Origin of the sequence: Terrabacter aerolatus, from assembly GCF_007991735.1 — a bacterium.
In the GTDB taxonomy this organism is placed as follows: domain Bacteria; phylum Actinomycetota; class Actinomycetes; order Actinomycetales; family Dermatophilaceae; genus Terrabacter; species Terrabacter aerolatus.
The window spans coordinates 1-57,671 of sequence record NZ_BJYX01000018.1; the positions used below are offsets into that span (position 1 = coordinate 1).

The 57,671-nt window shown below is 71.9% G+C and carries 51 protein-coding genes and 1 pseudogene (1 of these 52 running past the window's edge); 31 read left to right on the forward strand and 21 right to left on the reverse strand.

All coding sequences use genetic code 11. From position 1 onward, the window contains the following. A pseudogene (locus TAE01_RS15220) lies at positions 1–909 on the forward strand (hypothetical protein); the annotation flags it as partial. Positions 910–979: 70 nt separating this feature from the next. Here the strand turns inward: TAE01_RS15220 and TAE01_RS15225 are convergent. Continuing rightward, positions 980–1,807 (reverse strand): class I SAM-dependent methyltransferase, encoded by an 828-nt coding sequence (locus tag TAE01_RS15225; RefSeq protein WP_186815233.1) that lies wholly within the window; start codon positions 1,805–1,807, stop codon positions 980–982. 163 nt (positions 1,808–1,970) lie between these two features. Between TAE01_RS15225 and rpsA the strand changes: the two genes are divergently transcribed. The 10 genes from rpsA to TAE01_RS15275 all read left to right on the forward strand — a co-directional run bounded on the left by rpsA (position 1,971) and on the right by TAE01_RS15275 (position 12,633). Beyond that, positions 1,971–3,482: a 30S ribosomal protein S1 gene (gene rpsA / locus TAE01_RS15230; RefSeq protein ID WP_147067673.1), complete on the forward strand. Its 1,512-nt coding sequence runs from the start codon at positions 1,971–1,973 to the stop codon at positions 3,480–3,482. Positions 3,483–3,591: 109 nt separating this feature from the next. Beyond that, complete coding sequence (locus TAE01_RS15235) at positions 3,592–4,521, forward strand: glycerophosphodiester phosphodiesterase family protein (RefSeq protein ID WP_246111383.1); 930 nt, start codon at positions 3,592–3,594, stop codon at positions 4,519–4,521. A gap of 263 nt (positions 4,522–4,784) precedes the next feature. Next, a complete protein-coding gene (locus TAE01_RS15240; protein ID WP_147067674.1) occupies positions 4,785–5,447 on the forward strand; it encodes a TetR/AcrR family transcriptional regulator in 663 nt (220 codons plus the stop codon). 1 nt (position 5,448) lies between these two features. Beyond that, positions 5,449–5,910: a PPOX class F420-dependent oxidoreductase gene (locus tag TAE01_RS15245; RefSeq protein ID WP_147067675.1), complete on the forward strand. Its 462-nt coding sequence runs from the start codon at positions 5,449–5,451 to the stop codon at positions 5,908–5,910. A gap of 8 nt (positions 5,911–5,918) precedes the next feature. After that, positions 5,919–7,127 (forward strand): dephospho-CoA kinase, encoded by a 1,209-nt coding sequence (gene coaE / locus TAE01_RS15250; RefSeq protein ID WP_147067676.1) that lies wholly within the window; start codon positions 5,919–5,921, stop codon positions 7,125–7,127. Positions 7,128–7,172: 45 nt separating this feature from the next. Next, positions 7,173–8,222, forward strand: coding sequence for a lipoate-protein ligase LplAB (lplAB, locus tag TAE01_RS15255; RefSeq protein WP_147067677.1), 1,050 nt, complete (start codon positions 7,173–7,175; stop codon positions 8,220–8,222). 74 nt (positions 8,223–8,296) lie between these two features. Next, positions 8,297–8,794, forward strand: coding sequence for a YciI family protein (locus TAE01_RS15260; protein ID WP_147067678.1), 498 nt, complete (start codon positions 8,297–8,299; stop codon positions 8,792–8,794). Continuing rightward, the gene (gene uvrB / locus TAE01_RS15265) at positions 8,721–10,835 is read left to right on the forward strand and encodes an excinuclease ABC subunit UvrB (protein WP_147067679.1); all 2,115 of its coding nucleotides are present in this window, start codon (positions 8,721–8,723) and stop codon (positions 10,833–10,835) included. The genes TAE01_RS15260 and uvrB overlap by 74 nt, the downstream gene beginning before the upstream one ends. Before the next feature lie 48 nt (positions 10,836–10,883). Further along, a complete protein-coding gene (locus tag TAE01_RS15270) occupies positions 10,884–11,279 on the forward strand; it encodes an MmcQ/YjbR family DNA-binding protein (RefSeq protein WP_147067680.1) in 396 nt (131 codons plus the stop codon). Between the two features lie 259 nt (positions 11,280–11,538). Further along, the gene (locus TAE01_RS15275) at positions 11,539–12,633 is read left to right on the forward strand and encodes a TerC family protein (RefSeq protein WP_246111384.1); all 1,095 of its coding nucleotides are present in this window, start codon (positions 11,539–11,541) and stop codon (positions 12,631–12,633) included. Between the two features lie 116 nt (positions 12,634–12,749). Here the strand turns inward: TAE01_RS15275 and TAE01_RS15280 are convergent, their stop codons facing one another. From TAE01_RS15280 to TAE01_RS15295, 4 genes are all read right to left on the reverse strand, one after another. Beyond that, positions 12,750–13,004 (reverse strand): hypothetical protein, encoded by a 255-nt coding sequence (locus tag TAE01_RS15280; RefSeq protein WP_147067681.1) that lies wholly within the window; start codon positions 13,002–13,004, stop codon positions 12,750–12,752. A 174-nt stretch (positions 13,005–13,178) separates the two neighbouring features. Then, the gene (locus TAE01_RS15285; protein ID WP_147067682.1) at positions 13,179–14,552 is read right to left on the reverse strand and encodes an MFS transporter; all 1,374 of its coding nucleotides are present in this window, start codon (positions 14,550–14,552) and stop codon (positions 13,179–13,181) included. A gap of 45 nt (positions 14,553–14,597) precedes the next feature. Next, positions 14,598–15,473, reverse strand: coding sequence for an EamA family transporter (locus TAE01_RS15290; protein ID WP_147067683.1), 876 nt, complete (start codon positions 15,471–15,473; stop codon positions 14,598–14,600). Then, complete coding sequence (locus TAE01_RS15295) at positions 15,470–16,291, reverse strand: C40 family peptidase (RefSeq protein ID WP_222594146.1); 822 nt, start codon at positions 16,289–16,291, stop codon at positions 15,470–15,472. Before TAE01_RS15295 ends, TAE01_RS15290 begins: the two co-directional genes overlap by 4 nt. A gap of 164 nt (positions 16,292–16,455) precedes the next feature. Between TAE01_RS15295 and TAE01_RS15300 the strand changes: the two genes are divergently transcribed. The 3 genes from TAE01_RS15300 to TAE01_RS15310 all read left to right on the forward strand — a co-directional run bounded on the left by TAE01_RS15300 (position 16,456) and on the right by TAE01_RS15310 (position 20,029). Further along, positions 16,456–16,785, forward strand: a complete 330-nt coding sequence (locus TAE01_RS15300) for a hypothetical protein (protein WP_147067685.1) — start codon at positions 16,456–16,458, stop codon at positions 16,783–16,785. A 162-nt stretch (positions 16,786–16,947) separates the two neighbouring features. Continuing rightward, positions 16,948–18,606: an NAD(P)/FAD-dependent oxidoreductase gene (locus TAE01_RS15305; RefSeq protein WP_147067686.1), complete on the forward strand. Its 1,659-nt coding sequence runs from the start codon at positions 16,948–16,950 to the stop codon at positions 18,604–18,606. 19 nt (positions 18,607–18,625) lie between these two features. After that, positions 18,626–20,029: an ATP-binding protein gene (locus tag TAE01_RS15310; protein ID WP_147067687.1), complete on the forward strand. Its 1,404-nt coding sequence runs from the start codon at positions 18,626–18,628 to the stop codon at positions 20,027–20,029. Between the two features lie 73 nt (positions 20,030–20,102). On the opposite strand, the gene TAE01_RS15315 is transcribed toward TAE01_RS15310, so the two are convergent. The 3 genes from TAE01_RS15315 to TAE01_RS15325 are packed head-to-tail and all read right to left on the reverse strand — an operon-like array spanning position 20,103 to position 23,291. Beyond that, on the reverse strand, positions 20,103–20,777 hold the full coding sequence (locus TAE01_RS15315) for an MBL fold metallo-hydrolase (protein WP_147067688.1): 675 nt from the start codon (positions 20,775–20,777) through the stop codon (positions 20,103–20,105). A 2-nt stretch (positions 20,778–20,779) separates the two neighbouring features. Continuing rightward, positions 20,780–21,481 (reverse strand): maleylpyruvate isomerase family mycothiol-dependent enzyme, encoded by a 702-nt coding sequence (locus TAE01_RS15320; protein WP_147067689.1) that lies wholly within the window; start codon positions 21,479–21,481, stop codon positions 20,780–20,782. Further along, positions 21,468–23,291: a glycoside hydrolase family 15 protein gene (locus TAE01_RS15325; protein WP_147067690.1), complete on the reverse strand. Its 1,824-nt coding sequence runs from the start codon at positions 23,289–23,291 to the stop codon at positions 21,468–21,470. Before TAE01_RS15325 ends, TAE01_RS15320 begins: the two co-directional genes overlap by 14 nt. A 150-nt stretch (positions 23,292–23,441) precedes the next feature. On the opposite strand from TAE01_RS15325, the gene uvrA reads away from it, so the two are divergent. The 11 genes from uvrA to TAE01_RS15380 all read left to right on the forward strand — a co-directional run bounded on the left by uvrA (position 23,442) and on the right by TAE01_RS15380 (position 36,326). Continuing rightward, complete coding sequence (gene uvrA, locus TAE01_RS15330; RefSeq protein WP_147067691.1) at positions 23,442–26,576, forward strand: excinuclease ABC subunit UvrA; 3,135 nt, start codon at positions 23,442–23,444, stop codon at positions 26,574–26,576. Then, positions 26,573–27,145 carry a Rieske (2Fe-2S) protein gene (locus TAE01_RS15335; protein WP_147067692.1) on the forward strand — a complete coding sequence of 191 codons (573 nt, stop codon included), beginning with the start codon at positions 26,573–26,575 and terminating at the stop codon, positions 27,143–27,145. Before uvrA ends, TAE01_RS15335 begins: the two co-directional genes overlap by 4 nt. 52 nt (positions 27,146–27,197) lie before the next feature. After that, complete coding sequence (gene uvrC, locus TAE01_RS15340) at positions 27,198–29,249, forward strand: excinuclease ABC subunit UvrC (protein WP_147067693.1); 2,052 nt, start codon at positions 27,198–27,200, stop codon at positions 29,247–29,249. Beyond that, the gene (gene rapZ / locus TAE01_RS15345; protein WP_147067694.1) at positions 29,246–30,163 is read left to right on the forward strand and encodes an RNase adapter RapZ; all 918 of its coding nucleotides are present in this window, start codon (positions 29,246–29,248) and stop codon (positions 30,161–30,163) included. Before uvrC ends, rapZ begins: the two co-directional genes overlap by 4 nt. A 5-nt stretch (positions 30,164–30,168) precedes the next feature. Continuing rightward, a complete protein-coding gene (locus TAE01_RS15350) occupies positions 30,169–31,146 on the forward strand; it encodes a gluconeogenesis factor YvcK family protein (protein ID WP_147067745.1) in 978 nt (325 codons plus the stop codon). Positions 31,147–31,219: 73 nt separating this feature from the next. Then, on the forward strand, positions 31,220–32,200 hold the full coding sequence (gene whiA, locus TAE01_RS15355; protein ID WP_147067695.1) for a DNA-binding protein WhiA: 981 nt from the start codon (positions 31,220–31,222) through the stop codon (positions 32,198–32,200). Positions 32,201–32,428: 228 nt separating this feature from the next. Then, positions 32,429–33,433, forward strand: coding sequence for a type I glyceraldehyde-3-phosphate dehydrogenase (gene gap, locus TAE01_RS15360; RefSeq protein ID WP_147067696.1), 1,005 nt, complete (start codon positions 32,429–32,431; stop codon positions 33,431–33,433). Positions 33,434–33,548: 115 nt separating this feature from the next. Continuing rightward, positions 33,549–34,757: a phosphoglycerate kinase gene (locus TAE01_RS15365; protein WP_147067697.1), complete on the forward strand. Its 1,209-nt coding sequence runs from the start codon at positions 33,549–33,551 to the stop codon at positions 34,755–34,757. Next, positions 34,757–35,569 carry a triose-phosphate isomerase gene (gene tpiA / locus TAE01_RS15370; protein WP_147067698.1) on the forward strand — a complete coding sequence of 271 codons (813 nt, stop codon included), beginning with the start codon at positions 34,757–34,759 and terminating at the stop codon, positions 35,567–35,569. The genes TAE01_RS15365 and tpiA overlap by 1 nt, the downstream gene beginning before the upstream one ends. 148 nt (positions 35,570–35,717) lie before the next feature. Next, complete coding sequence (gene secG, locus TAE01_RS15375) at positions 35,718–35,963, forward strand: preprotein translocase subunit SecG (protein ID WP_030202140.1); 246 nt, start codon at positions 35,718–35,720, stop codon at positions 35,961–35,963. 12 nt (positions 35,964–35,975) lie between these two features. Next, entirely contained in the window at positions 35,976–36,326 is a 351-nt protein-coding gene (locus TAE01_RS15380; protein ID WP_142178143.1) for an RNA polymerase-binding protein RbpA, read from the forward strand. A 117-nt stretch (positions 36,327–36,443) separates the two neighbouring features. Here TAE01_RS15380 and pgl read toward each other — a convergent pair whose 3' ends face one another. Genes pgl through tkt form a run of 6 tightly spaced genes read right to left on the reverse strand, consistent with a single transcriptional unit; the run spans position 36,444 to position 45,303 of the window. Beyond that, positions 36,444–37,178 (reverse strand): 6-phosphogluconolactonase, encoded by a 735-nt coding sequence (gene pgl, locus TAE01_RS15385; RefSeq protein WP_147067699.1) that lies wholly within the window; start codon positions 37,176–37,178, stop codon positions 36,444–36,446. Then, on the reverse strand, positions 37,175–38,650 hold the full coding sequence (locus TAE01_RS20950; RefSeq protein ID WP_147067700.1) for a glucose-6-phosphate dehydrogenase assembly protein OpcA: 1,476 nt from the start codon (positions 38,648–38,650) through the stop codon (positions 37,175–37,177). The genes pgl and TAE01_RS20950 overlap by 4 nt, the downstream gene beginning before the upstream one ends. Then, positions 38,647–40,188, reverse strand: coding sequence for a glucose-6-phosphate dehydrogenase (gene zwf, locus TAE01_RS15395; protein WP_147067701.1), 1,542 nt, complete (start codon positions 40,186–40,188; stop codon positions 38,647–38,649). Before zwf ends, TAE01_RS20950 begins: the two co-directional genes overlap by 4 nt. Next, positions 40,185–41,825, reverse strand: coding sequence for a phosphoglucose isomerase-related protein (locus TAE01_RS15400; protein WP_147067702.1), 1,641 nt, complete (start codon positions 41,823–41,825; stop codon positions 40,185–40,187). Before TAE01_RS15400 ends, zwf begins: the two co-directional genes overlap by 4 nt. Next, the gene (gene tal, locus TAE01_RS15405; RefSeq protein ID WP_147067703.1) at positions 41,822–42,934 is read right to left on the reverse strand and encodes a transaldolase; all 1,113 of its coding nucleotides are present in this window, start codon (positions 42,932–42,934) and stop codon (positions 41,822–41,824) included. The genes TAE01_RS15400 and tal overlap by 4 nt, the downstream gene beginning before the upstream one ends. 5 nt (positions 42,935–42,939) lie before the next feature. Next, entirely contained in the window at positions 42,940–45,303 is a 2,364-nt protein-coding gene (tkt, locus tag TAE01_RS15410; RefSeq protein WP_147067704.1) for a transketolase, read from the reverse strand. Between the two features lie 279 nt (positions 45,304–45,582). Here tkt and TAE01_RS15415 point away from each other — a divergent pair, with 279 nt between their 5' ends. Beyond that, a complete protein-coding gene (locus tag TAE01_RS15415) occupies positions 45,583–46,557 on the forward strand; it encodes a heme o synthase (protein WP_371860848.1) in 975 nt (324 codons plus the stop codon). A 30-nt stretch (positions 46,558–46,587) separates the two neighbouring features. Here TAE01_RS15415 and TAE01_RS15420 read toward each other — a convergent pair whose 3' ends face one another. From TAE01_RS15420 to TAE01_RS15450, 7 genes are all read right to left on the reverse strand, one after another. Next, the gene (locus TAE01_RS15420) at positions 46,588–47,619 is read right to left on the reverse strand and encodes an NUDIX hydrolase (RefSeq protein WP_147067705.1); all 1,032 of its coding nucleotides are present in this window, start codon (positions 47,617–47,619) and stop codon (positions 46,588–46,590) included. A gap of 9 nt (positions 47,620–47,628) precedes the next feature. Then, entirely contained in the window at positions 47,629–48,726 is a 1,098-nt protein-coding gene (locus TAE01_RS15425) for a sensor histidine kinase (protein WP_222594147.1), read from the reverse strand. Then, complete coding sequence (locus TAE01_RS15430; RefSeq protein WP_147067706.1) at positions 48,723–49,424, reverse strand: response regulator transcription factor; 702 nt, start codon at positions 49,422–49,424, stop codon at positions 48,723–48,725. Before TAE01_RS15430 ends, TAE01_RS15425 begins: the two co-directional genes overlap by 4 nt. Positions 49,425–49,516: 92 nt before the next feature. Next, positions 49,517–50,482 carry a COX15/CtaA family protein gene (locus TAE01_RS15435; protein ID WP_246111385.1) on the reverse strand — a complete coding sequence of 322 codons (966 nt, stop codon included), beginning with the start codon at positions 50,480–50,482 and terminating at the stop codon, positions 49,517–49,519. Positions 50,483–50,565: 83 nt separating this feature from the next. After that, positions 50,566–51,048, reverse strand: a complete 483-nt coding sequence (locus TAE01_RS15440) for a DUF2231 domain-containing protein (RefSeq protein WP_147067707.1) — start codon at positions 51,046–51,048, stop codon at positions 50,566–50,568. A gap of 50 nt (positions 51,049–51,098) precedes the next feature. Continuing rightward, complete coding sequence (locus tag TAE01_RS15445; protein ID WP_147067708.1) at positions 51,099–51,878, reverse strand: ABC transporter permease; 780 nt, start codon at positions 51,876–51,878, stop codon at positions 51,099–51,101. Then, a complete protein-coding gene (locus TAE01_RS15450; RefSeq protein ID WP_147067709.1) occupies positions 51,875–52,585 on the reverse strand; it encodes an ABC transporter ATP-binding protein in 711 nt (236 codons plus the stop codon). Before TAE01_RS15450 ends, TAE01_RS15445 begins: the two co-directional genes overlap by 4 nt. Before the next feature lie 70 nt (positions 52,586–52,655). Here TAE01_RS15450 and TAE01_RS15455 point away from each other — a divergent pair, with 70 nt between their 5' ends. The 5 genes from TAE01_RS15455 to sufD form a co-directional block, all read left to right on the forward strand. Further along, positions 52,656–53,321, forward strand: coding sequence for a phosphatidylserine decarboxylase (locus TAE01_RS15455; RefSeq protein ID WP_147067710.1), 666 nt, complete (start codon positions 52,656–52,658; stop codon positions 53,319–53,321). Positions 53,322–53,386: 65 nt separating this feature from the next. Next, positions 53,387–54,250 carry a CDP-alcohol phosphatidyltransferase family protein gene (locus TAE01_RS15460; RefSeq protein WP_246111386.1) on the forward strand — a complete coding sequence of 288 codons (864 nt, stop codon included), beginning with the start codon at positions 53,387–53,389 and terminating at the stop codon, positions 54,248–54,250. A gap of 44 nt (positions 54,251–54,294) precedes the next feature. Further along, positions 54,295–55,119, forward strand: a complete 825-nt coding sequence (locus TAE01_RS15465; protein WP_147067711.1) for a helix-turn-helix transcriptional regulator — start codon at positions 54,295–54,297, stop codon at positions 55,117–55,119. Next, positions 55,116–56,537, forward strand: a complete 1,422-nt coding sequence (gene sufB / locus TAE01_RS15470) for a Fe-S cluster assembly protein SufB (protein WP_030202201.1) — start codon at positions 55,116–55,118, stop codon at positions 56,535–56,537. The genes TAE01_RS15465 and sufB overlap by 4 nt, the downstream gene beginning before the upstream one ends. Further along, positions 56,537–57,671: the 5' portion of a Fe-S cluster assembly protein SufD gene (sufD, locus tag TAE01_RS15475; RefSeq protein ID WP_371860846.1), read on the forward strand. 164 nt of this gene lie beyond the right edge of the window; 1,135 of the gene's 1,299 nt are visible here — the first part of the coding sequence; it begins with the start codon at positions 56,537–56,539; its stop codon lies beyond the right edge, outside the window. Before sufB ends, sufD begins: the two co-directional genes overlap by 1 nt.

Here is a 57,671-nt window from a genome sequence, read left to right on the forward strand (position 1 = left end):
GGCGGTCTCGGGGTCCTCAAGGGCAAGCTCAGCGACGCCGCCTACGGGCTCGTCGAGGTCGAGTGCGGCCTGAGCAACACCACCCTGACGGGGATCTGCAACCCGAAGGTTCCCGGCCTGCTCGAAGGTCTCGACCTCGTGGACACCGGCGTGACGACCCTCGTCGACGGCGTCGTCGCCAAGGTCCAGGGTGGCATCGGCGGCCCCAAGGACACGGCGAAGAACCAGACCCTGCGAGGCGGCGTCAACGACCTCCAGAGCGGCGTCGACCTGCTGAGCCTCGGCGGGCTCGACCTCGTCGACGCGGTCGACCAGCTCACGGCCGGAGCGGACCGCGTGCACGGCGGGACCTCCCAGGTGGCGACGGGTGCCAAGGACCTCGGCGCGGGAGCCGCGAAGCTCGCGAAGGGGTCCGGTGACCTCGCCTCCGGTGCCGGTCAGCTCGACGCCGGCGTCGGCAGGCTGGCGAGTGGTGCGGGTCAGCTCGACGACGGCGCCGGCAAGCTCGAGACCGGTGCGGGTCAGCTCGCCAGTGGACTGGCGGACGCAGCCGGAGGGACGAGCAAGCTCGCCGCCGGGCTGACCGACGCCGCGGCCGGGGCGCCCGCTCTCGAGGACGGGGCGCGACGCCTCTCCGACGAAGGGACGAAGAAGCTCGTCGCGGCCGGCAAGGCCACGGCGGCCGACTACGGCGAGAAGTACGCCCTCATCGAGGTCGGGGCGCGGCGCGCCAAGGCCGAGGGGATGGCGTACGGCGCTCCGGTCGGTGCGATGGGTGCGACCGCCTACTCCTACGAGCTGGCGGGCGTCGACGGCGCGGGATCGGCGAACGCCGGTCGCGCAGCGGCTGCCCTCGGCGTCTTCGGACTGGCCGGCGGGAGCGTGCTGCTCAGGCGACGCTTCCTCTGAGCCGGCTCGACGAGAGGCCACGGACCGGGACCGGTTCGTGGCCTCTCGACGTCTCGGCGGCTCCCGGGAGTCAGCTCGGCCTGTCGCAGACGAAGATCGCCGTGCCGGGGATGATGCGGCCGCGCAACGGCGACCAGCCGCCCCACGGCTGGTCGTGGCCCTCGGGCCACTCGGGCTCGACGAGGTCGACGAGCACGAGGCCGGCCGCGGCGATCTCCCGCACCCGGTCACCCAGGGTGCGGTGGTGCTCGACGTAGGTGGCGCGACCCGCCTCGTCCTGCTCGACGTACGGCGTGCGGTCGAAGTAGGAGTGGCGAGCCGTCAGCCCCCCGGCACCCGGGTCGTCGGGGAACGCCCACCGCACGGGGTGGGTCGTCGAGAAGACGAAGCGTCCCCCGGGCCGCAGCACCCGGGCCGCCTCCCGCATGACGACGTCGGAGTCCCCGACGAAGGGCACGACACCGTATGCCGTGAAGACCGTGTCGAACGACGCGTCGGCGAAGGGCAGGGCCCGGCCGTCGCACTGGACGAAGGGGACGCGGGCCGGAGCCAGCGCCGGGTCGAGGGTGTCGTTGACGGCCACCCCGGTCGCCACCATGCCGGCGGAGATGTCGGTGGCCACCACCGTCGCGCCGTGCGCGGCGAGCCAGCGCGAGCACTGCCCCGAGCCGGCCCCGATCTCGAGGACCTGCCGCCCGGCCGGGTCGCCGAGCAGGCGGGCGTCCTCCTCGCGGAGGCGCTCGGGGCCCCAGACGAAGTCGGTGTCGCCGAGGAACGAGCCGTGCTCGACGTAGTACGAGCCGGCCTCGTGGTCCCACCACGTGCGGTTGGCCGTGGCCGTCTCGGCCGGGGGAGCGGGACGGCGGGTGGCCTCGGTGGGCGTGCTCACGGCATACATCGTCTCTTTTGACCGGGTGCTGACAGCGCGGATAGGATTGCCGAGCGCATTCGTGTGCGCACGCTCAATGTTGAACCTGTCCACAAGGCATCGGGGCACAGGCCGTGACGGCCGCCGCCGCGAGGGCCCCAATCTAACCGTCCACAATCGGAGTTCCTACTACATGACTGCCAACACGGTCGAGAAGACCGCGCCTGAGATCGCCATCAACGACATCGGCTCTCAGGAAGACATCCTTGCGGCGATCGACGCCACCATCAAGGACTTCAACGACGGCGACATCGTCGAGGGTCGCATCGTCAAGGTCGACCGGGACGAGGTCCTGCTCGACATCGGCTACAAGACCGAGGGCGTCATCCCCTCGCGCGAGCTGTCCATCAAGCACGACGTCGACCCCGGCGAGATCGTCAAGGTCGGTGACGAGGTCGAGGCCCTCGTCCTCCAGAAGGAGGACAAGGAAGGCCGTCTGATCCTGTCCAAGAAGCGTGCGCAGTACGAGCGCGCCTGGGGCACGATCGAGAAGGTCAAGGAAGAGGACGGCGTCGTCACCGGCACCGTCATCGAGGTCGTCAAGGGTGGTCTCATCCTCGACATCGGCCTTCGCGGCTTCCTGCCCGCCTCGCTCGTCGAGATGCGCCGTGTCCGCGACCTCCAGCCGTACGTCGGCAAGGAGATCGAGGCCAAGATCATCGAGCTCGACAAGAACCGCAACAACGTGGTCCTGTCGCGCCGTGCCTGGCTCGAGCAGACGCAGTCCGAGGTGCGCACGACGTTCCTCAAGGAGCTCCAGAAGGGCCAGGTCCGTTCGGGCGTCGTGTCCTCCATCGTCAACTTCGGTGCGTTCGTGGACCTCGGCGGCGTCGACGGTCTCGTCCACGTCTCCGAGCTGTCGTGGAAGCACATCGACCACCCGTCCGAGGTCGTCGAGGTCGGCACCGAGGTCACCGTCGAGGTGCTCGACGTCGACATGGACCGCGAGCGTGTCTCCTTGTCGCTGAAGGCGACGCAGGAGGACCCGTGGCAGCACTTCGCCCGGACCCACGCCATCGGCCAGGTCGTCCCCGGCAAGGTCACCAAGCTCGTCCCGTTCGGTGCGTTCGTTCGCGTCGAGGACGGCATCGAGGGCCTCGTGCACATCTCCGAGCTGGCCGAGCGCCACGTGGAGCTGCCGGAGCAGGTCGTCAACGTCGGCGACGAGATCTTCGTCAAGGTCATCGACATCGACCTCGAGCGTCGTCGCATCTCGCTGTCGCTCAAGCAGGCCAACGACCAGGCCGTCTCGGCGTCGGAGTTCGACCCGACGCTCTACGGCATGGCCGCCGAGTACGACGAGCAGGGCAACTACAAGTACCCCGAGGGCTTCGACTCGGAGACGAACGAGTGGCTCGAGGGCTTCGACGCCCAGCGCGAGAAGTGGGAGCGTCAGTACGCCGACGCCCACGCTCGCTGGGAGGCCCACAAGGCCCAGGTCGACGCCGCGACGAAGGCCGACGCCGAGGCTGCGGCCAACGCCGGCTCTGCGACGTCCTACTCGTCCGCGACCGGTGACGTCGCCGAGGCCGGCGACGCCGACCGTGGCGAGCGCGCCCCGCGCAACGCCCCGGCTCCCGTCGAGGGCACGCTGGCCTCGGACGAGGCGCTCGCCGCGCTTCGCGAGAAGCTGACGGGCAACTGACGCCAGTCACCCCGCAACACCCGAGAGCCCCGGACCGTCACGGTCCGGGGCTCTCGTGCGTCTGTCGCGGGGGCAGGCGCGGCCGGCGACGCGCGGCTAGGTTGGTCCGGTGCAGCCATCGCAGCCCCGCGACACGCCCGCCTCGGCACCTCCGCGGGCGCCGGTGCGCCCGGGTCCGTGGGTGTCGGGCCGGTTCGACGTGGAGGGGCACCGGGGAGCGCGGGGGCTGGTGGTCGAGCACACCCTGGCGAGCTTCGACGCGGCTCTCGACGCCGGGGTGACCGGCATCGAGCTCGACGTCCGCCTGACGGCCGACGGCCAGGTCGTCGTCTGGCACGACCCGGTGCTCTCGCCCGAGCAGTGCACGTCGTCGAGCCCGGAGCTCGTCGGGGCACGCGTCCGTGACCTGACGCTCGAGCAGCTGCGCACGGTCGACATCGGCAGCCGGACCCTCGCGCGCTTCCCCGGCCAGCGCCCGTCCCCGGGTGCGCACGTCTGCACCCTCGACGAGGTCCTCGCTCACGGTCTGGTCCGGGACCCGTCCGTGTGGTGGACGGTCGAGCTCAAGGTCGACCCGCGCGACGCGGGCGAGGCACGCAGCCGTCGGCAGCTCGTCGAGGGGGTGCTGCAGAGCGTGCACGACGCGTCGGTCGAGCACCGGTGCTTCGTCCACTCCTTCGACTGGGCCGTGCTCGAGCTCTCGGCCGGACTCGCACCGGACGTGCTGCGCTCGGCGCTCGTGGAGACCGGGGTGACCTGGGTCGTGGGGAGCCCGTGGACAGGAAGCGTCCGGGTGGGGGAGTCGCACGACGACGTCTGTGCGGGTGCCGTCGCCGTCGGAGCACACGTCATCTCGCCCGAGCACGACCTCGTCGACGAGGCCTTCGTGGAGCACGCCCACGCCGCCGGTCTCGCCGTCCTGCCGTGGACCGTCAACGACGCCGATCGCATGCGCGACCTCGTCGCCGCCGGGGTGGACGGTCTCGTCACGGACCACCCGGACCGGGCGTCGGCCGTGCTGGCGCGCACCGCCGACTGAACGCGGGACTCCGGTGCCCGGGCGAGGTGGGCGAGCCTGTCCGTAGCGAGGGGCCGGACCCCCGTGGGTCCGGCCCCTCGCTCCCCCTCCCGGTTGCCCCGCCGGGGCAGGAGCTGTGGCGCTCGTGGCACACTCGTTCGGTCGACAGGCACCGATGTCGGCGCCGCCACCGCGACCGGCAGCAGCTGGGTGGGGACCCCTGGACCCCACCCATTCGCTAGAACGCCGTTCCAGCGGACTCATGATGCTTTCGAAGGGCTCCGATGTCAACAGACCGGGCGTACGACAACAGCTCCCGGGCCGAGGCGGCGCAGGCGACCCGCCGACGGATCATCCAGACCGCGGGCGAGATGCTGCTCCGGGACGGCTACCACGCGATGTCGGTCAGCGCCCTCGCCGGCGCGGCCGGGGTCAGCGCACAGACCGTCTACAACGCGGTCGGCGGCAAGGCCGCCGTCGTCAAGGCGGTCTACGACGTCATGCTCGTCGGCGACGACGCCCCGGTGGCCATGCAGGACCGGCCCGAGTTCCGCGCCATGTCGGAGGCTCCCGACCACGAGGCCTTCATGCGCGCGTATGCCGCGTTGTGCGCCACGATCTACGAGCGCGTCGGCCCGCTCCTCGGCGTCCTGCTCGCTCAGGGCCCGGGAAACGACAGCAGCCTGCAGGAGTTCGTCGCGACCATCGACCGTGAGCGACGGGTCGGCAACACCAATGCCCTCAACGCGCTCGAGCGTGCCCACGGCCTGCCGTCCGGGCTCGACCGCGAGCGCTTCATCGACATCGTCTGGACCGTGTCGGCTCCCGAGACCTACGACCGGTTCGTGCGACGCTGCGGGTGGACCCACGCGATGTACGCCGACTGGCTGGCCGAGGCACTCGTCGCGATCTACGACCGTGCCAGCAACCGAACGCAGGAGGACTGAGATGCCCCGCCAGATCGCGACCACCACCGACGTCGACCGTGACGCCATGCTCGACTTCGTCCGGCCGCGCCACTCGATGGTGCTCATGACGCAGCGTGCCGACGGACGTCCTCAGGCCTCCCCGGTGACCGGGGGCGTCGACGAGCAGGGCCGGATCGTCGTCTCGACCTACCCCGAGCGCGCCAAGACGACGAACGCCCGACGCCGTCCGCAGGTCAGCGTCCTCGTGCTGTCCGACGACTTCGGCGGGGCGTGGGTCCAGGTCGACGGCGACTGCGAGGTCATCGACCTCCCGGAGTCGGTCGAGCCGCTCGTCGACTACTTCCGGGCCATCTCCGGCGAGCACCCCGACTGGGACGAGTACCGCCAGGCGATGCGCGACCAGGGCAAGTCCCTGCTGCGCATCACCCCGACCCGCTGGGGTCCGGTCGCGACCGGCGGGTTCCCCGCGCGCCTCGCCTGAGGTCGTCCGTGCTGCGCGTCGGGGTCACCGGAGGAATCGGTTCGGGCAAGTCCACCGTCTCGCGTCGACTGGGTGAGCTCGGCGCGCACGTCGTCGACGCCGACGCGGTGGCGCGCGAGGTCGTCGAGCCGGGCGAACCCGCCCTGCAACGGATCCGGGAGCGGTTCGGGCAGGGCGTGGTCCGCCCGGACGGCTCGCTCGACCGGGCAGGCCTGGCCGCCCTCGTCTTCCCGGACCGCGTCGCCCTCGACGCGCTCGATGCGATCACGGGACCCGCGATCAGCGCCCGGGTCGCCGAACTGCGAGCCGCAGCCCCTCGAAGCGGCATCTCGGTCTACGACATGCCGCTCCTCGTCGAGCGCGGCCTCTGGGTGCACGAGCACCTGTCCGTCGTCGTCGAGACCGACGTGGAGACCCGGGTCCGCCGGCTCGTCGATCAGCGCGGCCTCGCCGAGCAGGACGTCCGCCACCGCATCGCGGCGCAGGCCACGGACGAGCAGCGGCGCGCCGTCGCCGACGTCGTCCTCGACAACTCCGGCGCCCCGGAGGAGCTCGTGCGTGCCGTCGACGACCTCTGGGCGACCCGGCTCGAGCCGTATGCCGCGAACCTGGTGCACGGCACGCGGTCGCGCCGACCCGAGCGTGCGGCCGACGTCGTCGTCGGGCCGCGCGCCGACTGGGAGCCGCGCGCCGAGCGCGTCGTCGCACGCCTCGCCGCCGCACTCGCCCCCACCGGGGTCGTCACCGAGGTGTCGCACATCGGGTCGACGTCCGTGCCCGGGCTGCTCGCCAAGGACGTCATCGACGTCCAGGTCGGGGTGCACCGCCTCGTCGACGCGGACCGTGACGACGTGCGACGCGCCCTGGCGGATGCCGGCTTCGTCTTCGCGCACGGCGTGCACAGCGACACGCCCCACCCCCTCGGCTCCGACCCCGAGGACTGGGTCAAGCGCTTCCTCGGTGGTTGCGACCCGGAGAACAACGTGAACGTCCACGTCCGCGAGAAGGGCTCTGCCGGCTGGCGTTTCGCGTTGCTGTTCCGCGACTGGCTGCGTCACGAGGCCCCCGAGAAGGAGGCATACGCCGCCGAGAAGCGTCGGCTCCTCGCGCTCCACGACACGACGTCCGACTACGTCGAGGCCAAGGAGCCGTGGTTCGAGGGCGCCTGGCAGCGCGCGTCGGACTGGGCCGCGCGCACGGGGTGGCAGCCACGCTAGGGAGGCACCCGGCATACGCAGTCAGTTCGTGGTGTTGTGGGTGGCATGCGTGGTGAGTACAAGGTTCCCGGTGGCAAGCTCGTGGCGGTCGACCTCGAGGAGGTGGACGGCCGGCTGGCCGAGGTGAGCGTGTCGGGCGACTTCTTCCTCGAGCCCGACGAGGCGCTCGGCGACATCAACGCCGCCCTGACCGGCATGCCCGTCGAGGCCGGCGTGGAGCAGCTCGCCGGCGCCGTCACCGGCGCCCTCGCGGACGACGTGTCGCTCATCGGCTTCACCGCCGAGTCGATCGGCATCGCGATCCGCCGGGCGCTCGGCAAGGCGACGGGGTGGGACGACCACGACTTCGACGTCATCCCGGCCCGCGTGCTCGCACCGGCCCTGCACGTCGCCCTCGACGAGGTCATCGCCCGGGAGGTGGCCGCCGGGACGCGGCCCCCGACGGCGCGCTTCTGGGACTGGGACAGCCCGCTCGTCGTCATCGGCTCGTTCCAGTCCGTGCGCAACGAGGTCGACCCCGACGGGGCGCGGCAGCACGGGATCGACGTCGTGCGGCGCGTCTCCGGAGGCGGGGCGATGTTCATGGAACCCGGCAACACCATCACGTACTCGCTCGTCGTGCCGACCTCGCTCGTCGAGGGCCTCAGCTTCGAGCGGTCGTACTCCTTCCTCGACGAGTGGGTCATCGGCGCTCTCGCCGACGTCGGCGTCGACGCGCACTTCGTGCCCCTCAACGACATCGCGAGCGACCGCGGCAAGATCGGCGGCGCTGCCCAGAAGCGGTTCGCCTCGGGCGCCGTGCTCCACCACGTGACGATGGCCTACGACATCGACGCCGACAAGATGCTCGAGGTCCTGCGCATCGGGCGCGAGAAGATGAGCGACAAGGGCACGAAGTCGGCCAACAAGCGCGTCGACCCCATGCGCTCGCAGACCGGCATGACCCGGGAGGCGATCCTCGAGTCGTTCGCGGCCTCCTTCTCCCGACGCTACCGCTCGTCCGAGTCCGACTACACGCCCGCCGAGCTCGCGAGCGCCCAGCGGCTCGTCGACGAGAAGTTCGCGACGCCCGAGTGGACCCACCGCGTGCCGTGACGTCGAGAAGGGACTGACGGCTCCGACGTCTCGTCCGAGGCGGCAGACTGGCCGCCACGACCGAAGGGGCACTCATGAAGTACGTCATCCTCATCCACTCCAACCCGCAGCCGTGGGGCCACCCGACGGGCGACTTCGTCGCCGAGGCCCTGGCCCGGCCGACGGAGGAGCGTGAACGCGGGGGAGCCGCGTTCGACGCGATGCTCGAGGAGCTCTCCCGCAGCGGCGAGCTCAAGGGCGGAGAGGCGCTCGGCGATCCCGCCGCCGCCCGGCTCTACCGCTGGGACGTGGCCGGGACCGTCGCGACCGACGGGCCCTACGCCGAGAGCAAGGAGCACCTCGCCGGCTTCTTCCTGCTCGACGTCGCCACCCGGGAGCGCGCCGAGGAGCTCGCGGTCCGGTTCGCCGGCCCCGGAGACACCGTCGAGCTGCGCCCCGCCCACGTCTGGGAGGACGAGGGAAATGGGCACTGTCGGTCGTGCGACGTACGGTTGAGCCATGCGTCCCACGACCGACCTCCAGCGCACGGTGGCACCCTTCGAGGTGATCTCCGAGTACACCCCGAGCGGTGACCAGCCCACGGCGATCGCCGAGCTCGCGCGGCGGGTCAAGGCGGGGGAGACCGACACCGTCCTGCTTGGCGCGACCGGCACCGGCAAGTCCGCCACGACCGCCTGGCTCATCGAGCAGGTCCAGCGGCCGACCCTCGTCATGGCGCCGAACAAGACGCTCGCTGCCCAGCTCGCCAACGAGTTCCGTGAGCTGCTGCCCAACAACGCCGTCGAGTACTTCGTCAGCTACTACGACTACTACCAGCCCGAGGCGTACATCCCGCAGACCGACACCTACATCGAGAAGGACAGCTCGGTCAACGACGAGGTCGAGCGCCTGCGCCACTCGGCGACCAACTCCCTGCTCACCCGGCGCGACGTCATCGTCGTCGCGTCGGTGTCCTGCATCTACGGCCTCGGCACGCCGCAGGAGTACGTCGACCGGATGGCCCGGCTCAAGGTCGGCCAGGAGGTCGTGCGCGACGACCTGCTGCGTCGCTTCGTCGAGATGCAGTACACCCGCAACGACCTCGCCTTCACCCGTGGCACCTTCCGCGTGCGCGGCGACACCGTCGAGATCATCCCGGTCTACGAGGAGCTCGCGATCCGCATCGAGTTCTTCGGCGACGAGATCGAGCGCATCTACACGCTGCACCCCGTGACCGGTGAGGTCGTCAACGAGGAGCAGGAGATGTACGTCTTCCCGGCCTCCCACTACGTCGCCGGCCCCGAGCGCATGGAGCGCGCGATCCGCGGCATCGAGCTCGAGCTCGAGGACCAGCTGGCCCTCTTCGAGAAGCAGGGCAAGCTGCTCGAGGCCCAGCGCCTGCGCATGCGCACGACCTACGACCTCGAGATGATGCGCCAGGTCGGCTTCTGCAACGGCATCGAGAACTACAGCCGCCACATCGACGGGCGCACGTCCGGCTCGGCGCCGAACTGCCTCATCGACTACTTCCCCGAGGACTTCCTCCTCGTCCTCGACGAGTCGCACCAGACGGTGCCGCAGATCGGCGCGATGTACGAGGGCGACATGTCCCGCAAGCGGATGCTCGTCGAGCACGGCTTCCGCCTGCCCAGCGCCATGGACAACCGGCCGCTGAAGTGGGAGGAGTTCCTCGAGCGCATCGGGCAGACGGTCTACCTCTCCGCGACGCCGGGGGAGTACGAGCTGGCCAAGTCGGGTCCGCCCGTCGAGCAGATCATCCGGCCGACCGGACTCATCGACCCCGAGGTCGTGCTCAAGCCCACCAAGGGCCAGATCGACGACCTCATGCACGAGATCCAGGAGCGCACCAAGCGCAACGAGCGCGTCCTCGTCACGACGCTGACCAAGAAGATGGCCGAGGACCTCACCGACTACCTCCTCGACAAGGGCATCAGGGTCCGCTACCTCCACAGCGACATCGACACGCTGCGCCGCGTCGAGCTGCTGCGCGAGCTGCGGACCGGCGTCTACGACGTCCTCGTCGGCATCAACCTCCTGCGCGAGGGCCTCGACCTTCCCGAGGTGTCGCTCGTGTCGATCCTCGACGCCGACAAGGAGGGCTTCCTCAGGTCGGCCCGCTCCCTCATCCAGACGATCGGTCGTGCGGCCCGAAACGTGTCGGGCCAGGTCCACATGTACGCCGACAAGATGACCCCGTCGATGGAGCAGGCGCTCGACGAGACCAACCGCCGCCGGGAGAAGCAGATCGCCTACAACACCGAGCACGGCATCGACCCGACCCCGCTGCGCAAGAAGATCGCCGACATCACCGACCTGCTCGAGCGCGAGGACGCCGACACCCAGGAGCTCCTCGGCTCCGGCCGCATCCAGTCCCGTGGCAAGACGGGATCGGGCCGCGGCGCGATGGCGGCCGACGTCGGCGTCTCCGCGGGCGGCTCGACCAACCGCCCGGCCGACATGGCGGCAGCGGACCTCGCCGGCCTCATCCAGGAGCTCACGACCCAGATGCACCAGGCTGCGGCGGAGCTGCACTTCGAGCTCGCCGCACGCCTGCGCGACGAGATCGGCGACCTCAAGAAGGAGCTGCGGCAGATGAGTGCCGCGACGCGATGAGGGCTCTGTACCGACGACGTGACGACGTGACGACGTGAGGTCAGCGTGATGGTCGACGGACGCACGGGTCGCGAGGTGGCCGACCGGCTGCGCGCCGCGGCTCTCGGTCTGCCCGGGGCGTGGGAGGACTCGCCGTGGGACGGCGACACGGTCGCCAAGGTGGGCGACAAGATCTTCGTCTTCCTCGGTGGCGCCTCGATCGGCGTGAAGTGCGCCCGCAGCCGGGCCGAGGCCGACGAGTGGCTGCACCGCTATCCCGACGACGCCACCGTCATGGCCTACATCGGTCGGCACGGATGGAACACCCTGCGCACGACGGGGGCCATCGGCGCGGACGAGCTCCCCGAGGCGATCGAGACCTCCTACGAGCTCGTCGTCTCCGGCTTGCCGCGCAGCAGGCGGCCGGCGCCCGTGGACCCGTCGCGCGCCGTCCCCGCCGACTGAGGCCTTCGACCGAGGTCTTCGACGTGAGGCCCGGTCGGCAGGGACGGCGGGCGACACGCCACGCCCACGTGGCGGGATCGATTTGAGGCGCGGCACCGAGAGTGAAAGACTCAGGCGTTCACGGAGGGGAGTATCCCCGACACGACGGGCTCGTCATCACGGAGTGGGTCTCACCACCTCTCCCGGTCCCGTCGGTCCGACACGACGTCGGGCGGGAGAGACCTCCGGTTACTGATCTGGTGACCGGAAGGTTGTGCCCATGAACGTTCCCATGTGGGGCTGGTTCCTCATGATCGGCCTGATGGCCGTGTTCCTGCTCGTCGACGTCTTCGTCATCGCACGACGACCGCACGTGCCGTCGATGGCCGAGGCCGGCCGGCACCTGGCGTTCTACGTCACGGCTGCGGTGCTCTTCGGCCTCTTCGTGTGGTTCGAGTGGGGTGGCCAGTACGCCGGTGAGTTCTACGCCGGCTGGCTCACCGAGTACTCCCTGTCGGTCGACAACCTCTTCGTCTTCCTGCTCATCATGGCCAGCTTCAAGGTCCCGCAGAAGCTGCAGCAGTCCGCGCTCATGATCGGCATCATCATCGCGATCATCCTGCGCGGCGTCTTCATCGCCCTCGGTGCGGTCGTCATCAACGCCTACTCTTGGGTGTTCTACCTCTTCGGCGCCTTCCTCGTGTACACGGCCGTCAAGCTCGCCACCGGCGGCGAGTCCGACGACGACGAGTACCACGAGAACCGCCTCCTCGTCTGGATCGAGAAGCGCTTCCCGGCCACGAAGGAGTGGAACGGCACCCGCCTGACGGTGCTCGAGAACGGCAAGCGCCTCATCACCCCGATGCTCATCATCATCCTGGCGCTCGGCACGACCGACCTGCTCTTCGCTCTCGACTCCATCCCGGCGATCTACGGCCTGACCAAGGAACCGTTCCTCGTCCTGACGGCCAACATCTTCGCGCTCATGGGTCTGCGGCAGCTGTACTTCCTCATCGGCGGCCTGCTCAAGAAGCTCGTCTACCTCAGCATCGGCCTCGCCGTGCTGCTCGCGTTCATCGGCGTCAAGCTCGTCCTGCACGCCCTGCACGAGAACAACCTGCCGTTCATCAACGGCGGTCAGCCGCTCGAGGGCGTTCCCGACATCCCGATCCTCGTCTCGCTCGGCGCGATCGTCGTCATCCTCGGCGTGACCACCCTGGCCAGCCTCTGGAAGTCCAACCGCGACGCGAAGCTCGAGGCGTCCGAGACCGACGTCGCGCCGGCACGGCGTGACGGCGACGAGTCGGCCCCCGTCGTGGACGACGACCCCGCCCGTCACGTGGACCGGCGGGCGGCGACGCACGACGCACCCTGACCCCGGCACGGCACGGCACGGCACGGCCCGACTCGGGCCGTGCCGGGCCGGGCCGATCCGATCCGGATCGTGCCTTCGGGCCGCCCACGAGGGTGCCCCCGGGCATTCTCGCCGCGTCAGCGGCTCGGCAGCGTCCGCCGCAGCGCGACGCGGCGCCTGCGCAGCCCGGCGATGACCATCCGTTGCCGGCGCAGGAGCAGCCGGCGCTCGGGGTTGGTCACGAGCTGCCCGCCCAGCGGGACGAACGTCGGCAGATGGCGCAGGCGGTCCTCGATGGCGGTCAGGGCGCCGATGAGCTCGCGGATCGTCATGGACGACACGCGGGTGACCGACACGTCGGCGAGGGCGGGCAGGTTCAGCGGCTGGGACATGCGGGCTCCAAGGCGGTGCACGGGTGCAGCCGGGCGTCATCGAGGTGGGACGGCCGGCCGCCACGTCGGCTCCCGATCAGGGCGGCGCTCGAGGGGTGGGCGTGACAGGGAAGATACGGCCGGACGTCGGGCCCCGGCAGGGACCAAGGTCCCGATCCGGGCACGCGTTTCCGGCTAGCGCACCCGGTGGGCCACGGACCAACCCAGCAGGGCGGGCACGGCCATGAGGGCGAAGACGACGGCATACGCCCCCGGGACGGTCCCGCCTGCAGCGGCGAAGGCGATGGCAGACAGCGCGATCGCGGTGGCGGCCCCCGAGGAGTCGCCGATCTGCAGGGCCGAGCTGACGAGCCCCTGCTCGGTGCTCCCGGCCCGCGCGAGCGCCTGCGCGGTGACGCGGGGGTAGAGCGTGCCGATGCCGAGCCCCACGACGGGGAAGAGAGCGATGACGACCCAGGTCGGGCAGTCGAGGGCCACCGCACCTGCCAACGCCGCCAGTGACACGGTGATCGCGGCCAGGGACCCCGTCGCGGTGCGACCGATCTCGAACCGACGGTCCCAGCGCCCCTGCACCCATGAGCCGACGAACCACGTCACCCCGGTCACGGTGAGGGCCACCCCGGCGAGGCTCGGGCTGAGGCCGTCCCGCTCGGTGAGCAACCGCGGCAGGTAGACCTCGGCCCCGCTGAAGGCGGCGAACGCCAGGGCGCGCAGGGCGATGTCGGTCGGCAGCCCCTGGGCGGCCCGAAGCGTCCCGCGCGGCGTGAGCGGCAGCAGGGTCAGGGCGACGACGACGAGGGCCACGACCGCCACGGCGATCCCGAGCGCGTCGAGGCGGTCGGCGGCGGCGTTGAGGCCGAGCACGGCGACCGCGAGCACTCCCGAGGCCGCGATGGAGCGGGTCCGCCACGGCACGTCCACGACCTCCTGGCGCAGCCCGGTCAGGATGCGCCCGAGGAGCACGGCCGCCACGACGAGCACGACGAGCGCGAGGCCGAAGACCCAGCGCCACCCGATGGTCTGGGTGATGACGCCGGCCACGAACGGGCCGGCGATCGAGGGCACGACCCAGGCGGCCGAGAAGCCGGCGAGGATCGCCGTGTGCAGTCGCTGGGGGTAGACGCGCGTCACGAGGACGTAGAGCGCGGTGCTCGTCATGCCCGCCCCCAGGCCCTGCACGACGCGCGCCGCCACGAGCAACCCCATCGACGGGGCGAGGCCGGCGACGACGAGCCCGGTCGCGAAGAGCGCGAGCCCCAGCAGCAGGGGAGGGCGAGGACCGCGACGGTCGGCGAGGTTGCCCGACCAGACGATGCTGACGATCCCCGACGCCAGGGTCGCGGTGAAGGCCATCGCGTAGAGCGCTGCTCCGTCGAGGTCACGGGCGATCGTCGGCATCACCGTGGTCAGGGCGAGTGCCTCGAAGGCGTGGAGCGACACGAGCGCCAGCACCCCGACGGTGGTGGCCCTCAGGGCAGGCGACATGATGCCGCCCCCGTCGTCGGGGACGGCCGGCGGTGGGTCAGTGCGCATGGTGCCCGAGGTCATGCGGCGACGGTAGGACCTCGAGTCGACCTGAGGTCAAGGCGGTCGTCATCCCGGTCCCATGCCGGCGTCCGGCGACTCGGGGCGAGCCTGCGAGCCGAGCACGACGGCGCTGGCGAGCACGACGAGGACCATACCCGCCACCTGGCTCCGGTCGAGCACCTGGTGGAGCACCACGAGCCCGGCGAGCGCGGCCACGACCGGCTCCAGGCTGAGCAGGATCCCGAAGACGTGCTGGGCCAGGTGACGGAGCGCGACGAGCTCGAGGGAGTACGGCAGCACGGAGGACAGGACGGCGATCCCGAGGCCCAGCGCGACGTCGCCGGGGGTCCAGCGGTCCACCGACGTCAGGCCCAGGGGAGCGACGGCGACGGTCGAGACGATGAGCGCCAGGGCCAGCCCGTCGAGGCCCCCGAACGCCCGGCCGGTGCGTTGGCTCAGCACGATGTAGGCCGCCCACATGACCCCCGCGAACGCGGCGAAGCCGACCCCGACGAGGTCGAGCCGCGCCCACGACGTGTGCAACACCCCCGACACGAGCAGGACCCCCACCGCAGCCGCGGCCACGGCGACGACGTCCCTCGGGCGGCGGCTCAGCGCGGCAGCCAGGCCGAGCGGCCCGAGGAACTCGATGGTGACGGCGACGCCGATCGGCAGGTGTGCCAGGGAGGCGTAGAACGAGGTGTTCATGGCGGCGAGGGCCAGCCCGAAGAGCACCACGGTGCCCCAGTCGGAGCGGCTGCGGCCCCGCCACGACGGTCGCGCCACGGCACAGAGGATCACCATGGCGAAGAGCAGGCGCAGCAGCACCGAGCCGGGTGCCCCGATGCGGGGGACGAGCGTCGCGGCGAAGGCCCCGCCGAACTGGACGGAGACGACCCCGGCGAGGACGAGAAGGGGAGCGGTGCGGCGGTCGACGCTCACGGCATCGGGAGGCGCCCGGCCGCGACGAGCGTGGCCATGCGGTCGTCGGGCAGGTCCTCCTCGACGAGCACGCCACCGGTCTCGGAGGCGTGGACCATGCGGCCGGGACGCACAACGATGCCGACGTGGTGGATGCGGCGGCCGGACCTCGCGAAGAAGTAGAGGTCGCCGGAGCGCACCTCGTCGAGCTCGACCGGCGCCGCGAAGCCGGCCTGGGCGTAGGCGTCGCGAGCCACGACCACACCCATCCGCCGCCAGGCGTGCAGCACGAGGCCGGAGCAGTCGAAGCCGTGGGGGGAGACGCCCGACCAGAGGTAGGGCAGGCCGATGTGCCGGCGTGCCTCGGTCACGGCGGGGTGGTCCAACGGCTCGTGCGTCCCGTGGTCCGACGGCACGGTCGGGACCAGGTCGGCGGTCGGCTGGGGCGTGGGCCCCGTGTCGGCGACGGGCGACAGGTGGGCCGAGGGCACCCAGCCCGGATAGCCCCGGGGCTCCTCGGGGGACAGCTGCCACGGGGCGAGGACCTGGGACCACGACCCGGCTCCCTCGACCCGGCGCGTCTGCGTGACGATGACCGGCTCGCCCACGAGCAGCTGGGTCTCGACGCGGCCGTGCAGGCCCAGGCGGCCGTCTCCCGACTCGTCGTCTGAGGCGTGCGCGTCGAGCGCCGCCAGCCACTCCGTGACGTCGGGGTCGTCCGCCACCATGGGCCGGTCGACGGCCCGCGGACTCTCGGGGCCGGACCACACGGTCGTCACCGGGACACGGACGACCTGGGTGGCAGGGAGGCGGGGGGCGGCGGCGACGGTCGAGCTCACGACCGTCATCCTCGCACCACGCGACGACGGCGCTCGGGCTGCCCGGGTGCCGGGACGTGCGCGCGCAGCGGCCCACCGCCTGAGCCTGTCTCTTCCCTCACGAATCGCCGTGGACCTGGCCCGGGTACTGGTCGGCGCGCGTCCGGAGCCGTACCGTCAGAGGTATGGAAGCGCGAATCACCTTCGAGGGATTCGAATCCCCCAAGAACCGACGTCACGGCCCGGACGGGGACCTCGTCGACGTGAAGGGGTGGCTCCGTGCCCCGGTGGACTGGACCGGCGGTCCGCACCTCGAGCACATCTGGCGCGAGAAGCACGGCCGGTCCCGGCTCGGTGTCGGGCTCGCCGTCGCGAACAACCCGCGTCGGCACATCCTCATGACCAACGTCCCGCCGGATCTCGACTTCCTCCGGTCCGAGCTCGAGTCGCTCATCGCCGAGCTCGACCCCGACACCGATCCCGACCCGCGGCCCGACCTCGAGGGCGCCCAGTAGGCAGGTGCGCCCCACGGCCGGTCGGGCCCACCGGCTCTCGTCCCCCCTGTCGTCCCCTTTTGTCCGGCGTGTCCCGGTGCGCGCCGCGGGGACCGTCACCTCCACCGGGTGATCTGCCCGACTCGCCCACGCGGCAAGCGATCCCGCTCGTACGCTGAGGCCGTGGCGAGGCCCGCGATCATCACCGTGGACGACGACGCGCCCGTCTCGGCGGCGATCGCGCGGGACCTGCGCGCCCGCTACGGGGCCGAGCACCGCATCCTGCGTGCACCCTCCGGCGCCGAGGCCCTCGACCTCGTCGTGCGCCTCCTGCTGCGCGGACAGCCGCTGGCGCTCGTGGCCTCCGACCAGCGCATGCCGTCCATGTCCGGCATCGAGCTGCTGGCACGCGTGCGGGCCGACGTGCCGGACGCGAAGCTGCTCCTGCTCACGGCGTACGCCGACACGGACGTCGCGATCTCGGCCATCAACGACATCGGCCTGGACCACTACCTCCTCAAGCCCTGGGACCCGCCCGAGGACCGGCTCTACCCGGTCGTCGACGACCTGCTCTCCGACTGGCACAACGCCCACCCGGAGCAGGGCCACGACGTCCGGGTCGTCGGGCACCGGTGGTCCGAGGGCAGCCAGGTCGTCAAGACCTTCCTCGCCAACAACCACGTCCCCTACGTCTGGCTCGACGTCGAGCTCGACGCGGAGGGCGCTCGGCTGCGTGACCTCGCGGGAGCCGGGCCGGAGGACCTGCCCCTCGTGCTCGTGCCGGACGGCGAGACGCTGCGCGCCCCCACTGCGTTGACGGTCGCCACGGCCCTGGGCCTGCGCACCAGGGCGGAGCGGGACCTCTACGACCTCTGCATCGTCGGCGGAGGCCCGGCCGGGCTCGCGGCCGCCGTCTACGCGGCGTCCGAGGGACTGAGCACCGTCGTCGTCGAGCACGACGCGCCCGGCGGCCAGTCGGGTCAGAGCGCGGCCATCGAGAACTACCTCGGGTTCCCGCGCGGCCTGTCCGGCGCCGACCTCGCGCAGCGCGCCATAGCCCAGGCCCGGCGGTTCGGTGCCGAGATGGTGCTCGCCCGCGACGTCGTCGCCCTCGAGGCACGCGGCCCCGCCAGGGCGGTCCGCCTCGACGGCGCGGACGACATCGAGGCACGGAGCGTCGTGCTCGCCACGGGTGTCTCGTACCGGCGGCTCGACGCTCCCGGCATCGACGCGCTCGTCGGCCGAGGCGTGCAGTACGGCTCCAACGCCGGCCAGGCCGCTGCCTGCGCCGGTGACGAGGTCTACGTCGTCGGGGCGGCCAACTCCGCAGGGCAGGCCGTGCTCAACCTGGCCCGGTACGCCGAGCGCGTCACCCTGCTCGTCCGCGGCGACTCGCTCGAGGCGAGCATGTCGCAGTACCTCGTGGAGCGGATCCGGGCCCACGAGGGGATCCGCGTGCTGTGTCGTACCGAGGTGGCCGGCGCGGACGGTGACGGCCACCTCGAGCGCCTGACGCTCACGGACCGGCACACGGGCGGGACGGCGGACGTGCCGGCCGGTTGGCTCTTCGTCTACATCGGCGCGACGCCCCGGACCGACTGGTTGGGCGCCGACGTCGTGCGCGACGACCACGGCTTCGTCGTGACGGGGCACGACCTCGTGACCGGTCCGCTTGCCCGTGGGTGGTCGCTCGCGCGGCCGCCGTTCGCGCTCGAGACGAGCCTGCCGGGGGTCTTCGCGGCCGGTGACGTGCGCTCGGACTCGATGAAGCGCGTGGCCTCGGCCGTCGGCGAGGGCTCGATGTCGGTCTACTTCGTCCACCGCTACCTCGCCACGACCTGACGGCCGGACGGGACACGCGATGCTCGAGCTCCCAGACCTTCGGGGTGTGCCGCTCTTCGACGGGTTGCGCGACGACCAGCTCGCGCAGCTGCTCGGCGCGGGGTCCGAGGTCCCCATCGTGCCCGGCGAGGTGATGTGGCTCGAGGGCGACCGCGCCGACCACTGGTGGGTCGTCGTCCACGGGACGCTCGACCTCTCACGCCACGTGGGTCGCGAGGACGTCGTCGTCGGCCGGATGGACGTGCCCGGACGCTGGGCCGGCAGGTTCCGCGCCTGGGACGAGCACGGCGTCTACCTCGCGACGGCCCGCGGCGTCACGCCCGGCCGGCTGCTGTGCGTGCCCGCCGAGCGTCTCCACCAGCTGGCCGACGAGTGGTTCCCCTTCGCCGCGCACCTCGTCGCCGGGCTCTACGGCACCGCCAGGTCGATCGAGGCGACGGCCCCCCAGCGCAGCGGGCTCGTGACGCTGGGGACCCTGGCCGCCGGACTCGCGCACGAGATCAACAACCCTGCCGCGGCGGCGGTGCGCTCGGCCGCCGAGCTCGAACGGGCCTGCGACGGCCTGCTCGACGCGCTGCGCCAGATGGCCTCGAGCGGGCTGACGGCGACCCAGTTCGGCCAGCTCGACGCACTGCGGCGCGAGCTCGTGGCGCCGACCACGCTGCCCGACCCCCTCGAGACGGCCGATCGCGAGGAGGAGCTGGGGGAGTGGCTGGACCGATCCGGGGTGCCGCACCCGTGGGAGCTCGCCGCCTCGCTCGTGTCGGCCGGCGCGGACCTCTCCTGGGTCTCCCGCGCCGCCGGGGCCAGCCCCGAGGACGGGCTCGCGGCCTCGCTCGGCTGGGTCGCGCGCACCATCGACGTGGCCTCGCTGCTCGCCGAGGTGCGTGAGTCCACCCGCCGTGTCTCCGAGCTCGTCGCCGGCGTCAAGTCCTACTCCCAGATGGACCGGGCCTCCCACCAGCCGGTCGACGTGCGCGAGGGCCTCGAGAGCACCCTGCTCGTCATGGGCCCGCGCCTGCGCCCGGGGGTGACCGTCGTGCGCGACTGGGGTAGCGACGTCCCCCTGGTCGACGGCATGCCGGGCGAGCTCAACCAGGTCTGGACCAACCTCGTCGACAACGCGGTCGAGGCCATGGAGGGGGTCGGGACCCTGACGGTGACGACCCGTCGTGACGGGGACACCGTGCTCGTCGAGGTCGCCGACACGGGCAACGGCATGAGCCCCGAGGTGCAGCAACGCGCGTTCGAGGCGTTCTACACGACGAAGGACGTCGGCCGCGGCACGGGCCTCGGCCTCGACATCGCGCACCGCATCGTCGTCGAGCGGCACGGCGGCTCGCTCGAGATCCAGTCACAGCCGGGCGACACGCGCCTGCGGGTTCGCCTGCCTGTCAAGGCTCCCCGCTCGACCTCGGCTTGAGCGGGGACGACGCAAACGGCATACGCCATCGGGTCGTCACCGACGACGTATGCCGTGCCCTCGGGTCGGGCGGTCACCAGCCTCGGGCGCGCCACTCGTCGAGGTGAGGACGCTCGGCGCCCAGAGTCGAGTCGTCGCCGTGCCCCGGGTATAACCACGTGTCGTCGTCGTAGACGTCGAAGACGCGGGTCGTGACGTCCTCGATGAGCGCGTCGAAGCTCTGGCCGGGGTTCTTCGTGTTGCCGACGCCGCCGGGGAACAGGCTGTCGCCGGTGAAGAGGTGGGTGTGCCCGTCGGGGTCCGCGTAGGCGAGCGCGACCGAGCCCGGCGTGTGGCCGCGCAGGTGGACGACGTCGAGGGTGATGTCGCCGAAGGTGACGGTGTCGCCGTGCTCGACCCGCACGTCGACGGGCACGGGCAGGGCGTCGGCGTCGTCGGTGCCGGCGACGGTGCGAGCGCCGGTCGCGGCGACGACCGCGGCGAGCGCGCCGACGTGGTCGTGGTGCTGGTGGGTGGTCACGACGGTGTCGAGTCCCTGCCCTCCGTCGCCGACGAGCTCGAGGATCCGGTCGGGCTCGGCGGCGGCGTCGACGAGCAGCTGGGCACCGGTGGCCCGGCTCGTCAGCAGGTAGGCGTTGTTGCCGAAGCCGCCGACCTCGAGCTTGCGGATGGTGAGGGCGGGCAGCTCCCTGACGCCGGCCGGACCGTCCGGCGACACGTGGCCGGTGTAGGAGTCGTGCTGCGACATGGTCAGCCTCCGTAGGGAAGGGTCGGGACGGGGCCGTTGAAACGGACGCCGTCGGAGCGGCCGCGGGCCAGCCAGAGCAGCACGTCCGCCGCCGAACCCGTGGCGCGGGTCGCGCCCTCACCGACGACGTGCTCGTCGCCCTCCGTCGTGACGACGTGGAGCGACGGAGGCGCGTCGGCGTGCGCGAGGCGGTTCGCGGCGTCGCGCAGGAACAGGGCCACGACCTCCCGGGGTGCGGAGGCGAACGTGTAGCCGGCGTCGAGGTCGACGTGGTGGAAGACGACCTCGCGCAGGCGCATGAACGTCACCATCCCCACGGCGATGGGGAAGCCCCCCGGGGTCCGCTCGACGCGCACCTCGGCGTGCTCGGGACGCAGGGCCTCGAGGCGTCCTGCGAGTCGGGCCGCGCTGTCGCGGATGTCGGTGGCGTGGTCGTGGGCGGCGCGGCGGGCCCCGCGGTCGATGTCGGCATCGCGCGAGTCGGCGTCGTCGTACATCGTGTCGGGGCGGCCGGTCAGGGCCACGTCGCACACCCGGACGAGGGCGTCGGCGTTGCGGGCGACGTGGGCCAGCACGTGCCCGCGGGACCACCCCTCGCACAGCGACGGTGCGAGCACGGCGTCGTTGCGGAACGACGCCGCGGTGGCGACGAGACGCTCGGTCTCGGCCGCCACGAGGGCCGGTGTCACGTCAGCGTGTCTCATGCGTCGCCTCTCCGGTGGCCTTCGCCAGGGCCAGGGCGGCGCCGACGAGCGTCAGGTGCGAGAAGGCCTGGGGGAAGTTGCCCACCATGCGCTTCCCGACGGGGTCGTACTCCTCGGACAGCAGTCCGACGTCGTTGGTCAGGCCCACGAGTCGGTCCATCAGCTCGGTGGCCTCCGTCGTCATACCCGCCTTCGCGTAGGCCGTCACGAGCCAGAACGAGCACGCGAGGAAGGGGTGCTCGTCGCCGGACAGGCCGTCGACGCCGGTGTCGGTGCGGTAGCGCATGACGAGCCCGTCGCGCAGGAGGTCGGCCTCGACGGCGGCGATGGTGCCGAGCATCCGCGGGTCGTCGCCGTCGACGAAGCCGATCGACGAGAGCATGAGCAGCGACGCGTCGACCTCGGTCGTGTCGTAGTGCTGGACGAAGCTGTTGCGTCCCGCGTCGAAGCCCTTTGCCAGGACCTCCTCGCGCACCTGGTCGCGCAGCTCGCGCCACCGCTCGACCGGACCGTCGAGGCCGTGCTGCTCGACGGCGCGGATGGCGCGGTCGAAGGCGGCCCAGACCATGGCGCGCGAGTGGGTGAAGTGGCGCAGCGGGCCGCGGATCTCCCAGAGCCCGTTGTCGGCCTCCTCCCAGTGCTCGGCGAGGTGGTTGACGAGCGAGCGCTGCAGGTGCCAGGAGTCGTCCGTCTCCTCGAGGCCGCGGGCCCGGGCGTGGTCGAGCGAGATGAGGACCTCGCCGAGCACGTCGGTCTGCCGCTGGTCGACGGCCGCGTTGCCGACGCGCACGGGGCGCGACCCGGCATACCCGGGCAGGTGCTCGAGCACCCGCTCGGGCAGGTCACGCCCCCCGTCGACGCGGTACATGATCTGCATGTCCTCCGGGTCGCCCGCGACGGCGCGCAGCAGCCAGTCGCGCCACAGCGCGGTCTCCTCGACGTAGCCGCAGCCGAGCAGGGCCTCGAGCGTCAGGGCGGCGTCGCGCAGCCAGCAGAACCGGTAGTCCCAGTTGCGCTCGCCGCCGAACTCCTCGGGCAGGGAGGTGGTCGCCGCGGCGACGATGCCGCCGGTCTCCTGGTGCGTCAGCCCGCGCAGGACGAGGAGCGAGCGCGTCACCGCGTCGGCGTAGGGACCGACGTAGTCGCTCCGGGCGGCGTACTCCTCGCTGCGCGCGATCGTCTCCCTGATGCGTGCGCGGACGCTCAGTGGTGGCGGGATTGCGTCGTGGCTGCGGAACCACGTCGTCGAGAAGGTGAGCACCTGCCCGGCCACCACGTCGAACTCGTCGACGTGGTGGCCGTCGCGGGCGTGGGGGAGCCGGGCCCCGCGCAGCACGAGCATGTCGGGGCCGGCGATGGCCGTGATGATCTCGTCGGTGTGGTCCTCACGGTCGTCGGTGTGGCGTGCCACCCAGGGACGCGTCCGGCCGTAGTTGAAGCGCACGGTCCACTCGTGCACCATCCGCACGGTGCCCTCGACGCCCTCGATCCGGCGCAGCAGGTCCGAGCGCCCGTCGCCGAGCGGCATGACGTCGGTGACCTGCACCCGGCCCGTCGGGGTCTCGTGGGTCGTCTCGAGCACGAACGAGTTGCCGACGTAGCGCCGGGTCGTCACCGCGTCGGGGTCGGCGGGGGCGATGAGCCAGCGACCGTGCTCGGGCGTGCCGAGCAGCGCCGAGAAGCAGGCCCGCGAGTCGAAGCGCGGCAGGCACAGCCAGTCGACGGAGCCGCGGAGGCTGACGAGGGCGGCGGTGCCGAGGTCGCCGAGCACGGCGTAGTCCTCGATCGGCGTGGGCACGTGCGCACTCATGGGGTGAGTATGCCGTCCCGCCGGGCCGGGCGCCGGGGGCGGGCGTGGGTGCGCGGCGCGTCGCGAGGACGGCGGGGACGGCCGCCGTGGGGGCGGAGGATGTCCAAGGTCGTGCCGCCGATGAGGGGACTGTCGGTGACCCGACCTAGCATGAGGCGCGTGACTGCTACGCCCACCGGCAACGCCCATTCCCTCGTCGTCCGCGGCGCGCGGGAGCACAACCTGCGCGACGTGTCCGTCGACCTCCCACGGGACAGCCTCATCGTCTTCACCGGGCTCTCGGGGTCGGGCAAGTCGAGCCTCGCGTTCGACACGATCTTCGCGGAGGGGCAGCGTCGCTACGTCGAGTCGCTCTCGGCCTACGCCCGGCAGTTCCTCGGCCAGATGGACAAGCCCGACGTCGACTTCATCGAGGGCCTCTCGCCGGCGGTCTCCATCGACCAGAAGTCGACCAACCGCAACCCCCGCTCGACCGTCGGCACCATCACCGAGGTCTACGACTACCTCCGACTGCTCTTCGCCCGTGCCGGGCGTCCGCACTGCCCGGTCTGCGGCGAGGCCGTGACCCGGCAGTCCCCGCAGCAGATCGTCGACCAGCTCCTGACGCTCGAGGACCGCACCCGCTTCCAGGTGCTGGCGCCCGTCGTCCAGGGGCGCAAGGGCGAGTTCGTCGACCTCTTCACCGAGCTCCAGACCAAGGGCTTCTCCCGCGCCCGCGTCGACGGCGAGGTCGTCTCGCTCGCGGAGCCCCCGGCCCTCGAGAAGCAGAAGAAGCACACCATCGAGGTCGTCGTCGACCGCCTCGTGGCCAAGGGCGACGACTCGGGCTCGAAGCGCCGTCTGACCGACTCCGTCGAGACCGCCCTCGGTCTCGCGGGTGGCGTCGTCATCATCGACTTCGTCGACCGCGACGCCAAGGACAAGGAGCGCGAGCGCCGCTTCTCCGAGAAGATGGCCTGCCCCAACAACCACCCGCTCGGCATGGACGAGATCCAGCCGCGGTCCTTCTCGTTCAACTCCCCGTTCGGCGCGTGCCCCGAGTGCACCGGCATCGGCACCGAGCTCGAGGTCGACCCCGAGCTCGTCGTGCCCGACGACGACCTGTCGCTCGCCGAGGGCGCCATCGCGCCATGGGCCCAGGGCTCCGGCTCCGCCGAGTACTTCCAGCGCGTCATGGGTGCTCTCGCCGACGACATGAAGTTCTCGATGGACGCGCCGTTCCGGGCCCTGCCGGCCCGCGCCAAGGAGGCGCTGCTGCACGGCCAGAACTACAAGGTCCACGTCAAGTACAAGAACCGCTACGGTCGCGACCGCTCGTACACGACGGGATTCGAGGGCGTCGTCCCCTTCATCAAGCGCCGTCACTCCGAGACCGACTCCGAGTGGAGCCGCGACCGCTACGAGGGCTTCATGCGCGAGGTCCCGTGCCCCGTCTGCAAGGGAGCCCGCCTCAAGCCAGAGTCGCTCGCCGTGCTGCTCGGCGGCAAGAACATCTCCGAGGTCTGCGGGCTCGCGATCCGCGAGGCCGCCGGCTTCCTCGACACGGTCGACTTCACGACCCGCGAGAAGCAGATCGCCGAGCGCGTCATCAAGGAGATCGACGCGCGACTCGGCTTCCTGCTCGACGTCGGTCTCGACTACCTCTCGCTCGACCGCCCGGCCGGCACGCTCTCCGGTGGCGAGGCCCAGCGAATCCGCCTCGCGACACAGATCGGCTCCGGCCTCGTGGGCGTGCTCTACGTCCTCGACGAGCCGTCGATCGGCCTGCACCAGCGCGACAACCACCGGCTCATCGAGACGCTGACGCGCCTGCGCGACCTCGGCAACACCCTCATCGTCGTCGAGCACGACGAGGACACCATCGCCACGGCCGACTGGGTCGTCGACATCGGCCCCGGCGCCGGTGAGCACGGCGGACACGTCGTCCACTCGGGTCCGGTCAAGGGCCTCCTCGAGCACCCCGACTCACTGACCGGGATGTACCTCTCCGGCCGGCGCGAGATCCCCTCGCCCGAGGTCCGCCGCGGGCACGACGGGCGCCAGATCACCGTGAGCGGGGCGCGCGAGAACAACCTGCAGAACGTCTCGGTCAACTTCCCGCTGGGCAACCTCGTCGCCGTCACCGGCGTCTCCGGCTCGGGCAAGTCGACCCTCGTCAACGACATCCTCTACAACGTCCTCGCCAACAAGCTCAACGGTGCCCGCCACGTGCCCGGCCGGCACAAGACCGTCACCGGCCTCGACCAGCTCGACAAGGTCGTGCACGTCGACCAGAGCCCGATCGGTCGCACGCCCCGGTCGAACCCCGCCACCTACACCGGCGTCTTCGACAACATGCGCAAGCTGTTCGCCGAGACGACCGAGGCCAAGGTGCGTGGGTACCTCCCGGGCCGGTTCTCGTTCAACGTCAAGGGCGGCCGCTGCGACGCGTGCTCCGGCGACGGCACCATCAAGATCGAGATGAACTTCCTGCCCGACGTCTACGTCCCCTGCGAGGTGTGCCACGGCGCCCGCTACAACCGCGAGACGCTCGAGGTGCACTTCAAGGGCAAGACGATCGCCGACGTCCTCGACATGCCGATCGAGGAGGCCGCCACCTTCTTCGAGGCGGTCCCGGCCATCGCGCGGCACCTCAAGACCCTCAACGACGTCGGTCTCGGCTACGTCCGTCTCGGCCAGCCGGCGCCGACCCTCTCCGGCGGTGAGGCGCAGCGCGTCAAGCTCGCGAGCGAGCTGCAGAAGCGGTCGACGGGTCGCACGATCTACGTCCTCGACGAGCCGACGACCGGCCTGCACTTCGAGGACATCCGCAAGCTCCTCGACGTCCTCCAGGGGCTCGTCGACAAGGGCAACACCGTCATCGTCATCGAGCACAACCTCGACGTCATCAAGAACGCCGACTGGATCATCGACATGGGCCCCGAGGGCGGGTCCGGCGGTGGCACCGTCATTGCCGAGGGCACGCCCGAGCACGTCGCCGGGGTGGCGGCCAGCCACACCGGGCGGTTCCTCAAGCCGATCCTCGAGCGCACCGCCCGCACGACGACACGGGCGGCCGCCGGCGGCCGGGCGAAGAAGTCCGCGAGTCCGGCACGCTCCCAGCCATCCGACAGCGGGCGCACAACGAACTCCCGCACAGTGAAGGCGTCGAAGACCGCCGCGTCGACGACGGCCGGCACCCGCTCCCGCGGGGGTGCCACCACCGCTGCAGCGAAGAAGAGCGCGGCGGGCACCACCGTGAGCAAGACGAGGACCTCCACCACGACCCGGAAGAGGAACGCATGACCCAGGGCACCCACCCCGACACGTCCCAGCCGAACGGCGGCACGGGCTCCTCCACGAGCCCCGCCTCGAGCACACCGGCCCTCGACGAACGGGTCGCCCGGTTGACCGACCGGCGTGGGGTGCTCAAGGCCGCCGGCGTCGTCGGCGTGGCCGTCGGTGCTGGCGCCCTGGCCGCGTGCAGCAGCCCGCCCGTGCCGAGCGGCACCACCGACGCCGGCGCAGGCAGCGCCGGGTCCTCCGCGTCCTCGGCGCCGTCCGGGACGTCCGGGGCGACCGCTGCGTCCGGCGGTGGCACCCCGACGTCGGACATCCCCGTCGGCGGCGGCAAGGTCTTCGCCGACGGCCAAACCGTCGTCACCCAGCCCACGGCAGGCAGCTTCAAGGCGTTCGACGCGATCTGCCCCCACCAGGGCTGCACCGTCGACTCCGTCGAGGGGGGACAGATCATCTGTCCCTGCCACCAGAGCCACTTCGACGCCGCCACCGGCCAGCGTGTGTCAGGGCCTGCGCCGACCGGGCTGACGCCCAAGAAGATCACCGTCACGGGCAGCACCTTCACCGTCAGCTGACCTCACCGCAGGCGCGTTCGGCGGTGTCGGCGGGCCGACATAGGGTGGGTTCGTGGCGGACCCGACGACCTACCGACCGAAGCCGGGGGAGATCCCGACCGACCCGGGGGTCTACCGGTTCCGCGACGCGCACGGCCGCGTCATCTACGTCGGCAAGGCCAAGTCGCTGCGTCCCCGGCTGTCGTCGTACTTCCAGGACATCACCGCGCTCCACCCGCGCACCGCGACCATGGTCACGACCGCGACCTCGGTCGAGTGGACGGTCGTGCGCACCGAGGTCGAGGCCCTCCAGCTCGAGTACTCCTGGATCAAGGAGTTCGACCCGCGCTTCAACGTCAAGTACCGCGACGACAAGTCCTACCCGTTCCTCGCGGTCACCCTGGGCGAGGAGTTCCCGCGGGCGCAGGTCATGCGCGGGGCCAAGCGCAAGGGCACCCGCTACTTCGGGCCCTACGGCCACGCCTGGGCCATCCGCGAGACGCTCGACCTCTTGCTACGGGTCTTCCCCATGCGCACCTGCTCGGCAGGGGTCTTCAAGCGCGCCACCGCGAGCGGTCGCCCCTGCCTGCTCGCCTACATCGACAAGTGCTCGGCGCCCTGCGTCGGCCGGGTCACCCCCGACGAGCACCGGGCCATCGCCGAGGACTTCTGCGACTTCATGGCCGGCAACACGACGCGCTTCGCGAAGCGCCTCGAGACCCGGATGAAGGAGGCCGCGGCGGAGCTCGACTTCGAGCAGGCCGCCCGCCTGCGTGACGACATCGGTGCGCTGACCAAGGCGTTGGAGAAGCAGGCCGTCGTGCTCGGGGACGCCACGGACGCCGACGTCTTCGCCCTCGCGGACGACGACCTCGAGGCGGCGGTCCAGGTCTTCCACGTCCGGGGCGGCCGCATCCGGGGCCAGCGCGGATGGGTCGTCGAGAAGGAGAGCGAGGACCTCCCGACGCTCGTCGAGCACCTGCTGCTCCAGGTCTACGGCGACGCCGAGCGCGACGCGATCCCGCGTGAGGTGCTCGTGCCGACCGAGCCGGCCGACGTGGATGCCGTCACCGAGTGGCTCTCGTCGGTGCGGGGCTCGGCCGTCAGCGTCCGCGTGCCGCAGCGCGGTGACAAGCGCACCCTCATGGAGACGGTCCGGCGCAACGCCGAGCAGTCCCTGGCCCGCCACAAGGTGGCACGCGCGGGCGACCTGACGCTGCGCAGCAAGGCCTTGCAGGAGCTTCAGGACTACCTCGGTCTCGAGGACGCGCCGCTGCGCATCGAGTGCTACGACGTCAGCCACGTCCAGGGCACCAACGTCGTCGCGTCCATGGTGGTCTTCGAGGACGGTCTCGCGCGCAAGAGCGAGTACCGACGCTTCATCGTCCGCGGTGCGACCGCGGGCTCGGAGGGCGACGAGCCCGTCACCGTCGACGACACCGCCGCCATGCGCGAGGTGCTGACGCGACGCTTCCGGCGCTACCTCGAGGACGCCGAGGGCACGGGCGACCTCGACCTCTCGACCGGGGTCGTCGGCGGCGACGCGCAGGCCCGGGACGGCGCGCCGGCCGCGGGCGACGACGACGACGCACCGTCCTCGGGTCCCATCGACCCGGAGACCGGACGCCCCAGGCGCTTCGCCTACCCGCCGAGCCTCGTCGTCGTCGACGGCGGCCTGCCACAGGTCAACGCGGCCCAGGCGGTGCTCGACGAGCTCGGTATCGAGGAGGTCGCCCTCGTCGGCCTCGCCAAGCGACTCGAGGAGGTGTGGGTCCCGCGCGACGACCACCCCGTCATCCTCCCGCGCACGAGCGAGGGCCTCTACCTGCTCCAGCGGCTGCGCGACGAGGCCCACCGGTTCGCGATCACCTTCCACCGACAGCGCCGGTCCAAGGCCATGACGACCTCCCAGCTCGACGGCATACCCGGGCTCGGTGCCAGCCGGCAGAAGGCCCTGCTGCGGCACTTCGGTTCGGTCAAACGCCTTCGGCAGGCGGACATCGCGGACATCATGGCCCTACCCGGCTTCGGCCGGTCGCTTGCGTCCGCCGTCGTCAGCCACTTGGCTGAGGGCACACCGCAGCAGCCAGCCGTGAACCTCACGACGGGAGAAGTGCTCGAATGACCGCCGACAGCAGGCGAACACCCCAGACGCCCCTGGCCGACGCGCCGATCGTCATCGTCACCGGCATGAGCGGGGCCGGACGCAGCACCACCGCCAACGTGCTCGAGGACCTCGGCTGGCTCGTCGTCGACAACCTGCCGCCGCAGCTGCTCACCCACCTCGCCGAGCTGCGCGACGAGGCGCGCGCCCAGCACCCGGAGGAGCACCTCCAGCAGGTGGCCGTCGTCGTCGACGTGCGCTCTCGCGGCTGGTTCGCCCAGCTCGAGGGCGCCATCGGGGCGGCCCGGGAGCGCGGCGAACGGCCCAGCCTCGTCTTCCTCGACGCGACGGACGAGGCCCTCGTGCGCCGCTTCGAGAGCGTGCGCCGCCCCCACCCGCTCCAGGGCGACGGACGGCTCCTCGACGGCATCCAGCGCGAGCGCGAGCTACTCCTCGACCTGCGTTCGTCCGCCGACGTCGTCATCGACAGCTCCGGCCTCAACGTCCACCAGCTGAGCGCCAAGCTCAGCTCCCTCTTCGCCGGCGACCGCAAGGTGCAGCTGCGCATCGCGGTCATGTCGTTCGGCTTCAAGTACGGCCTGCCGCTCGATGCCGACGTCGTCTTTGACATGCGCTTCCTGCCCAACCCGTACTGGGTCCCCGAGCTGCGGTCCCTGACCGGGCGCGACACTCCGGTCAGCGAGTTCGTCATGCGCCAGGAGGGCGCCGACGAGTTCCTCGAGCGTGCCGGCGACCTGCTCGACACGATGATCGGCGGCTACGTCCGCGAGGGCCGCCGCTACGTCACGGTCGCCGTCGGGTGCACCGGCGGCAAGCACCGGTCGGTCGCCGTCGCCGAGGCGCTGAGCAAGCGGCTGGGGGGCCGTGAGCGCGTCGACACCTTCGTCGTCCACCGAGACCTGGGTCGCGAGTGACCGCGATCCCGGGCGCGACGCCGTCCCGCCTGGCCCTCGGCTCGGCGCACCAGCGTCGGATCGTGGCTCTCGGAGGCGGGCACGGGCTCGCCGCCGCCCTGACGGCCCTGCGCCTGCTCACCGACCACGTCACCGCGGTGGTGACCGTCGCCGACGACGGCGGTTCGAGCGGACGGCTGCGCGACGAGTTCGACGTGCTTCCGCCGGGCGACCTGCGCATGGCGCTCTCGGCGCTGTGCGACGACAGCGACTGGGGCCACACGTGGCGCGACGTGCTGCAGCACCGTTTCGACGGGTCGGGCGACCTCAAGGGCCACGCCTTGGGCAACCTCATGATCGTCTCCATCTGGGAGCTCCTCGGCGACACGGTCCAGGGGCTCGACCTCGTCGGCCGTCTCCTCGGGGCACGCGGCCGCGTGCTGCCGATGGCCGCCGAGCCGCTCGAGATCGTCGCCGAGATCCGTGGACACGACCCCCAGCGGCCCGGTGAGACCGTCGAGGTCCGTGGTCAGCACCGGGTCGCCTCGTCGCCGGGCATCGTGTCCTCGATCGGGATCGTCCCGACGTGTCCGGCGCCCTGCGAGGAGGCCCTCGCGGCGGTGCGCGAGGCCGACTGGGTCATGCTCGGTCCCGGATCCTGGTTCACCTCGGTCATGCCGCACCTGCTCGTCCCGGCCCTCGCCGACGCGCTCGTCACGACGCCCGCCAAGCGCCTGCTCAACCTCAACCTCGAGGTGCACATGGGTGAGACGCGCGACTTCCGGGCCGAGGACCACCTCGCGTCCTTCGCCGCCAACGCGCCCGACACCAGGCTCGACGTCGTGCTCGCAGACCCGAGCGTCGTGCCCGACGACGCGTCCCTGCGCGCCGCGGCCGCCGAGCTCGGGGCCGAGCTCGTCGTCGCGCCCGTGGCCGCGCGGGGCGAGCCGGGCGTCCACGACCCCCTCCGGCTCGCGGCCGCGCTCCGCGACGTCATCTCCTGACCGCAGCAGGTCGGACGAACCGGGCGCCCCCTGCCGCACGAGGGTGCTTGATCGGGGTGGCAGGATGTCGCCCATGGCCATGACAGCAAAGGTGAAGGACGAGCTCTCGCGCCTCGAGGTGACCAAGCCCTGCTGCCGCAAGGCCGAGGTCTCGACGATGCTCCGCTTCGCCGGTGGCCTGCACATCATCGGGGGGCAGATCGTCGTCGAGGCCGAGCTCGACACAGCCAACGCCGCACGGCGCCTGCGCCGCAACATCGCCGAGGTCTACGGCCACAAGAGCGACATGCTCGTCCTGGCCGCCGGCGGCCTGCGCCGCGGCTCGCGCTACGTCGTGCGCGTCGTCGAGGACGGGGCGACGCTCGCGCGTCAGACCGGCCTCATCGACACCCGCGGCCGGCCCGTCCGCGGCCTGCCGCCCAAGGTCGTCAGCGCCGCGACGTGCGACTCCGAGGCGGCCTGGCGGGGTGCGTTCCTCGCGCACGGCTCGCTCACCGAGCCCGGCCGGTCGTCGGCGCTCGAGGTGACCTGCCCGGGACCCGAGGCAGCGCTCGCCCTCGTCGGAGCGGCCCGGCGGCTCGGCATCCAGTCCAAGGCCCGCGAGGTCCGCGGGGTCGACCGGGTCGTCATCCGCGACGGGGACGCCATCGGCGCCATGCTGACCCGCCTCGGGGCGCACGACGCCGTCATGGCGTGGGAGGAGCGCCGCATGCGGCGCGAGGTCCGGGCCACGGCCAACCGGCTGGCCAACTTCGACGACGCCAACCTGCGCCGCTCGGCGCGCGCCGCCGTCGCCGCCGGGGCGCGGGTCGAGCGGGCCATGGAGCTGCTCGGCGAGGACATCCCGGACCACCTGCGCGAGGCGGGGGTGCTGCGGCTCGAGCACAAGCAGGCCAGTCTCGAGGAGCTCGGCCAGCTGGCCAAGCCCCCGATGACCAAGGACGCCGTGGCCGGCCGCATCCGGCGGTTGCTCGCGATGGCCGACAAGCGCGCCGAGGAGCTCGGGGTCGCCGGCACCGACGCCAACCTCACGGCCGACATGCTCGAGAGCTGACGCGACCGCACACCCGTTCGTCCGACGGTCGCGTCGACCGGGCCCGACCCGGTCCGTCGGGTGCTCGCGAGCACCCGGGGCGTGCTGAGCGCGTGCTCACCAAGGCCTGAGACTCCCGACTCGCCGCTGAGGTCGACGCACTAGGGTGGTTGTGATCACGGTCGCAACGGGGCGGCCCGAGGTCTGGCTTTTCCGTCCGAAACAGTCTCACCGAAGAGGTGCACAGCAGTGACCGTTCGCGTTGGTATCAACGGCTTTGGCCGCATCGGCCGCAACTTCTTCCGCGCCATCGTGGCGTCCGGAGCCGACATCGAGGTCGTGGCCACCAACGACCTCATGGACAACAAGACCCTCGCCCACCTGCTCAAGTACGACTCGATCCTGGGTCGCTTCCCCGGTGAGGTCTCCTACGACGACACGTCGATCATCGTCGACGGCAAGGCGATCCGTGTCTTCGAGGAGCGCGACCCCGCCAACATCGACTGGGCCGGCGTCGGAGCCGACGTCATCGTCGAGTCCACCGGCTTCTTCACCGACGCGCAGAAGGCCAAGGCGCACATCGACGGTGGCGCCAAGAAGGTCATCATCTCGGCCCCGGCCAAGAACGAGGACATCACCATCGTCATGGGTGTCAACCACGACCTCTACGACGCCGCCAAGCACACGGTGATCTCCAACGCCTCGTGCACGACGAACTGCCTCGCGCCGATGGCCAAGGTCCTCAACGACGAGTTCGGCATCGTCAAGGGCCTCATGACGACGATCCACGCCTACACGCAGGACCAGAACCTGCAGGACGCCCCGCACAAGGACCTCCGCCGCGCCCGCGCTGCCGCGCTCAACATCGTCCCGACGACGACCGGTGCGGCCAAGGCCGTCTCCCTCGTGCTGCCCGAGCTCAAGGGCAAGCTCGACGGCTACGCCCTGCGCGTCCCGGTCCCCACCGGCTCGGCGACGGACCTGACGTTCGAGGCCGGTCGCGAGACGACGGTCGAGGAGGTCAACGCCGCGGTCAAGGCCGCCGCCGAGGGCCCCCTCAAGGGCTTCCTCGTCTACACCGAGGACGAGATCGTCTCCAAGGACATCGAGACCGACCCCGCGTCGTGCATCTTCGACGCCGGCCTCACCAAGGTCATCGGCAACCAGGTCAAGGTCGTCGGCTGGTACGACAACGAGTGGGGCTACTCCAACCGCCTCGTCGACCTCGTCGCGCTCGTCGGTCAGTCGCTCTGACCCACCCGGCCACCGCCCCCGCTGCCCTTCGGAGCACCCGGGGCGGTGGCCGCCTCCGTGCCCGGCCGCACCCTGAGCCCGGCCGCAAACCCCAACTGACGAAGAGGCATCCCGCGTGAAGACCACCAGCGACCTCGGGGACCTGCGCGGCAAGCGCGTCCTCGTCCGGTCCGACCTCAACGTGCCGCTCGACGGCACGACCATCACCGACGACGGCCGCATCCGCGCCTCGGCGCCGACGATCAAGGGGCTGGCCGACGCCGGCGCCCGGGTCATCGTCTGCGCGCACCTCGGTCGCCCCAAGGGCGCCCCCGAGGCCAAGTACTCCCTCGCACCCGTCGCGAAGCGTCTGGGAGAGGTCCTCGGCGCCGACGTCGTCTTCGCCGACGACACGGTCGGCGACGACGCCAAGGCCAAGGCCGCCGCTCTGCAGGACGGGCAGGTGCTGCTCCTCGAGAACCTGCGCTTCAACGCCGGCGAGACGGCCAAGGCCGATGACGAGCGATCCGCTTTCGCCGGCGAGCTCGCCTCTCTCGCAGACGTCTTCGTCTCCGACGGCTTCGGCGTCGTGCACCGCAAACAGGCGTCCGTCTACGACGTGGCGCGGCTGCTGCCGCACGCGACCGGCGACCTCGTGTCGACCGAGGTCGACGTGCTCCGTCGCCTCACCAAGGACCCGGAGCGCCCGTACGCCGTCGTGCTCGGTGGCGCCAAGGTCTCCGACAAGCTCGGCGTCATCGGCAACCTCCTCGGCACGGCCGACCGTCTCCTCATCGGGGGAGGCATGGTCTTCACCTTCCTCGCCGCCCAGGGCCACGAGGTCGGCAAGAGCCTGCTCGAGACCGACCAGATCGACACCGTGAAGGGCTACCTCGAGCGCGCCGAGAAGGAGGGCGTCGAGATCGTCCTGCCCGTCGACGTCGTCGCCGCCGATGCGTTCAGCGCCGACGCGGCGCACGAGGTCGTCGCCGCAGACGCGATCCCGGCCGACCGGATGGGCCTCGACATCGGGCCCGCGTCGAGCGCGCTCTTCGCCGAGAAGCTCGCGGACTGCCGCACGGTCTTCTGGAACGGCCCCATGGGCGCGTTCGAGATGGAGCCGTACGCCGCCGGCACCAAGGCGCTGGCGCAGGCTCTCGTCGACATCACGTCCCGGGGCGCCCTGACCGTCGTCGGTGGCGGCGACTCCGCTGCCGCGGTGCGCCAGCTCGGCTTCGCCGACGACGGCTTCGGCCACATCTCCACCGGTGGTGGCGCCAGCCTCGAGTACCTCGAGGGCAAGGAGCTGCCCGGCCTGACCGTGCTCGAGGAGGGTGACGCCTGATGGCGAAGCAGACCAAGCCCGTGGGTCGCGTGCCCCTCATGGCCGGCAACTGGAAGATGAACCTCGACCACCTGCAGGCCACGCACCTCGTGCAGAAGCTCGACTGGACCCTCCGCGACGCGAAGCACGACCACGCGGCCGTCGAGGTCGCGGTGCTGCCCCCCTTCACCGACCTGCGCTCCGTCCAGACGCTCGTCGAGGGCGACAAGCTCGACCTCAGGTACGGCGGGCAGGACCTGTCGCCGCACAGCTCGGGCGCCTACACCGGTGACATCTCCGGCGCGTTCCTCGCCAAGCTCGGCTGCACCTACGTCGCCGTCGGACACAGCGAGCGTCGTGAGGGCCACGGCGAGACCGACGCCGTGGTCAACGCCAAGGTCAAGGCGGCATACGCCCACGGCCTGACGCCGATCCTGTGCTGCGGCGAGGGCCTCGACGTGCGCAAGGAGGGACGCCAGGTCGAGCACGTCGTCGCGCAGCTGCGCGCGAACCTCGAGGGCGTCACCAAGGAGCAGGCCGCGTCCGTCGTCATCGCCTACGAGCCCATCTGGGCCATCGGCACCGGAGAGGTCGCGACGCCCGACGACGCGCAGGAGGTCTGCGCGGCGATCCGCACGCTGCTCGCCGAGCTCTACAGCGGCGACGTCGCCGACGGTGTGCGCGTGCTCTACGGCGGCAGCGTCAAGGCGAACAACGTCGCGGCGATCATGGCGCAGGAGGACGTCGACGGCGCCCTCGTCGGCGGTGCCTCCATCGACCCGGCCGAGTTCGCGTCGATCTGCCGCTACCGCGACCACCTCGCCACCTCCTGAGCCACCCCGGCGGCCGGACGCCCCGCACGAGGTGCGTTCGGCCGTTGGGCCCTCGGGCAGGTATCCTTGCCCGAGCCCCGGAAAGATGTGGGGGAGGGGCCGACCGGCCCTCTCGACCCCCGGGACCCCGACGATTTGGAGTGACCACGTGGATGCGGTTCGCATCGTGCTGCAGGTCCTGCTGGTGCTGTCCAGCATGGTCCTGACGCTGTTCATCCTGCTGCACAAGGGCAAGGGTGGCGGCCTGTCCGACATGTTCGGCGGCGGCATGTCGACCTCGCTCGGAGGCTCGTCGGTCGCCGAGCGCAACCTCGACCGTTTCACGGTCGCCGTGGCCTCGGTCTGGGCGGCATCCATCATCGGTCTGGGCCTGCTGGCCCGTTTCGTGAGCTGAGAGGACGAGTAGATGGCAGGCGGTAACGCCATTCGTGGGAGCCGGGTCGGCGCCGGCCCGATGGGCGAGGCCGAGCGCGGCGACTCCGCCCCTCGCGTCCACATCTCCTACTGGTGCTCCAACGGGCACGAGACCCGGCCCAGCTTCGCGGAGGAGCCCGGCATGGTGCTGCCCGAGACCTGGGACTGCCCGCGCTGCGGCTTCCCGGCGGGCCAGGACAAGGAGAACCCTCCGGCCCCGCCGAAGGTCGAGCCCTACAAGACCCACCTCGCCTACGTGAAGGAGCGCCGCAGCGATGCCGACGGCGCCGCGATCCTCGACGAGGCCCTGAGCACCCTGCGCGAGCGTGGTCTCATCCAGTGACCTGACGGTCGTTCGCCACGGCGGCGACCCCACGACGAAGGGCCCGGGAGATCTTCCCGGGCCCTTCGTCGTGTCGCGAGGGTCAGATGGCGTATGCCGTCCGGTGACTCCCCGGGGTCAGCGCACCTTCGCGGCCGCGTCCGCGTCGACGAGCCACAGCGTCGCGTCGCCGCCACGGGGGCCGGCGGCCGGGACGTCCCAGCGGTCGGCGTCGGGGGCGAGCGCGGCGGCCACCGCGTCGGCCTTGTCGCCGCCGGCCACGAGGAACCACACCTCGTGGCTGCGCTCGAAGCACTCGAACGTCAGGCTGACGCGGTCGGGCGGGGGCTTGGGCGAGTCGTGCACGGCGACGGCGATGGCGTCCGTCACCTGCTGCGCAGGGTGGTGCGGGAAGAGTGACGCGACGTGGCCGTCGGGTCCGACTCCGAAGAGCACGACGTCCCAGACCCTCTGGCCGTGCTCGCGGACCGACTGCGCATAGGCCTCGGCGCTGGCCTCGGCGCTCTCGGACGTGTCGGGTCCGGCCACCCGGTGCACCTTGGCCGGGTCCAGCCCCAGCTCGCCGAGGCCGGCGGCGTCGTTCTGGGTGTCGTTGCGGTCGGGGTCGCCCGCGGGCAGGTAGCGCTCGTCGCCCCACCAGACTCGGACGCGCGACCAGTCGACCGCCGCGCGGCCCGGGGTGGCGAGCACCGAGGCGATGATGGCCGACCCCATCGACCCGCCCGTCAGGGCGACCTGGGCCTCGGGGCTGCGGGCCTGCGCATCGACGAGGGCGGTCACGAGCCGGGCGGCCGCCCCGTCGGCGAGGGCCTGCTTGTCCGGGTGGACGACGACGCGGGGCGTCGCCGTCACGACGACGCCGTCCCGCTCGTCGACCCCGGCTGCGACGCGGCGGCCGTCGAGGCCTTCTTGGCCGTCGCCTTGCGGGTGCCGGCGGTCGCGCGGGTGGCGCTCTTGCGAGCGACGGTCTGCTTCGTCGTGGCGGCCTTCTTCGTCGCGGCCTTCTTCGTCGTCGCCGTCGTGGCAGCCTTCCTCGCGTTCGACGCCGATGCCGTGCTCGCCGACGCCTTGCGGGCAGGAGCGCGGCGGGACGGTGCCGACGAGGACGAGGACGAGGACGAGGATGAGGACGAAGCTGAGGCGGACGCCCCTCCGGCCGAGGCTGCTGCCTGCTTCTTGCGGTCCTTGGCGGCCTGCTTCTCGCGCGGGGTGCGCTTGCCGGCCAGCTTGCGCACCGTGGCCGCGTGCACGTCCTCGGTCTCGGCGTGCTCGGGAGCCGGGGGCGCCGAGATCATGGCGCTGGCCTCCTGCGCCGACTCGTCGCGGCCCAGTCGGGCGGCCAGGCGACGGGACTCGGCGGGGTCGGGAGCCTTGCCGGCCTTGGCCGCGGCGGCCGCCGTGAGGCGCACCGGCTGCAGGGCACCGAGCCCGTGCAGCAGCGCGTCCTCGTAGGCGTCGTCGGGGTCGAGGCGGCGCAGCTCGTCGGCGAGGCACTCCGGGAGCTCGCGCCGGGGCAGGCTGATGCGTCGGTCCGGCTGGCCCGTCTGCGACAGGGTGGCGACGACGTCACCCGGGCGCACGAGGTCGATGGGCCCGCTCTTGCGTTCCAGTCGGACCGAGCCGATGCCGGAGCCGCGCGGGGTCGACACCCGGTGCACGGGCACCCGGAGGCGGCGCGAGAGCCACGCCGCGAGCAGGTCGGACGACGGGGAGTCGGGGGCGCCGCTGACGACGGCCCCGGTGATCGGCTCGTACGGCGGCTGGTCGAGGGCCGCCGCCAACAGGCCGCGCCAGCGCGTGACGCGGGTCCAGGCGAGGTCGGTGTCGCCCGGAGCGTAGGTCGCCGCCCGCTTCTTCAGCATGAGCCGCGGGTTGCGGTGCTCGGCCACGTCGGTGATGCGGCGCTGGGCCATCGCCCCGATGGGGTCCTTGCCGACGTCGGCCGGGGCCTCGCCGGGCCACCAGGCGACGATGGGGGAGTCGGGCAGCAGCAGCGGCACGACGACGCTGGGGCCGTGGTTGGCCAGGGCCCCGTAGAGCCGCAGCACGACGATCTCGCTCGCGCCGGCGTCCCCGCCGAGACGGATCTGGGCGTCGAGCCGGTTCTTGCCGCGCCGGTCGCCGGAGATGACGACGATGATGCGGCAGGGGTGCTGTCGGCTCGCCTGGTTGGCGACCTCGATGGCGTTGCCGGCGTCGGTGTCCTCGACGACGACGACGAGCGTCAGCACGCGCCCGAGGGCGAGGGCGCCGACCTCGTTGCGCAGCCTCACGAGGGTCTTGCTGATCCCCGTGGTCGTGGTGTCGGTCAGGTCGCGGATCACGGCATCCTCCACGTACGTCCGTCGCGTTCGAGCATGCGGTCGGCAGAGGGGGGACCCCACGTGCCGGCAGGGTAGGGCTCCGGCTTGCCGGACTTGGCCCAGTGCCTCATGAGCGGGTCGAGGATCCGCCAGGAGGACTCGACCTCCTCGTGACGCGGGAAGAGCGGCGGGTCGCCGAGCAGGACGTCGAGGATGAGGCGTTCGTACGCCTCGGGGGAGGCCTCGGTGAACGACGAGCCGTAGCCGAAGTCCATCGTGACGTCGCGGACCTCCATCTGCGCGCCGGGCACCTTGGAGCCGAACCGCAGGGTGATGCCCTCGTCCGGCTGGACGCGGATGACGATGGCGTTCTGGCCGAGCTCCTCCGTCGCGGTGTGCTCGAACGGCAGGTGCGGGGCCTTCTTGAAGACGACGGCGATCTCGGTGACCCGCTTGCCGAGACGCTTGCCCGTGCGCAGGTAGAAGGGGACGCCCGCCCAGCGGCGGGTGTCGACCTCGAGCGTCACGGCGGCGAAGGTCTCGGTGACCGACTTCGGGTCGACGCCGTCCTCCTCGAGGTAGCCGACGACCTCCTCGGCACCCTGCCAGCCACCGGCATACTGTCCGCGCGCAGCGCCCTTGTCGAGGTCGGCGGGCAGACGGACGGCCGAGAGCACCTTCTCCTTCTCGGCGCGAAGGTCCTTGGCGTCGAAGGAGACCGGCTCCTCCATCGCCGTCAGCGCGAGCAGCTGGAGCAGGTGGTTCTGGATGACGTCGCGGGCCGCACCGATGCCGTCGTAGTAGCCGGCTCGACCGGCGATGCCGATGTCCTCGGCCATGGTGATCTGCACGTGGTCGACGTAGTTGGCGTTCCACACCGGCTCGAAGAGCTGGTTGGCGAAGCGGAGCGCCAGCAGGTTCTGGACCGTCTCCTTGCCGAGGTAGTGGTCGATGCGGAAGACCGAGTCGGGCGGGAAGACGCCCTCGACGATGGCGTTGAGCTCCTGGGCGCTCTTGAGGTCGTGGCCGAAGGGCTTCTCGATGATGACGCGGCGCCAGCTGTCACCCTCGGCCTTCGTCAGGCCGCAGCGCTCGAGCTGCTCGCACACCGTGGCGAAGAAGCCCGGGGGGATCGAGAGGTAGAAGGCGTGGTTGCCCCCGGTGCCGCGGTCCTCGTCGAGCTCGGCCACCGTCTTGGCCAGCAGGTCGAAGGCGGCGGGGTCGTCGAAGGTGCCGGGGACGAAGCGGAAGCCCTCGGACAGGTTGCGCCACACGTCCTCGCTGAAGGGCGTCCGGGCGTGCTGCTTGACGGCGTCGTGGACGACCTGCCCGAAGTCCTGGGCGGCCCAGTCGCGGCGGGCGAAGCCGACGAGCGAGAAGCCCGGCGGCAGCAGCCCGCGGTTGGCCAGGTCGTAGATCGCCGGCATGAGCTTCTTGCGGGCGAGGTCACCCGTCACCCCGAACAGCACGAGACCGCAGGGGCCCGCGATGCGTGGGATGCGCTTGTCCTCGGCCGTGCGGAGCGGGTTGTGCCCGTGCGAGATGCGCGCCGGACTCATGCACGCCCTCCTGCCTGCAGTGCCTCGCGCAGCTGCGCGAGTCCTGCGTCGTGGTCGGTCAGATGGAGCTGGAGCACGGGGCGCCCGTGGTCGGCGAGGACCGCGGCGTCACCACCGGCCTGGGAGGCGATGAAGTCGCCGAAGGTGAACTCGCGACCCGGCACGGCCAGGTCCTCCTTGGGAGCGGTCGTCACCTGGAGGTAGACGCCGACCGCCGGCCCGCCCTTGTGGAACTGGCCCGTGGAGTGCAGGAACCGCGGTCCCCAGCCGAACGTCGTCGGACGTCCGGTGCGCCGGGCCAGCGCCACGCGGCTCTGCGCGAGGTCGGCGTCGGCGAGCCGGTCGAGGTAGGCCATGACGGCGACGTAGCCGTGCTCCGGGTCGAGCTGGGCGAGGAGCGCGTCGAGGGCGGCGGGGACGGTCGTCGCGTCGCCGAGCCACTCGCCCGAGCTCCCGAGGGCGCGGATCTCTATGGAACCGTCGACGGCGGCCGGGTCGGTGCTCGCACCGGCTCCCTGGTCGAGCAGGGCCCGAGCGGCCTTCTTGGCGCTCTCGACGTCGGGCTGGTCGAAGGGGTTGATGCCGAGCAGACGGCCGGCGACCGCGGTCGCGACCTCCCAGAGGAGCAGCTGGGCCCCGAGGGCCCCGCCGACACGCACCTCGGAGGCGGCGTCGCCCGCGGGCTCGGCCTCGGAGTCGGCGGCCACGAGGCGGGCCACGGTCACGTCGGCGGCCGGAGCGGCGACCTCGGGGTCGTCGTCACCGCCCGTGACGACCGGCAGCACGCCGGTGCCGTTCTTGCCCGTGGACTCGGCGATGAGCTGCTCGGCCCAGTCGGCGAACCCGACGATGCCCGAACCGTCGTCGACGAGGACGAGCTTGTCGCGCAGCGGGCTGGTGCCGCCCATCGCGGCGCCGAGGCGCAGGCCGGGGTTGGCGTCGTCGTCGGCCGCGAGCACGTCGGCCACGGACTCGGCCTCGTCGAGGAGGGCCTCGACGTCGACGCCGGCGAGCCCGCTCGGCACGAGGCCGAAGGCGGTCAGGGCCGAGTAGCGGCCACCGACCTCGGGGTCGGCGTTGACGACGCGGTAGCCCTTGGCGCGCGACTCCTCGTCGAGCGGGCTGCCGGGATCGGTGACGACGACGATGCGCGTGGCGGGGTCGATGCCGGCGTCGGAGAACGCCTGCTCGTAGGCACGGCGCTGCGAGTCGGTCTCGACGGTGGACCCGGACTTGCTCGAGACGACGACGACGGTGTGCGCCAGGTCGTCCTCGATGGCCCGGCGCACGTAGTCGGGCTCCGAGGAGTCGAGGACGACGAGCGGCTGGCCGGCGGTCGCGCAGATGACCTCGGGGGCGAGCGAGGACCCGCCCATGCCGCACAGCACGACGTGGGTCAGACCCTGCTCGACGAAGGAGTCGCGCAGGGCGGCGATCTCACCGACGAGGGGACGCGACGAGTGGGGCAGGCCCACCCAGGACAGGCGGATCCGTGACTCCGACTCGGCGTCCGGACCCCACAGCGTGGCGTCCTTGGCGAAGAGCCGGCTGGCGACGGAGTCGTCGACGAGGGCAGGGACGTGCCTGCCGATCGCGTCCGCCGCTGCTCCCGATGCGCTGACGGACAGCGAGCTCATGCCGTCACCTTCTCCATCTCCGCGGTGACGCCGTCGAGCAGCTCGCCCCAGGCCTTCTCGAACTTCTCGACGCCCTCGGTCTCGAGCAGGTCGACGACCTCGGTGTAGGAGACTCCCACACGCTCGAGGTCGTCGAGCAGGTTGCCCGCCAGCTCGTAGCCACCGGTCACCGTGTCTCCGTGGATGTCACCGTGGTCGGCGGTCGCCTCGAGCGTCGCGCCGGGCATCGTGTTGACGACGTCGGCGGCGACGAGCTCGGTGACGTACATCGTGTCGGGGTAGGCCGGGTCCTTGACGCCCGTCGAGGCCCACAGCGGGCGCTGGAGGTTGGCGCCCGCCTCGGCCAGGGTGCCCCAGCGGGGCGTCGCGAAGACCTCCTCGAACGCCTGGTAGGCGAGGCGCGCGTTGGCCAGGCCTGCCTTGCCCTTGAGGCCCCGGGCCTCGTCGGTGCCGATCGCGTCGAGCCGCTTGTCGATCTCGGTGTCGACGCGGGAGACGAAGAACGAGGCGACCGAGTGGATCTTCGAGAGGTCGTGGCCGTTGGCGTGGGCCTTCTCGAGGCCCTCGAGGTAGGCGTTCATGACGGCCCGGTAGCGCTCGAGCGAGAAGATCAGGGTCACGTTGACGCTGATGCCCTCGGCGATCGTCGCCGTGATGGCCGGCAGGCCGGCCTTGGTGGCGGGGATCTTGATGAGGACATTGGGGCGGTCGACGGCGGCATACAGCGCCTTGGCCTGCTCGACGGTCCCGTCGGTGTCGTGCGCGAGGCGCGGGTCGACCTCGATCGACACGCGACCGTCGACACCCTTGGTCGACTCGTAGAGCGGGAGGAAGAGGTCGCACGCGTTGCGGACGTCCGAGGTCGTCAGGTCGTGCACGACCTCCTCGACGCCCTTGCCGTCCTTGGTCAGGGCGGCGAGGTCGTCGTTGTAGCGCTCACCCTTGGACAGGGCGGCCTGGAAGATCGACGGGTTCGACGTCAGGCCGACGACGTTGCGCTCGGTGATGAGGTCGGAGATCTTGCCGGTCTCGATGAGCTCGCGGGACAGGTCGTCGAGCCAGATGGAGACTCCGGCGTCGGACAGGGCCTGGGTGTTCGGGTTGGTCATGCTGGTCACTTCCCCTTGCTCGTAGCGGAGGCGGCGGCTGCGCCGGCGGCGTGGCCGCTGCCGGTCTGCGCGTCGGCGCCCATGACGTCGGTGGAGGCGCTCTGGGCGGCTCGGGCCGGGTTCGTCTCGGTGACGCCCGGTGCCTTCCGCGTGGAGCCCTTGGCGGCCTTGATCGAGTCCTTGGCGGCCTTGACGACCGCGTCGGCCGTGATGCCGAACTCGCGGTAGAGGGTGGCCTGGTCGGCGGAGGCGCCGAAGTGCTCGATGCTGACGATGCGCCCGGCATCGCCGACGATGTCGTGCCAGCCCATCGAGATCCCCGCCTCGACGCTGACGCGGGCACGGACTGCCGGCGGCAGAACCTTGTCCTGGTAGGAACGGCTCTGCTTCTCGAACCATTCCCGGCAGGGCATCGACACGACGCGCGTGGCGATGCGCGACTTCTCGAGGCGCTCGGCGGCCTGCACCGCGAGCTGCACCTCGGAGCCGGTCGCGACGAGGACGACGTCGGGCTCGCCGGCGCGGGACTCCTCGACGAGGACGTAGGCGCCCTTGGCGACGCCGCTCGTCCTGCCGTACTTCTTCCGGTCCCACGTGGGCACCGGCTGGCGGGTCAGGCAGAGCGCCGCAGGCCCGTGCGCGTTCGTGAGGATCTGAGCCCAGGCGGCCGCCGTCTCGTTGGCGTCGGCGGGACGCACGACGTCGAGGCCGGGGATCGCGCGCAGGGCGGCGAGGTGCTCGATCGGCTGGTGGGTCGGGCCGTCCTCGCCGAGGCCGATGGAGTCGTGCGTCCACACGTACGTCACCGGGGCCTGCTGGATCGCCGCGAGTCGCACGGCCGGTCGCATGTAGTCGGAGAAGACGAGGAACGTGCCACCGTAGGGGCGGGTCAGTCCCTCGAGGGCGATCCCGTTGAGGATCATGCCCATGCCGTTCTCGCGGATGCCGAAGTGCAGGGTGCGTCCGAAGGGGCCGCCCTTCCACTCGCGCGTCTGCTTGCCCTGCGGGATGAAGGAGGGCTGCCCCTCCATCGTCGTGTTGTTGGACTCGGCGAGGTCGGCCGAGCCGCCCCACAGCTCGGGCATGACGTCCGCGAGGGCGGTGAGGACCTTGCCGGACGCGGCGCGGGTGGCGACGCCCTTCTCGTCGGCCGGGAACGTCGGGAGCGCCTTGGCGAGGCCGGCGGGGGCCAGGCCCTCGAGGATGCGGTCGAGGAGGGTCGCGCGGTCGGGGTTGGCCTTGCGCCAGGCCTTGTATGCCTTGTCCCACTCGCGGTGGGCCGCCTTGCCCCGCTTGACGACGTCGCGGGCGTGCTTGAGCACGGCGGGCTCGACGGCGAAGGTCTTCTTCGGGTCGAAGCCGAGCAGCTCCTTGGTGGCGCCGATCTCGGCGTCGCCGAGGGCCGAGCCGTGCGACTTGCCGGTGTTCTGCTTCGTCGGGGCGGGCCAGGCGATGATCGTGTGGAGCACGACGAGGGTCGGCTTGTTCGTCACCTTGTCGCCGGAACGGATCGCGGCGAGCAGTGCGTCGACGTCCTCGACGTAGGTGGCGCCGTCGGCGTCCTGCCGCCAGTCCACCTCGACGACGTGCCAGCCGTAGGCCGTGAAGCGCGCGGCCACGTCCTCGCTGAACGCGATGTCGGTGTCGTCCTCGATGGAGATCTGGTTGGCGTCGTAGACGACGGTGAGGTTGCCGAGCTCCTGGTGACCCGCGAGGGCGCAGGCCTCGTGCGAGACGCCTTCCTGCATGTCGCCGTCGGAGGCGATGACGTAGACGTGGTGGTCGAAGGGGCTCGTGCCCGGCTTGGCGTCGGGGTCGAAGAGTCCGCGCTGGCGGCGCTGCGCCATGGCCATGCCGACCGCGGAGGCGAGGCCCGAACCGAGCGGGCCGGTCGTGATCTCGACGCCGGGGGTGTGGTGGACCTCGGGGTGACCGGGCGTCAGCGAGCCCCAGGTGCGCAGCGACTTGAGGTCGTCGAGCGAGAGGCCGTAGCCGCTGAGGTAGAGCTGGATGTACTGCGTCAGGCTCGAGTGGCCGCAGGAGAGCACGAACCGGTCGCGGCCGAGCCAGGCCGGGTCGGACGGGTCGTGCGTCATGACGTTCTGGTAGAGCAGGTAGGCCAGGGGAGCCAGCGACATCGCGGTGCCGGGGTGGCCGTTGCCGACCTTCTGCACGGCGTCGGCGGCGAGCAGGCGGGTCGTGTCGACCGCACGGATGTCGAGGTCGCTCCAGCCGGCCTTCTTCGCCTGGGGCAGCGGCAGACCCGGGTCGCGCTGTGCCAGCAGGCCCTTCGTCTTCGCCGTCGGCGTGGTGCCGGATCGGGTGGGCTTCTTCGCCGAGGTGGCGGCGCTGGACGCAGCAGTGGGCACGGAACGGTTCTCCTTCAACAAGGGTTGATCACGTACGGCCACGAGCCTAGTCCCCGCGATGTGAGGGACGACACCTCGCCCGACGGTCGGTACGGCCGCCGTCCCGGGCTCGGTGTGGGCTCGGTGTCCGGCTCGGTGTCGGCTCGGTGTCGGCGAGGACCCGTGAGGGACCGGGCGGTGGCCGTGCAGGTCGGGTGGTGGTGCCGGCCGTCGTCGTCGACGGTCTAGACTTGCGACGCAATGCTCACGTACCCCGAGGGTCTGAGCGACGTACCAGCGGTGAGGATCTTCGTGACAACGGTGGACCCCCGCGCCGACCTCTCGGCGCTGCACGGTCCCGACGGCAGCGGGGTGAAGTTCCTCGTCGGACAGTACGTCTCGCTGATGAAGCCGCGGATCATCGAGCTGCTCCTCATCACGACGATCCCCGTGATGTTCCTCGCCGACCAGGGCGTCCCGAACCTGTGGCTCGTCGTCGCGACGGTCGTGGGCGGCACCCTCTCCGCGGGCGCGGCCAACACCCTCAACTGCTACATCGACCGCGACATCGACGCGGTCATGCACCGCACGAGCCGACGCCCTCTCGTCACCGGCACCGTGAGCCCGATCGGCGCCCTCGTCTTCGGAGTGGCACTGACCGTCGTGTCGACGGTGTGGCTGGGTCTGCTCGTCAACTGGCTGAGCGCGTGGCTCGCCCTCGGCGCCCTGCTCTTCTACGTCTTCGGCTACACCCTGCTGCTCAAGCGTCGCACCGCGCAGAACATCGTGTGGGGCGGGGCCGCCGGCTGCATGCCGGTCCTCATCGGCTGGTCGGCCGTCACCGGCTCGGTCAGCTGGTCGGCGTTCATCCTCTTCCTCGTCATCTTCTTCTGGACGCCGCCGCACTACTGGCCGCTGTCCCTGCGCTACAAGGACGACTACGCCACGGCCCACGTGCCGATGCTCCCCGTCGTCGAGCGCTTCGTCGTCGTCGCGCGCCAGATCGTCGCGTACTCGTGGGCCATGGTGCTGACGTCACTGGCGCTGGTCCCGGTGCAGCACGTCGGATGGGTCTACACCGTCGCTGCGGTCGTCGCGGGAGCCCTCTTCCTCACCGAGGCGCACCGCCTGCTGGCCAAGGCGCGCGCGGGTGTCGCCGAGGACGTCCTGAAGCCGATGCGCCTGTTCCATTTCTCGATCACCTACCTCACGGTGCTCTTCGTGGGCGTGGCCCTCGACCCGATCTGGCACCTGCCGCTCCCGTTCTTCTCCTGAGCCGACCGACGGCGTATGCCGTGTGGCCGCTCACGAGACGGGCGTGCCGTCCTCGAGGTAGATCGTTCCCGCGTCGCGCCCGTGCCGGGCGTCCAGCACCCTGAGCAGACGCTCGTTGTAGGGGGCGACCCGGCCCGCCCAGTCCTCCGGTGCGGTCCAGTGGACGGCGCGGATCTCGCGCGGCTGCAGGTGCGCCTGCTCGACGAGGCCGGCGTCGACGGTCCCGAGGTCGAAGACGAAGACGGTGGCGTCACCCCACCCGTGCAGCGCCGGGAGCCAGTTGACGGCGACCAGCGGTCCGGCGGTGACGACGAGGTCGAGCTCCTCGCGCACCTCGCGGACCACGCAGGCAGCGGGTGACTCGTGGGGGTCGACGACGCCGCCCGGGAGGTCCCACTCGGGCTTGTAGGAGAGCTCGCACAGCAGCACCCGGCTCGCTCCCGGCGAGCCCGAGCGGAGGACGCCCTGGGCGATCGCGCGCTTGGTCGGCAGGGTCGAGTCGAGCATCGCGGTGAAACCCTCCCTGGTGTCCGGGTGGGCGTCGTCGCGGCGGCGCCCGAGGACGACGGTGTCCTGCCGGATCCCGGCGAGGGTCGCGTTGCCGCGCAGCCGGCCCTCGCGGCGCAGCCCGGCCCGCAGGGCGGTGCGCACGGATGCCCGGTTGTCGGGGTTGACGTGCGCCTCGACGCGCTCGAGCCCCAGGGCGTCGAAGGCCCACTCGGCGAGCAGGCCCACGGCGCGTCCGGCGAGTCCTCGACCGCGGTACGGGGCGTAGACGGCCCAGGACAGCACGCCCACGCCGGGGTCCTGCACGCGGACGTCGACCGTGCCCGCGGCCTGGCCGCGCCACTGCACGAGGAAGGTCACCTTCGTCCGCTCCGACCACTCGCGGCGGGTGCCCTCGATCCAGGCGCGGTGCTCCGGCGCCGACGGCTCCACGGCGGGGAAGTCGAACCAGCGGGCGATCTCGCGGTCGTGCAGCGTCCGCGTGGCGTCACTGTCCTCGACCGTCCACGGCCGGAGCACGAGGTCGCCGTCTCGGAGCGTCGGCTGGTCGGTCACGGCTCCAGCCTAGGGATCGACCGCGTGAGACCGCTCGTCGAGGGGCAGGGTCAGCTCGAAACGGCACCCCGGGCCGGTGTTGGCGACCGTCACGTCGCCGCCGTGGGCGCGAGCGATGCCGCGGGCGACGGCGAGGCCCAGACCCGCCCCGACCCCGGCAGCCGGCGTGCGGGCGCGGGTGCCGCGCCATCCCGGCTCGAAGAGCCGGTCGAGGTCGTCGTGGGCGATGCCTCCGCAACCGTCGGTGACGGCGAGGTGGGCGAACCCGTGACCCCGGTCGGTGCGGTCGCCTGCTGCCGCATGGGTGGGGCCGAGCCCGTCGCCCGCAGCCGCGGTCGGGGCTGCAGCGAGCGAGATGTCGACGGTGCCTCCCGCCGGGGTGTGGGTCAGAGCGTTGGTCACGAGGTTGGACAGGGCGCGGGACAGCTCGCCCACGTCGGCGGACACCGTGACCGCGCGGGGTGGTGCCGAGCCGGTCACGTGCACGCCGCGGCGTCCGGCGAGCACCCGGGCGGACGCCACGGCGTCGGACACGAGGTCGCCGACGTCGACGGGCGCCCGGTCCAGGCGCAGCGTCCCCGACTGCAGCCGCGAGAGGGCGAGAAGCCCCCCGACCATGTCCGACATCCGGTCGGCCTCGGACCTGATGCGGCCCGGGTAGGAGCCGTCCGGGGGAGCGTGTCCGTCCTCGAGCGCCTCGGCCATGGCGCGGATGCCGGCCAGCGGCGTGCGCAGGTCGTGCGAGACCCAGGCGACGAGCTCCCGGCGGCTCTGCTCGACCTGGCGGTCCCGGTCGCGCTGGGCCGCCTCCTGAGCCGAGGCCCGCATCAGCTGCTGCACCCGTCGGGCGATGAGCCAGCCGAAGACGGCCGCGATGGGCAGGGAGGTCGCCGTGACCACGAGGACCACGCTCTGGTCGTGGTCGTTGATGAACATGGCGCGTGCCGTGACCACGACCCCGACGGCGACGCTGAGGATGACGACGACCGGAGCGACGACCGCCGCCGCGACGAGCGACCGGGCCGCCAGGGCACGGACGGCGAGGGCGCCCACGACGCCGACGGCGACCGCGGCGATCGCCGCCAGCAGGGCCGCCTCGGCGATCACGGCGCCCCCGTCGGGGAGGCGCCGTCCCAGCGGTAGCCGACGCCCCAGACCGTCTGCAGCCGGACGGGACGCGCCGCGTCGGCCTCGACCTTCTCGCGCAGGCGCCTGACGTGCACCGTGACGGTGGACTCGTCGCCGTACTCCCAGCCCCACACCTGCTGCATCAGCTCGCGCCTCGAGAACGCGGTGCCCGGATGGGTCATGAGGTGGGCGAGCAGGTCGAACTCACGGCTCGTGAGGGCCAGGAGGTCCTCGCCGATCCAGGCCTGGTGGCGCCTCGTGTCGACCCGGAGGTCATCGTCCACGAGCGTGGCGCTGCCGGCCGGCGTGACGGGCACGGCCCGACGCAGGACCGACTGGATGCGCAGCACGAGCTCGCGGCTGCTGAACGGCTTGGTGACGTAGTCGTCGGCCCCGAGCTCGAGCCCGAGCACGCGGTCGGACTCCTCGCCCCGGGCGGTCAGCATGACGACCGGCAGGTCTCCGCGTTCCGAGCGCAGCCGCCGGAAGACCTCCAGGCCGTCGAGTCCCGGCAGCGTGAGGTCGAGCACGACGAGGTCGGGGGAGCGGTCCCGGGCCAGCGCGAGGGCGGCGAGCCCGTCCTGCGCCTCGACGACGTCGAGACCGGCGCGGGTCAGGTAGCCGCACACGACCTCGCGCAGGGTGAGGTCGTCGTCGACGACGAGGACGGTGGGCACGCTGCCAGCCTAGGCAGCGGCGTGGGCACCGACCTGCGAAAGACCTTGCGATCCGGTGACGGTGACCTCTGACCGCGCGCCGACGGGACCGGTCAGACGGGGTGCCTGCGCGTCGAGAGGACGCCGAAGGTGAGGGAGACGACGAGGAGGCTCGCGCCGAGCATGTGCAGCAGGACGAGCGCCTCCGGCAGCTTCGTGAAGTACTGCACGTAGCCGATGAGGCCCTGAGCGAGGGTCACGACGAGGACCACGGTCCAGGCGCGACGCGCCTCGCTCGTCTCCGCGCTGATGCTCACGGCCACGAGCGTGGCGATGACGAGCCCGCAGAAGAGCATGACGGCGTCCGCGTGCATCCACGACACGAAACGCGGGTCGAACCCGGTCCGTGCGGGATGGTCCGCGTCGCCGGAGTGGGGCCCGGACCCCGTGACGACCACGCCGAGGAGCAGCACCGCCGCGCCGACCGCGCTCGTGCCGAGGGCGAGCCTGCGGGCGAGCGGGTGCACGACGAGCTCTCCCGGGCCTGACACCTCGTCGCGGGCCCCGCGCACCACGGCCGTCGAGAGGGCGACGAGCACCATCGACAGCAGGAAGTGCGACATGACGGGCCACGGGTTGAGCCCGGTCAGCACGGTGATGCCGCCGAGCACCGCCTGGGCCGGGATGCCGGCGAGCACGCCCACGGCCGCGAGGTGCAGGCGACGGCGCTGCGGCCAGCGGGTCAGCACGACCCACAGCGAGACGAGGGCGAGGACGCCCACGACCCCGGTCAGGGTGCGGTTCCCGAACTCGACGAGGTCGTGGAAGGAGCTGGCCGGCGTGCGCACGGGGGTGAAGGACCCGGGCTGGCACTCCGGCCACGTGCTGCACCCCAGGCCGCTGCCGGTGAGTCGGACGACGCCGCCGGTCACCACGATGCCGACCTCGGCGACGAGGTTGGCCACGAGGAGCGGCCGCACCCAGGACGACGGGACGGTGGGGAGCCGACCGGCCGCCCGGGCGAGCCGGCTCGTGCCGGTCGCGCGGTCGACGTCGGTCACGGTTGACGTGGAGGACACCCCGCAAGGGTATGCCGCCGGGCGGGGTCCGCCCGCACCGCCCGGTCAGCCCGCGGTCGCGTGGGGACGGGCCGGCGCAGCCGTCAGGCCAGGCCCTTCCAGACGACCGCCGAGCCGGCGTGCCCGGCCAGGACGACGGTCACGAGGGCGGCGAGCGCGGCCAGCACGACGAGGGTGCCGACGAGGACGTCGAAGGCGTGCCCCCGGGGTGACTCCTCCTCCGGCGGCCGCGCGAACCAGAGCGCCACGAGCGTGAGGACCATGAAGAGGAGGCACAGCAGCCGGGCCCGGTCACCCCACTGGACGTGGTCGTTGAGCATCGCCAGGTCGGTCGTCCCGGCGCGGACCCGCGTCACCCGGCGCTGCAGGGCCTCCCCGCTCTCGGCCGCGACGAAGGCCGAGACCCCCGAGACGACGGCGCCCGCGGCGGTCGGCCAGCGCAGGACGCGACGCCACCCGGGGCGCACGACGTAGGCGATGGCGCACAGGGCGGACAGGGGGACGAGCACGACGACCGCGTGGATCACGAGCGCGTGCATCGGCAGTCCGAAGATGTAGTCGAACACGACGCCTCCAGGCCGATCGGGGATGGTGCGGTCCGGCCAGTGTCGTGCGTTCAGTCGTCGAAGCGGAACAGACGCGCCGCGAGGACCGTGGCCAGCAGTCCCCACGCGAGGACGACGACGAGGGCCACCAGGTTCAGCTGTCCGGCGACGAGGGCCGACCGGAGGCCGTCGGCGAGGCCGGCCGACGGCAGGTACGCCGCGACGTGGGACACCCCGGCCGGCAGCTCGGTGCGGGGCACGATGACGCCACCGAGCCCGAGGAGCAGCACCCACACGAGGTTCGCGATCGCGAGGACCGCCTCGGCCCGCAGGGTCCCCGCGAGCAGGAGGGCCAGGGCCACGAACGCCCACGTGCCGACGACGACGAAGAGGACGGCAAACGCGATCCCCGAGGCCTGCGGTCGCCACCCGAGGGCCGCGCCCAGCACGGCGATGACACCGACCTGGACCACCTCGACCGCCAGCGTGGCGAGCACCTTGGCGGCCACGAGGCCGGATCGCCCCAGCGGGGTGACCCCGAGGTAGCGCAGCACGGCGTAACGCCGGTCGAAGCCGGTCGAGATCGCCTGCGCCGTGAACGCCGACGAGATGACGCACAGGGCGATGACCCCGGCCGTCGCGACGTCGATGCGACGACCCGGCCCCAGGGACGGAGAGCTCGTGAGGCTCAGTCCGACGAGCGCCATCGCCGGCAGGACGAGGGAGACGAGCAGCTGCTCCCCGTTCCGGAGCAGGCTGCCGACCTCGAACGCCGCCTGGGCGAGGATGCGGCGACGTGGAGACGCGGCGCCCGAGCGGGTCGAGGTGACGGGCGTGGTGGGGGTGCTCACGCGGCTCCCTTGCGGGTCAGGCTGAAGTAGACGTCCTCGAGGGAACGTCCGCCCGTGACCGAGTCGGGCGTCCCCTCGGCGACGGTGCGTCCGGCGTTCATGATGACGAGGTGGTCGGCGAGCCGCTCGGCCTCCTCGAAGGAGTGGGTGGTGACCACGACGGTGGTGCCGGCGTCCCGCTGCTCGGCGACGAGGTCCCACACGTCGAGGCGCCCGTGGGGGTCGAGCCCGGCGGCCGGCTCGTCGAGGAAGAGGACCTCGGGCCGACCCAGGAGCGAGGCCGCGAGGGCCAGGCGCTGCTTCTGCCCGCCGGAGAGTCGTCGGACGGTCGTCGAGGCGAAGTCCGTGACGCCGAGCCGGCGCGCCACCGCGTCGACGTCGACGGGGTCGGCGTAGAGCCGGGACAGGTGCCGCAGCAGTCGCAGCGGCCTCGTGCCGTTGGGCAGGCCGCCGGCCTGCAGCATGACGCCGACCCGGGCGCGGTGCTCGGCGCCCGCCTGCCAGGGGTCGGTGTCCAGCACCCGCACCGTCCCGCGGTCGGGTCGGCCCAGACCGACGGCGCACTCGATGGCCGTCGTCTTGCCCGCACCGTTGGGCCCGAGGACCGCGGTGATGCGTCCCACCGGGGCGCTCCACGTCAGCCCGTCCAGGGCGGCCACCTGACCGAAAGTGCGGTGGAGGTCGGACAGTGTCACCGCGGAGGTCATGACTCATGAGTCTAGGCTCGGGGGTCAACGACCCACGCATCCGCCTCGACCCCGACGGAGAGCCCCACCCGTGAAGATCGACCCAGCAGCCAAGCCCTTCACCGCCTTGGCCGCAGTGCCGACGGTGATCGCCGCGCTGGCCCGCCGACCCCGCACGACCGCCGCCCTCGGACTGCTGACGGCCGGGGTGACCCTCTTCTTCCGAGACCCCGACCGCACCCCGGACCACACGCCGGTGACGGACCCCGACGTCGTGATCGCGCCCGCCGACGGCATCGTCATGCACGTGGGGACGCCGCAGCCGGGCATCGCGCCACCGGGGGAGTGGCAGCAGGTCAGCATCTTCCTGTCGCTGCTCGACGTGCACATGAACCGCTCGCCCTACGGCGGTCGCGTCATCGACGTCACCCACACTCCGGGTCGCTTCCTCGCGGCCTACCGCGCCGAGAGCGCGACGAAGAACGAGCGCAGCGAGATCATCGTCGAGCGGGTCGTCGGCGGACGCCCGCGACGGGTCGTCTACCGCCAGCTCGTCGGCCAGCTCGCCCGTCGCATCGTCACCCGCATCGAGCCGGGCGACGAGGTCCCCACGGGCGCCCGGATGGGGCTGATGAAGTTCGGGTCGCGCATGGACGTCTTCGTGCCGCCGGAGGTGCAGCTCGAGGTGACCAAGGGCAAGCGCGCCATCGGGGGAGAGACGGTGCTCGGTCGCTTCCCGGCGGCGGACCCGTCGTGAACGGTGTGAACGGTGAGACGGGCTCCGACGAGCGACCCCGCCGCCGCGACCGGGTGAGTCGGCGCATGCGCCTCGTCTCGGCCACCGGGGCCCGCGTCATCCCGCTCGACCGGCTCAACCCGCGCGTGCGGGCGCGGGCCACGCTGCCCAGCCTCTTCACGCTCGGCAACATGCTCTGCGGGTTCTCCTCGGTGCTGCTCTCCTTCCAGGGTCACTTCCGCACCGCGGCGGTCCTCGTCGGCATCTCGATCGTCCTCGACATCTGCGACGGTGCCGTCGCGCGTGCCGTCGGGGCCATCACGCCCTTCGGCCTGCAGTTCGACTCGCTCGCCGACCTCATCTCGTTCGGCATCGCCCCCGCGGTGCTCGTCTACACGTGGGCGCTGCCGGCCTACCCGGTCTGGGCCTGGGCCGGGGCGATGTTCTGGCTCGCCTGCGCCGCCTACCGCCTGGCGCGCTTCAACGTCACCATCGACCCCCTCGCCGACAAGCGCTACTTCGTCGGCCTCGCGAGTCCCGGCGCCGCCGGAGTCGTCATCTCCACCGTGCTCGCCATCGGCGACCCGCTCTACGACTGGGCGCCCCTCGTGCCGGTCGCGGCCGGCGTCGTCCCGGCGGCCCTCATGGCCTCGTCGTTCCGGTTCAGGTCCTTCCGTGACCTGCTCTCGCCCCGGCACCTGCGCATCACCGTCCCGCTCGGCATCGTCATCGTCGTCGGCCTCGTGCTCTTCCCCGGGGCGACGGGCATGGCGCTCGCCTACGGCTACGTGCTGACGTGCCCGCTCGGCTGGGTCTCGGCGCCGCTGCGCCGGCGCTGGTTCGGCGACGACGCCGTGGCGCCACCTCGCACCCGGATGCCGTCCGTCATCATGCCGCCCGACCTCGACGACGACGAGGACGACGACCTCGACGACGGTCCGTGCCGCTAAGGCTCTCCTAACTGGAGTGGAGCGCCCATTTACGTCACAATGGTGTGGTGTTTATCGGAGAGCACGCCCCGCGTGAGACGAAGGACGGCGAGGACGTCCTGCACGTCTCCCCGCTCGAGTCGCGCACGCGCTCGCGGGTGCTCCACATGGTCTCGGCCGACGGCCCGATCACGGCCGCCGAGCTGGGTCGCCACCTCGACCTGACCCCGGCCGCCGTCCGACGCCACCTCGACGCCCTGGTCGAGGAGGGCACGGTCGTGCCGCACGAGCCCACCACCGCCCGCCGCGGTCGCGGACGCCCCGCCCGGGCCTACGTCGTGTCCGACGCCGGGCACGGTGCGCTCGAGGCCGACTACGACTCGCTCGCCGTCGAGGTGCTCCGCTACCTGGAGGCGCACGCGGGGCCGGCTGCCGTCGGGGACTTCGCCCGCAACCGCGTCGCGGCCCTCGAGGAGCGGTATGCCGCCCGCCTCGCCGCCGCTGGTGACGCCCCCGCCGACCGCACCGCGGCCCTCGTCGAGGCGCTGAGCGAGGACGGCTTCGCCGCGTCCGCCCGCCCCGTCGGTGCCGGGGGGCTCACCGGGGTGCAGCTCTGCCAGGGGCACTGCCCCGTCCAGCACGTCGCCGCGGAGTTCCCGGCGTTCTGCGAGGCCGAGACCGACGCGTTCTCGCGTCTGCTCGGCGTCCATGTCCAGCGCCTCGCGACCCTCGCGGGCGGCCACCACGTGTGCACCACCTTCGTCCCGACCGGTGGGATCGCCACCCGCCCCCGGAAGACCACGCAGCCCCCGGGTGTTGACCCGGAGGCTGCCCCGCTTCGCCCGAGCACCACCGACACGCTCACGCACGTCAAGGAAGGTTCCTCATGACCACCCACATCGAAGAGCTGAACCCCGGCCTCAAGGGCATCGGCACCTATGAGTACGGCTGGGCCGACAGCGACGTGGCCGGAGCCACGGCGCGTCGTGGGCTCAACGAGGACGTCGTGCGCGACATCTCGGCCCGCAAGAACGAGCCCGAGTGGATGACGAAGCTGCGCCTGAAGAGCCTCAGCCTCTTCGGCAAGAAGCCGATGCCGGCCTGGGGCTCCGACCTCACGGGCATCGACTTCCAGAACATCAAGTACTTCGTGAAGTCCACGGAGAAGCAGGCGGCCACGTGGGACGACCTGCCCGAGGACATCAAGAACACCTACGACCGCCTGGGCATCCCCGAGGCCGAGAAGCAGCGCCTCGTCTCGGGTGTCGCGGCCCAGTACGAGTCGGAGGTCGTCTACCACCAGATCCGTGAGGACCTCGAGGCCCAGGGCGTCATCTTCCTCGACACCGACACGGCGCTGAAGGAGCACGAGGACCTCTTCCGCGAGCACTTCGCCACGGTGATCCCCGCCGGCGACAACAAGTTCGCCGCGCTCAACACCGCCGTGTGGTCGGGTGGCTCGTTCATCTACGTGCCCAAGGGCGTCCACGTCGACATCCCGCTCCAGGCCTACTTCCGCATCAACACCGAGAACATGGGCCAGTTCGAGCGGACGCTGATCATCGCCGACGAGGGCTCCTACGTGCACTACGTCGAGGGCTGCACCGCCCCGATCTACAAGTCGGACTCGCTGCACTCCGCCGTCGTCGAGATCATCGTCAAGAAGAACGCCCGCGTGCGCTACACGACGATCCAGAACTGGTCCAACAACGTCTACAACCTCGTCACCAAGCGCGCGACGTGCGAGGCCGGGGCGACGATGGAGTGGGTCGACGGCAACATCGGCTCCAAGGTGACGATGAAGTACCCCGCCGTCTTCCTCATGGGCGAGCACGCCAAGGGCGAGACGCTCTCGATCGCCTTCGCCGGCGAGGGCCAGCACCAGGACACCGGCTCCAAGATGGTCCACGCGGCGCCCAACACGAAGAGCTCGATCATCAGCAAGTCCGTTGCCCGTGGTGGCGGCCGGGCCAGCTACCGCGGTCTCGTGCAGGTCCTCGAGGGCGCCTCGCACTCGGCCTCGACGGTGCGCTGCGACGCCCTCCTCGTCGACACGATCAGCCGCTCCGACACCTACCCGTACGTCGACATCCGCGAGGACGACGTCTCGATGGGTCACGAGGCCACGGTCTCGAAGGTGTCCGAGGACCAGCTCTTCTACCTCATGTCCCGCGGCATGGCCGAGGACGAGGCCATGGCGATGATCGTGCGCGGCTTCATCGAGCCGATCGCGCGCGAGCTGCCGATGGAGTACGCCCTCGAGCTCAACCGCCTCATCGAGCTGCAGATGGAAGGAGCCGTCGGCTGATGGGCCTTCTGGCTGACACGACCACCGACACCCCCGAGACCCAGCAGAGCGAGACCACGGTGCCCGACGCCGCCCCCACCGCCACGAGCACCCTCCCGGGTGCCGCCGCCCACACCGACTCGGCCGCGGCCTTCGTCCCGGACCAGTCGCGTGCCGAGCGCACGGCGTCGTTCGACGTCGCCGACTTCCCGGTCCCGACCGGCCGCGAGGAGGACTGGCGCTTCACGCCCGTCAAGAAGCTCGCCGGCCTGCTCGCCGACGGTGCCTCCGGGCGGCTCGACTGGACGACGAAGCTCCCCGAGGGCGTCACGACGTCGACGATCACCTCCGAGGAGGCGCAGGGCCTCGGCATCCTGCCGCCCCAGGACCGCGCCGCCGTCGTCGCCGGAGCGGCTGCCGACGGCGCCCTGCTCCTCGACATCCCGGCCGACAGCGAGCTGGGCGAGCCCGTGCGGCTCTCGCTCGTCGGACACGGCGGCGAGCCCGTGCACGGCCACCTCGTGGTGCGCGCCGGTCGCTTCTCCAAGGCGACGGTCGTCGTCGAGCACACCGGCTCGGCGCGCTACTCGCAGCTCGTCTCCGTCGTCACCGGCGACGGGTCCGACCTCACCGTGGTGTCGGTCCAGCGCTGGGCCGACGACGCCCAGCACCTGGCCCAGCACGACGCGCTCGTCGGTCGCGACGCGCACTACAAGCACCTGTCGGTGAGCCTCGGCGGCGAGGTCGTCCGCGTCAACGCCAACGTGCGCTACGCCGGCCCCGGTGGTGACGCGACGCTCCTCGGCGTCTACTTCGCCGACGCCGGCCAGCACCTCGAGCACCGCTCGTACATCGACCACAACGCCCCGCACTGCAAGAGCCGCGTCACCTACAAGGGCGCGCTCCAGGGCGAGACCGCGCGCACCGTGTGGGTCGGTGACGTGCTCATCCGTGCCGAGGCCGAGGGAACCGACACGTACGAGCTCAACCGCAACCTCGTCCTGACCGACGGCGCCCGCGCCGACTCGGTGCCGAACCTCGAGATCGAGACCGGCGAGATCGAGGGTGCCGGACACGCCTCCGCGACAGGCCGATTCGACGACCTGCAGCTGTTCTACCTGCAGTCGCGCGGCATCAACGAGGACGAGGCCAAGC

Bases quoted from the DNA above. Each gene is read 5' to 3' on its own strand.
- rapZ (WP_147067694.1), top strand. From the start codon at position 29,246: ATGACCGCCGACAGCAGGCGAACACCCCAGACGCCCCTGGCCGACGCG.
- TAE01_RS15260 (WP_147067678.1), top strand. From the start codon at position 8,297: ATGAAGTACGTCATCCTCATCCACTCCAACCCGCAGCCGTGGGGCCAC.
- uvrA (WP_147067691.1), top strand. From the start codon at position 23,442: ATGAGGCGCGTGACTGCTACGCCCACCGGCAACGCCCATTCCCTCGTC.
- TAE01_RS15380 (WP_142178143.1), top strand. From the start codon at position 35,976: ATGGCAGGCGGTAACGCCATTCGTGGGAGCCGGGTCGGCGCCGGCCCG.
- rpsA (WP_147067673.1), top strand. From the start codon at position 1,971: ATGACTGCCAACACGGTCGAGAAGACCGCGCCTGAGATCGCCATCAAC.
- TAE01_RS15280 (WP_147067681.1), bottom strand. From the start codon at position 13,004: ATGTCCCAGCCGCTGAACCTGCCCGCCCTCGCCGACGTGTCGGTCACC.
- whiA (WP_147067695.1), top strand. From the start codon at position 31,220: ATGGCCATGACAGCAAAGGTGAAGGACGAGCTCTCGCGCCTCGAGGTG.
- TAE01_RS15310 (WP_147067687.1), top strand. From the start codon at position 18,626: ATGCTCGAGCTCCCAGACCTTCGGGGTGTGCCGCTCTTCGACGGGTTG.
- tal (WP_147067703.1), bottom strand. From the start codon at position 42,934: ATGACCAACCCGAACACCCAGGCCCTGTCCGACGCCGGAGTCTCCATC.
- TAE01_RS15315 (WP_147067688.1), bottom strand. From the start codon at position 20,777: ATGTCGCAGCACGACTCCTACACCGGCCACGTGTCGCCGGACGGTCCG.
- TAE01_RS15400 (WP_147067702.1), bottom strand. From the start codon at position 41,825: ATGAGCTCGCTGTCCGTCAGCGCATCGGGAGCAGCGGCGGACGCGATC.
- TAE01_RS15300 (WP_147067685.1), top strand. From the start codon at position 16,456: ATGGAAGCGCGAATCACCTTCGAGGGATTCGAATCCCCCAAGAACCGA.
- TAE01_RS15460 (WP_246111386.1), top strand. From the start codon at position 53,387: ATGCGCCTCGTCTCGGCCACCGGGGCCCGCGTCATCCCGCTCGACCGG.
- TAE01_RS15320 (WP_147067689.1), bottom strand. From the start codon at position 21,481: ATGAGACACGCTGACGTGACACCGGCCCTCGTGGCGGCCGAGACCGAG.
- TAE01_RS15270 (WP_147067680.1), top strand. From the start codon at position 10,884: ATGGTCGACGGACGCACGGGTCGCGAGGTGGCCGACCGGCTGCGCGCC.
- TAE01_RS15240 (WP_147067674.1), top strand. From the start codon at position 4,785: ATGTCAACAGACCGGGCGTACGACAACAGCTCCCGGGCCGAGGCGGCG.
- TAE01_RS15275 (WP_246111384.1), top strand. From the start codon at position 11,539: ATGAACGTTCCCATGTGGGGCTGGTTCCTCATGATCGGCCTGATGGCC.
- TAE01_RS15450 (WP_147067709.1), bottom strand. From the start codon at position 52,585: ATGACCTCCGCGGTGACACTGTCCGACCTCCACCGCACTTTCGGTCAG.
- uvrB (WP_147067679.1), top strand. From the start codon at position 8,721: ATGCGTCCCACGACCGACCTCCAGCGCACGGTGGCACCCTTCGAGGTG.
- tpiA (WP_147067698.1), top strand. From the start codon at position 34,757: ATGGCGAAGCAGACCAAGCCCGTGGGTCGCGTGCCCCTCATGGCCGGC.
- lplAB (WP_147067677.1), top strand. From the start codon at position 7,173: ATGCGTGGTGAGTACAAGGTTCCCGGTGGCAAGCTCGTGGCGGTCGAC.
- TAE01_RS15335 (WP_147067692.1), top strand. From the start codon at position 26,573: ATGACCCAGGGCACCCACCCCGACACGTCCCAGCCGAACGGCGGCACG.
- sufB (WP_030202201.1), top strand. From the start codon at position 55,116: ATGACCACCCACATCGAAGAGCTGAACCCCGGCCTCAAGGGCATCGGC.
- TAE01_RS15225 (WP_186815233.1), bottom strand. From the start codon at position 1,807: ATGTATGCCGTGAGCACGCCCACCGAGGCCACCCGCCGTCCCGCTCCC.
- zwf (WP_147067701.1), bottom strand. From the start codon at position 40,188: ATGAGTCCGGCGCGCATCTCGCACGGGCACAACCCGCTCCGCACGGCC.
- TAE01_RS15245 (WP_147067675.1), top strand. From the start codon at position 5,449: ATGCCCCGCCAGATCGCGACCACCACCGACGTCGACCGTGACGCCATG.
- TAE01_RS15325 (WP_147067690.1), bottom strand. From the start codon at position 23,291: ATGAGTGCGCACGTGCCCACGCCGATCGAGGACTACGCCGTGCTCGGC.
- TAE01_RS15285 (WP_147067682.1), bottom strand. From the start codon at position 14,552: ATGACCTCGGGCACCATGCGCACTGACCCACCGCCGGCCGTCCCCGAC.